The organism is Streptomyces sp. R35 (genome assembly GCF_041053035.1).
Classification (GTDB): domain Bacteria; phylum Actinomycetota; class Actinomycetes; order Streptomycetales; family Streptomycetaceae; genus Streptomyces; species Streptomyces lutosisoli.
The window spans coordinates 7,872,440-7,930,110 of the sequence record NZ_CP163440.1 but is presented as its reverse complement, the minus strand read 5'-3'; the positions used below and the strand labels follow the sequence as shown (position 1 = coordinate 7,930,110).

Below are 57,671 nucleotides of genomic sequence, written 5' to 3'. Positions count from 1 at the left end.
CGACCCGTCCGTGCCCCGCCCCCGCCGCGAACTGGCGGCGTACCGCCGGGTCCACCTCGCCCCCGGCGCCTCGGCGGAACTCACCTTCGAGCTCCCGCTCTCCGCCTTCGAGTTCTGGGACGTGGCACTCGACCGCCCCCGCCTGGAGCCGGGCGCGTACGAGGTGCTCGCCGGCGCCTCCAGCGAGGACGTCCGGCTCCGTGCGACGGTCGAACTCGACGGCGAGCCCGGCACGCCCCGCCCCGTCCGCGAACGCGGCCTGAACGCGGCCGACTTCGACGAGCAGCGGAACATCGTCATCGTCGACCGTACGAAGGTGTCGGGCGACGCGGTGACGCCGGTGGACGGCGAGACGGGCGAACTCGTCTTCCGGGACTGCGAGTTCGGCGACGGCGTCACGGGGATCACCGTCGAGGCGGCCGGCGAGGGAGTCGTGGAACTTTCCCTGGACGGTGGCCCGTTGATCGCGGAGCTGACCCTGAACGGGACGAAGGGACCGTACGACTACACCACGCTCGGCGCGGAGATCGCCTCCGTCGCCGCCGTGCACGACGTACACCTCAGGCTGCGCGGCCCGCTGCGGCTCGCGCACGTCGGCTTCTCCGGTTGAGGGTCCGGAGAGGCCGGCACGGGGGCCCGGCACCGGAAGGCATCGGTGCCGGGCCCCTTCAGGGAGACCTTAGCTGAAAACGATTGTCACAAGCCATAGCGCCTTTTCGGACAGACTCGAAGACTCGAACAAGCCGACGGCCGGAGCCCCCGCACAGTGGGCTCCGGCCGTCGGTCTGTGGGAGTGGGGTCAGAGGGCGAGGCCCGTGAGCACCAGCACCCGCTCGTAGGTGTAGTCGTCCATCGCGAACTTCACGCCCTCGCGACCGACGCCGGACTGCTTCACACCGCCGTACGGCATCTGGTCGGCGCGGTAGGAGGGCACGTCGCCGACCACGACGCCGCCGACCTCGAGCGCGCGGTGGGCGCGGAAGGCGACCTGGAGGTCGTGGGTGAACACGCCCGCCTGGAGGCCGTACTTGGAGGAGTTGACGGCGGCGAAGGCCTCGGCCTCGCCGTCCACCTTCTGCACGGTGAGGACGGGCCCGAAGACCTCCTCGCAGGAGACGGTGACGTCGGCCGGCACGTCGGCGAGGACGGTCGGCGCGTAGGAGGCACCGTCCCGCTTGCCGCCGGCGAGCAGCGCGGCACCGGCCTGGACGGCCTCGTCGACCCACGACTCGACGCGCTTGGCGGCGTCCTCGCTGACCAGCGGGCCGACGTCCGTCGTGGCGTCGGACGGGTCACCGGTGACCTGGGCCTCGACGGCGGCGACGATACGGGGCAGCAGGCGCTCGTAGACGGAGGCGTCGGCGATCACGCGCTGCACGGAGATGCAGGACTGGCCGCCCTGGTAGTTGGAGAAGGTCGCGATGCGCGTCGAGGCCCAGTCCAGGTCCTCGTCGCTCGCGAAGTCGGCGAGCACGACGGCCGCGCCGTTGCCGCCCAGCTCCAGGGTGCAGTGCTTGCGCGGCACCGAGTCCATGATCGCGTAACCGACCTTCTCGGACCCGGTGAAGGAGATGACGGGCAGCCGCTCGTCCTGCACCAGGGCGGGCATCCGCTCGTTGGCGACGGGCAGGATGCTCCACGAACCGGCGGGCAGCTCGGTCTCGGCGAGCAGGTCGCCGATGATGAGGCCGGACAGCGGGGTCGCGGGCGCGGGCTTCAGGATGATCGGCGCACCGGCGGCGATGGCCGGGGCGATCTTGTGGGCGCAGAGGTTCAGCGGGAAGTTGAACGGCGCGATGCCCAGGACGACACCCTTCGGGAACCGCCGGGTGAGGGCGAGCCGCCCCTGGCCGCCGAGGTCGGTGTCGAGGCGCTGCGCCTCGCCGCCGTTGAACCGGCGGGCTTCCTCCGCGGCGAACCGGAACACGGACACCGCACGGCCGACCTCGCCGCGGGCCCACTTGATCGGCTTGCCGTTCTCGGCGGAGATGAGCTGCGCGATCTCTTCGGTGCGCTCGGCCAGGCGCTTGCTCACGTGGTCGAGGGCGGCGGCGCGGACATGGGCCGGGGTGGCGGCGAACTCGTCCCGTACGGCGTACGCGGCGGCCACGGCCTCCTCGACCTGCGCGTCGGTCGGCACGCTGACCTGGCCGACGAGGCGACCGTCCCACGGCGAGGTGACGTCGAACGTGGTCTCACCGGTGGCCTGGCGGCCGGCGAGCCAGAAAGCGTGGGTGGAAGTCATGTGCGAGTCCCGGCCCTTCCGCGTTGGGGGTGTTGTTCGTGGTTTTCCTGTTCAACGGTAGGCCCGCGGCGCCCGTGAGGCGTTTGTCCGAGTCGTAGCAGTCGGTACGGGGGGTACGCCGCTTTGGCACGGTAGCCCCGGTCTCTTCGCCCCCGCCGCCCCTACCCGTCCCATCCCTGGGGGCTGCGCCCCCGGACCCCCGCTTTTTAGGGGCGCGGGGAACTGCGCGAGCAACCCCCACCCACCCGCAGCCGACGAACCAGGGCGGGCGGGGGATGGCGGGGCGAAGCCCCGCTTCTTTAGGGGCGCGGGGAACTGCGCGACCAGCCCCCGCCCACCCGCAGCCGACGAACCCACCCACGGGGTCTGGGGCGGAGCCCCAGAAGGATGGGACGGGTAGGGGCGGCGGGGGCGAGGAAACCCCTACTCCCCCGCCGCGGAAGTAGCCTTCAGCGCCAGCCAGAGTTCCATCCGCACGTCCGGGTCATCCAGCGACCGCCCAAGGATCTCCTCGACCCTCCGCATCCGATACCGAAGCGTGTGCCGATGCACACCAAGATCGGCAGCGGCGGCATCCCACTGACCGTGCCGGGACAGCCACGCCCGCAACGAAGCCACCAGGTCCCCCCGCCCCGTCGCGTCATGCTCATGCAACGCCCGCAGCAACCCGTCAGCAAACGCCCGCACAGCGTCATCCGCCAGCAACGGCAACACAGACCCCGCGGCCAGCTCCTCATGCTCGACAAGGAACCGCCCCCGCCGCCGAGCCACGGACAACGCCTGCTCGGCCTGCTTGTAGGCCGCCGCCGCGGCGATCGGCCCGGCCGGCGCCGACAGCCCCACCACCAGCTCGTCCTCGTCCCCGGCGGGCTGCTCCCGCACGGCCGCCCGCGCGGCCTCCAGAGCCACCGCGTACTCCCCGCACGCGGAAACCGCCGCACCCCCGTCCACCGCGAGCACGACAAGCCGCTCCCCATCGGGCACGACCAGCACGGACTCACCGGCGCGCGCGGCGGCGGACTCGACGACCTCGGCGAGCCCGCCGAGCGGGTCACCGTTGATGTCGGGCACGGCGACGGCGGGACCGGAGGGTGCCGTCGCGGCCACGCGCGCGTGCCCGTCGGCATGCGCCCGCGCGGCCGACGCGGACGCCGACTCGGCGAGGATCAGCCGGAACGGAGCGTCCAGCAGTTCCCCGTACAGCTCCCCGGCGACGGTCCGGGCATGATCGGGCTCCCCGGCGAGCAGCATGCGCAGCACAGCCGCACCGATCCGCTGCTCGGCCGCGTGCAACGACCGCGACCGCTCCGTGGTGAGCGTCAGCAGGGCGATCGCCGAGTGCACGGCGTACCGCTCGGCGGTCCCCAGCGCGGCCGCCGTCCCCACGGCGAGCGCGGCGCGCGGCCGGCGCCCGGTGCCGAGGGAGTGCAGTTCCACCCGGTCTTCGCGGTCTTCGCCGCCCACGACGGAGCTGGCCGGCGCGGGCCGCTCCCGCAGCCGTTCCACATCCGGCGTGAGCCGTGCGGCCCGCCGCCCCGCCCAGTCGGGCGCGGTGGCGACGACGGCGCCGGACGCGTCGTACAGCGCCGCCCACCCGTCGACCTGCCCGGCGAGCGAGGCGAGCAGCCCTTCGGGCCCGTCGTTCAGCGCCTGCTTGGTGAGCTCGCGCTGCGCGGCGAACCCTGCGGTGACGGCCCGGTACTGATCCGCGGCGATGGCGGCCGAGACGGCCTTGCTGATGGCGATGAAGGGGGTGCGCCGCGGCACTTCCAGCAGGGGCAGCCCTTCCTCCTCCGCCGCGTCGACGAGCGCCTTCGGGATCTCGTCGTAGTTGACCCCGACAGCGAAGCCGAGCCCGACCACCCCCGCTGCCACCAGCCGCTTCACATAGCGGCGCATGACCTCGGGATCCTCCGCGTCCAGCTTGAGCGCGGTGATCAGCAGCAGCTCCCCGCCCTCCATGTAGGGCACGGGGTCGGCGAGCTCGCTGACGTGCGCCCAGCGGACGGGCACGTCCAGACGGTCCTCGCCCGCACGCACGGTCAGCTTGAGCGCGGAGTGGTGGACGAGCGAGGCGAGCGTGGGGGGCATGAGGCCTTCATGTCTGTGTGATCTTGGTGATCTTTTGGCCGCGACGTATGAACGACCTGTGTCGATTCTGCCTCACCGTACGGTCACCGGGTGACCTCATGCCCATACGTCCTGCTCAGCGCCGTACATCCGGCCCGTACGTCACGTCCCGCTCAGCCCCGCAGATCCACCAGCAACGGCGGCGCGTGCTCCCCCTTCACATTGGTCAGCGACAGCACCGCGTGCCCCGGCGGGACCCCGTGCGCCAGCTCGGACGCCGACCACCGCTCCCGCTCGACCTGCCGCACGGTGACGGCCCGGGCGGTCGGAGCCCGGCCGGTGATCACCCGTCGCAGCACGTGCAGCGCCTTGCCCGCCGGGGTCTCCGCGATGATCTGCCGGTCGGTGACGTCCCGCGCCTCGGTCCACTCCTTGCCCCAGACCTCGGCGAAGTCCTGCCCGTCCCAGGGGGTGAGCCCGGACAGCGCCATACGGCACCCGATGGAGCCGAGCAGCGGGCTGCGCAGCGGCCGGGGCGCGTCGTCGAGCGTACGGAGCGTCAGCACGGCCCCCGCGTTCCCGGAGCGCAGCCGCTGAATCCCCCGTACGGCCTCGGGTGTGACGACCCCCGTCGCGTCGTCGAGCACCAGACAGGCGAACAGCGACCGGTCCTCCCGCACGGCGACACTCGCCGTGAACTGCGCGAGCACCAGCCGGGCGAGGATCCGTGAGGCGTCGGCGTGCCCGCGCGCGGGCAGGTCGATCCGTACGCGCACCGGATGGTCGAGGGCGCGCAGCGAGAAAGGCCGCGACTGCCCGGAGGTGTCGAAGAATCCGGCGAACGCGGGCCGGTCGAGCAGGGCGACCCGGTCGGCCAGCACGCTGCCGACATCCCCGGGGTGCCCCAACTGCCGCTCCCGTGCGTCGAGTTCCCGTAGCAGCGACTCCTGCCCGGTGTCCTCCAGGGCCTTGCGCAGCGCGCCGAGCGGTCCGGGTGTGCCGTCGAGGAGCTGCCGCAGCTCGGGCACGGACGGGAAGCGGCCGTGGACGGCCTTGAAGGGCCCCAGCAGCTGGGCGAGCACGGTGGTCGACCGGCGGCTGTCGCCTCCGGGGTGCGGATCGGCGAGGTCTCCGACGAGCGCCTCGGCGAGCACGGCCGCGGCTTCGTCGGGGTCGGTGGTGCCGCCGTACAGGTCGAGGTCGTACACGGATTCGGGATTCCCGATCCGTACGACGACGTCGTACGCGTCGACGGGCCCGAGCCCGGCGCCCGCGGCACCCACCACGACGACGGCGGCCCGCCCGGCGAGCGCGTGCAGGCACAGCGACTCGGCGAGCGGCCAGACGACGCCGCCGGTCTTGCCGGAGCCGGGAGGCCCGACAGCGAGGAGCGAGGTTCCCAGGAGGTCGGGGCCGAGGGCGAGTCCGGTGCCGCGATAGGCGTACGGATTGCGCGGGTCGTCGGCGGTCGTCCCGAGCCGCACCTGTCCGGTGACGAGGTCGTGCCGCGCGAGCCGACCGGGCAGGTCCCGGTCCCCCGAGGGATGCACACAGGCGGCGGCCCCGTCCTTCAGGACGGCTCCGGTGAACGTGGCGAGACTGTGCCGCCCGCTCCGTACGCCCTGCCAGGCCCGCGCGATCCGGGCGTGGTCGACATCGCGCATCAGCCCGGCGCGGGCCTCGACGGCGAGCCGTTCGGCGGCGTCACCCGCACCGGCGGCGCGCAGCTCGTTCCACTGCGCGGGGTCGTCCTCGGGGGCGGGCGCGCGCTCGCTCACGGGCGCGGCCCGCTGCCAGGCCGGCAGCCCATAACGCCGCCACACTTCCCCCCAACGGCCCAACCGGCCGACCCCGATCATGATGACGAGGGCGATCAGCGTGTAGTAGCCGTACCAAAGGAACGCGTTCCCGACCTGGTCGCCGCTGTGCCGCCAGGAATCGGGCGTGAACAGCTCCAGCGGCAGCACCCACCAGCCGCCCAGATACCCGTTCCAGAGCAGCGACCAGATCAGCCACCCCACCAGGAAGGCGATGACCGCCCCGCTCAGCAGCTGCCGGGCCGGAATCTGCTCGGGCTCCTCCTCCGGCCGCGGCCGGTGCCCGAACCGCCACACCCCGAGCGCCGCCTCGGGCCGCGAAGCCCGCACCCACGCCAGAAAGGCAGACCCGTCCGGCAGCGGAGGCACTCCAGGTGCCCGCGCGGGCCGGGGCGGCGCGCCCGGCACCGTGGGCACACCCGGCGGCAGGGCCCTGTCCGACGGCCCCGGCACGTCCGGTGGCCCCGCCGGACGCGGCACAGGATTGGCATGCGTACCCCGAGCGTCCTGCGTCCCGTCGCTGTCCATCGCCCTTGCCCCCTGACCAGCCGCTCCGTGCGTCGTCCGTGGGCCAATCTAGTGCCCCCGCAGGGCGAGTTCACCGTTCACCGGGCCGGGCCTGCGGCGATACGCGACCGCCGGGCTCCCGCCGCTCTATGTCCACCACGGACAAGCGAATTCCGCGACGACTCCCACATGGAGCATGCCGACCCCCCGCCTCCGGCCCTAGCCTGCGAAGAAAGAAGGCAAGCGTCCGAAAACACCCCCGCCCGGAGCACCCCGTCCGCCGGGGCCGTCCGGGGCGCAGGATCAGATCATCAGGGAGCCCCTCATGACCGCACTTCCGCAGGAGCGCCGCGTCGTCACCGCCATCCCCGGCCCGAAGTCGCAGGAGCTGCAGGCCCGCCGTACCGCCGTGGTGGCGGCCGGTGTGGGCTCGGTGCTCCCCGTCTTCACCACGCGCGCCGGCGGCGGCATCATCGAGGACGTCGACGGCAACCGCCTGATCGACTTCGGCTCCGGCATCGCGGTGACGTCCGTCGGCGCCTCCGCCGAGGCCGTCGTACGCCGGGCGAGCGCCCAGCTCCAGGACTTCACCCACACCTGTTTCATGGTCACGCCGTACGAGGGTTACGTCGCCGTCGCCGAGGCGCTGGCCGAGCTCACGCCGGGTGACCACGCCAAGAAGTCGGCCCTGTTCAACTCGGGCGCCGAGGCCGTCGAGAACGCCGTCAAGATCGCCCGTGCGTACACCAAGCGCCAGGCCGTCGTCGTCTTCGACCACGGCTACCACGGCCGTACGAACCTGACGATGGCGCTGACCTCCAAGAACATGCCGTACAAGAACGGCTTCGGCCCGTTCGCGCCCGAGGTCTACCGCGTGCCGGTGGCGTACGGCTACCGCTGGCTGACCGGCCCGGAGAACGCCGGTGCCGAGGCGTCCGCCCAGGCCATCGACATGATCAACAAGCAGATCGGCGCGGACAACGTCGCCGCGATCATCATCGAGCCGCTGCTCGGTGAGGGCGGCTTCATCGAGCCCGCGAAGGGCTTCCTTCCGGCCATGAGCAAGTTCGCCAAGGACAACGGCATCGTCTTCGTCGCGGACGAGATCCAGTCCGGCTTCTGCCGCACCGGCCAGTGGTTCGCCTGCGAGGACGAGGGCATCGTCCCGGACCTGATCACCACCGCCAAGGGCATCGCGGGCGGTCTGCCGCTCGCCGCCGTCACCGGCCGCGCCGAGATCATGGACGCCGCGCACGCGGGCGGCCTGGGCGGCACCTACGGCGGCAACCCGGTGGCCTGCGCGGGTGCGCTCGGCGCCATCGAGACGATGAAGGAGCTCGACCTCAACGCCAAGGCGAAGAACATCGAGACGGTCATGAAGGCCCGCCTCGGTGCCATGGCCGAGAAGTTCGACATCATCGGCGACGTCCGCGGCCGTGGCGCGATGATCGCGATCGAGCTGGTCAAGGACCGCGACACCAAGGAGCCGAACGCCGAGGCCGCCGGCGCGCTCGCCAAGGCCTGCCACCAGGAGGGCCTGCTGGTCCTGACCTGTGGCACCTACGGCAACGTCCTCCGCTTCCTGCCCCCGCTGGTCATCGGCGAGGACCTCCTGAACGAGGGCCTCGACATCATCGAGCAGGCCTTCGCCCGCATCTGACGTCCCACCCTCCCCAGCACCGGAACCGGGCCCGCCGCTCACCGCGGATTCCGCTTGGTTCCGGTGGTGGGGCGGCCGTCGTCAGAGCGTGTGAAGAAGGTGTGCGAGGTGCATGACGGGACGCGTTTCCGCCTGTCGGAGCCCCACCCCCTGCCGTAGGTTCTACCCAGATGAGAGATACACCCCGCCCACAGGGGACTGTGGGTGACACCGGGTCGAGGCCTCCCCAGCTTCGCCCTGGTCGTGCCCTCGCGCACACACTCGGAGCTTCCGGCTCCGGATCTCCTCACCGATCGGACAGTCGCCCGCCCCAAACCCCCCGGGGCGCGCGGCATTCCGATCTGGACGGCCGCCTCGGAACTACCCCCCCTGTTCCGGGGCGGCCGACCTTCCTCCTTCTCGGCCTTCCGGCCCTCCTCTTCGCGCTGATCACCTGGCAGGTCGAGGCCCACGGCCCCCTCGCCCGCGCGGACGAACGCCTCAGCGGCTCGATCGTCCGTCCGAGCCGGTTCTACGAACTCCTCGCCGACCTCGGCAACATCACGGTCGCCGTCCCGGTCCTCGCCGTCGTCCTCGTATACGTCGCCGTCCGCGCCCACCGGGCAGGCACGGACCGCTGGTGGCTGCCGTCCACGGCCGCGGCGGTCCTGATGGCCGCCGTCCCGGCACTGATCGTGCCCCTCAAGGAACTCGTCGCCCGCCCCGGCCCCCCGGTCATGGGCCCGGGCACGGGCTTCTACCCCTCGGGCCACACCGCGACGGCAGCCGTGGCCTACGGCGCGGCGACCCTGCTCCTCCTCCCCTGGCTGCGCACGGGATACGCCCGCCGCGAGCTGACCATCACCTGCCTCCTCCTCAACGCCCTCGTGGCCTTCGGCCTGATCCGGCGCGGCTACCACTGGCCACTGGATGTGGTGGCGAGTTGGTGTCTGTCCGTGATCCTGCTTGGGCTGATGGTGCTGGTCGTGGCGCGCTACGGTCGAGGGGCAGCGGAGGGGTAGCCGGTCGCCGGCCGGCGAGCGCGGGGTGAGGGGTGCGCGATGGCGGACGGACGGGACCACGTGGTCGTCACCGCGGGCGAGCGGGAGCCGGTGGTCGTCACCTTGGACCAGCAGGACCAGGTCGTCGTCACATTCGAGCGCCGCGACTACGTACTCACTCCGTCCCCGGGCGAAGTGATCCTGCCCGCGCACGGCCGCATGATCCATCACGATCCGGCCTGCCTCCACCTCACGGATTCCCATGACCTGCCCCGGTTCCCCGATCCGGACCGGCTGCTGTGGCGTCGGCTGATCGACTCGGCGCCGTCCGACGACACGGCGGGACGGACCGGGTTCGCCCGGTCCATCGGCCTGCTGAACGGCGCCGGGAGCCCGCTCGTAGGTCCGTGCGGTTGCGTACTGCGTGCCGTCTCTCCCACCCAGGCAGCCGCACTGCGCCCCTGGCCCCTCGACGACGCCCTCGCAGCCTTCGACCGCGACCGGTACACGGCGACGCTGCGTGACATGGAGGCGGCCGCGGAGGCAGTCTGCCGCGACTTCCCCTGGGAGGACTGGCCCACCCTGCCCCTGGAGCGCTACGCCCTCGGCCAGGGGGACAGTTCGCAGACGAAGCCGTACTGCTATCTGCTGGAGTTCGGCAGCAACGCGCTCGGCAGCATCGCCGGCGGCTCCGCGATGAAGCACCTCATCTACCAGCGCAGCCAGGACGGTTCCTGGTGGCACGATCCGCGCTACGCGGACGAGGAAGAGGCCTGGCGGGCGGTGCGCGCCGGAATCGTCGCCGCGGTGGTCGCCGCACGCGAGGGCCGCATCGCGGACATCGACTCGATCGACGCGATCCGCTCGGGCCCCTCCCTCGTCGCCAAGACACTCCGGGTGTACGCCCCGGACTGCTCTCTCCCGGTCTACGGCACCGACCACGTGAGGCATTTCCTGCAACGGCTGACCGGACAGTCCGCGTCCGGACTGGAACGGTTCGCGTTGCGGGCCCGGCTCAAGGAGACCATCGACGAACGGTTCCCCGGCTGGCCGTACGACCTCGTCATGGAGTTCCTGTACTGGTGGGCCGACCCCAACCGGACGCAGCAGATCGTGAAGATCGCCCCCGGCGAGGGCGGCTCACTGTGGGAGGAGTGCCGGGCGGGCGGCTATATCGCGGTGGGCTGGGACGACGTACCGGACCTTCGCTCGTACGCGGACAAGGACGAGTTCCTGGACGGTTTCACCGCCGCGTACGCGGACGAGTACAACGGCTACAAGTCCAAGATCTCCGCGAAGGCCAACGAGGTCTGGAAGCTGCTGAGTCTGCGGCCCGGCGATCTGGTCGTCGCCAACCGCGGCACCAGCGAGATCCTCGGCGTCGGCCGGGTGACCGGGGAGGGATACGCCTGGCGGGAGGATCGCGCCACCTACCGGCACACGGTCGACGTGGAGTGGGACGAGAGCTACGCGGGCCGTCTGGAGGAGCCCGAGCGGTCCTGGGCCACCGTCACCGTCAAGGACGTACCCGCTCAGCTGTGGGCCAGGATCCGGCACGCCGGACGGACACCCGACGGCACCGACGACCCGGCGGAGGCGGCGATCGCCGTGGCCGCTCAGCCCCTCGACACCGAGCTGCGGCCGATCGCCGAAGCGCTGCAACGACGTGGCCAGGCCGTACTCTTCGGGCCGCCGGGCACCGGCAAGACGTACACGGCGCTGCGCTTCGCCACCCGCTGGCTCGGTGAACTGTCGGGCGAGCTCCCCGGCGTGGATCCGTACGCTGAGCCCGGCACGCCCGCCTTCGGGGCGACTCTCGCCGCGCTGACCGCGGCCGGACGGCTGACGACGGTGACCTTCCACCCCAGCTATGGGTACGAGGACTTCGTCGAGGGGTTCCGCCCGGTGAAGGGCGGCACCGGCGGTCTCGTACTGGACCGCACCGATGGCGTGTTCAAGCGGGTGTGCGCGGCGGCCGCCGCCGACCCCGGCCATCCGTATCTGGTTGTCGTGGACGAGCTGAACCGTGGCAATCTGCCCAAGATCTTCGGCGAGTTGATCACCCTGCTGGAGAAGGACAAGAGGGGGTATCCGGTCCTGCTGCCGCTCAGCCAGGAGCAGTTCAGCGTGCCGGACAACGTGTACCTCATCGGCACCATGAACACCGCCGACCGTTCCATCCGCATGCTCGACGCGGCGATCCGCCGCCGTTTCGCCTTCCTCGAACTGCTCCCCGACTCCGCTCCACTGCAGGGCTGTCACGTGGACCAGCTGCATCTCGCGGATCTGCTCGACTCGCTCAACCAGCGCATCCGCGCCCACCTCGATCGCGAGAAGCAGATCGGCCAGGCTTTCTTCCTGCCGAACGGCGCCCCGGTCGACTCGGCCGCCGCGCTCGCCGCGATCGTCCGCGGCGAGATCCTGCCCCTCCTCCAGGAGTACGCGTACGACGACTACTCGCTGCTCGCGGCCTTCCTCGGTGAGGACCTGATCGACCCCGAGACGCACACCCTGCGCGACATCAGCGACGAAGGACTGACGACCGCGCTCTACACCGAGCTTCAGATCAAGGGTGGGACGGCGCAGTAGAGCGGAGGGGAGTCGGGTGGATCCGTGATCACGCTGCGGGAGTACGAGACGCGCGTCGTCGAAGGGGTACGGCTGAGCACCGCCGACCGGTCACTCTGCGCGGGCGAACAGCTCGCCGCACGCCTTCAGGTGCGTGAACTCGCGGGCGGGCGGCTGGAGTTGACCGCCGGTCCCAGCGTCGGGGTGGTACGACTCGACGCCTGCGAGATCCGCGTGCTGCCCAAGTACGTGGGCGAGGAGCTCGACGTCCTGCGCATGCTGGAGTACGCGGCGGGCCGCGGCCTGCCCGCGCTCGACGCAGCACGCACGGTGCGGGGCGGAGCTCCTCACCTCAGGGACATGGTCGCGCTGTTGGTGACGGAGCAGTGCGAGCAGCTGCTCGCGCGCGGGGTGCGCCGTGACTATGTGACGGTCGAGGACGATCTACCGGCGGTCCGCGGGCGTCTGCTGGCTGATCGTCAAGTCCTCCGTCATTACGGGCGGTTGGACCGACTGGCCTGCCGCTACGACGAGCACGACACGGACATCGTCGACAACCGGCTGTGCGGCGCCGCCGTCGATCTGGCGGCACGCACCGCCCGCTCTCCCGCCGTGCGCGCCAGGGCACGGCGGGCGGCGGACCGGTTCGCCCAGGTCGCCCCGACCCGGCTCGGCGATCTGCGGACAGCGCTGGCCGGGCTCGACTACCACCGGCACAACAGCCACTACCGGGAGGCCCACCGCTGGGCGGCGCTGCTGTTGTCCGGCGGCGGCATCGCGGACCTGTTCTCCCCCGGCCCGCTCGCCTCCCGTGCGTTCCTCATCGACATGAACGTCCTGTTCGAGTCCTTCGCCACGCGGTTGCTGCGGGAGGCCGCGACTGGCACCGGGTTCACTGTTCGGGACCAATCGCGGCACCGTGGCGTACTGCGCGACGAGCTGACCGGGCGCCACTACAGCGAGGTGCGCCCAGATCTGCTGATCTCAGGAAGCCTCGACGGTGAGCCGCTGAGGCGTCCCGTGGACATCAAGTACAAGCTCTACGACAGCAGAAAGCTCGCGGCATCCGACCTGTACCAGGCCTTTCTCTACGCCCAGGCGCTGTCCCGCCAGCCCGGCGACTCCATGCCCACCTGCGTCCTGCTCCATCCCGGCGGGATGTCGGCGGCACGCGAGAGCGTTGCCGTACGCCGCTGGGACGGCACCACGTCAGCACGGGTGCGGTCGGTGTCCCTCGACCTGCCGTCGCTGCTCGGCGCCCTGGGCGGCGCCGAGCAGCCGATGGCGCTCGCAAGGGTGTTCAGAGCGGTGCTCGCCTGACGTCTCAGCCGAAGTACCCGTCGAAGTTCTTCTCGAACTCCCAGCTCCCGTACCGGTCCCAGTTGACCGACCACGTCATCAGGCCGCGCAGTCCCGGCCAGGTGCCGTGGGTGGCGTACGAGCCGCAGTTGGTCTTCTTGGTCAGGCAGTCCAGGGCCTTGTCGACCTCGGACGGTGATACGTAGCCGTTGCCCGCGTTCGTCGAGGCCGGCATGCCGATGGCTATCTGGTCGGGGCGCAGGGGCGGGAAGACGTTGTTCGCGTCGCCCGCCACCGGGAAGCCGGTCAGGAGCATGTCGGTCATGGCGATGTGGAAGTCGGCGCCTCCCATGGAGTGGTACTGGTTGTCGAGGCCCATGATCGAGCCGGAGTTGTAGTCCTGGACGTGCAGGAGGGTCAGGTCGTCGCGCAGGGCGTAGATGACCGGGAGGTACGCGCCCGCGCGCGGGTCCTGGCCGCCCCACTTGCCCGTGCCGTAGTACTGGTAGCCGAGCTGGACGAAGAAGGTCTCCGGGGCCATGGTCAGGACGAACTTCGAACCGTACTTGGCCTTCAGGGTCTTCAGTGCCGAGATGAGGTTGACGATCACCGGTGTGGTCGGGCTCTTGAAGTTGGTGTCGCTCGCGTCCAGGGAGAGCGAGTGGCCCTCGAAGTCGATGTCCAGGCCGTCCAGGCCGTAGGTGTCGATGATGTTCGAGACCGAGGAGACGAAGGTGTCTCGGGCGGCTGTCGTGGTGAGCTGCACCTGGCCGTTCTGGCCGCCGATGGAGATCAGGACCTTCTTGCCGGCCGCCTGCTTCGCCTTGATCGCCGCCTTGAAGTCGGCGTCGCTCTCGACGGTCGGGCACTCGGTGACCGGGCAGCGGGTGAAGCGGATGTCGCCCGAGGTGGTGGAGGTCGGTTCACCGAAGGCCAGGTCGATGACGTCCCAGCTGTCGGGCACGTCGGCCATGCGGGTGTAGCCGGCGCCGTTCGCGAAGCTCGCGTGGAGGTAGCCGACCAGGGCGTGAGTGGGGAGGCCGGTCGAACCGCCCGAGCCCGCTGACGTCGTCGCGGTCACCGTCGCCGACTTGGCGGACTCGCCCGCGTCGTTCGTCGCGGCGACCTGGAAGGAGTACGCCGTCGAGGGCGAGAGTCCGCTCACGGTCGCCGAAGTCCCGGTGGCTGTCTGGACTTTGACGCCGTCGCGGTAGATGGCGTAGCCCGTCGCGCCGGTCACCGCGGACCAGGAGAGGGCGACGCTGGAGGAGGTGACCGTGCCGGCCGTCAGGCCGGTGGGCGCGGCCGGGGGCTGGCCCGCGTCGACGCCGGGGCCGGTCAGGGAGAGGTCGTCGGCGTAGTAGGTGCCGGTGCCGTACCAGCCGTGCGTGTAGATCGTGACCTTGGTGGTGGACGCGCCGGTGCGGAAGGTGGTGGTGAGCTGCTGCCAGTCGGTCGCGGACTGGGTCCAGGTGGAGACGTCGGTGGTGCCGGTGCCACTCGCGCCTAGGTAGACATAGCTGCCCCGGACGTAGCCGGAGAGGGTGTACTGGGAGTCGGGTTTGACGGTCACCGTCTGGGAGCACTGCGCGTAGTCGCTGCCGGCCGGGGTCGCCTTCAGCGCGGAACTGCCGCTCCGTACAGGTGAATTGACGGTACTGGCCGCCGTACAGGTCCAGCTGTCCAGGCCCGACTCGAACCCGCCGTTCCTGGCGAGGTCCGCATCGGCCGCACGGGCGGCCGACGAGAGCGCGGCGAGGCCGGGTACGGCCAGAACGGTGGCCGTGCACACGGCGATGAGTCTGCGACGCAAGAACGGCCGGGCGTGTCCGGTGCGATCCACAACTGCCTCCGGGCATGGGGGAATGAGGAGGGTGGGGCGCGCCCAACTTGGTCCAGACCAATCCTGTTGTCAAGACCTGTGACAGGTGCCGGGGTCCTGCCCCGTCACGGTTATCGGTCCTCGTTCCCGGCGAGACCCGCCGCCGCCTCGTGCATGGCCAGTTCGAGCAGTGCCGGATCGGTGAGCGTGCCCGAGCCGTCGGGCGGGATCAGCCAGCGGACCCCGCCGGACGACCTTCCCGGGTACGGCACCACGATCCACGTACCGCTCCCCGCCGCACGCACCCCCGTACCGAGCCACCGGGCCGCGGTGCCCGCGGGCACGAAGAAGCCCATCCGGGCGTCCCCGAAGTCGACGAGCACGGGCCCGGGTTGGTCGATCACCCGGGTCAGCACGTCGAGCGTCGGATAGCCGAGTTCGCCCGGCAGGATGAGTACGTCCCAGGCCTTGCCCGCCGGCAGCAGCGCCACCCCGAGGGGATTGCGCTCCCACTCCCACCGGCAGGCCTCGGGATCCGGAGCTACGGATGCCAGCCACTCGACCGCCGTCTTAGCCCCTGTCATGGCGGAACCTCCCTCTCTCGTGTCGACGCTGGTCGCGCCACAGGGGAGAGGGAGGTTCGGGCCGGGCATTACGCGGGTTCGGCTACTTGTTGGTAGTGAGCCAGGTCACACTGAATGAGCGGGGCGCACGCCTCTGGATCATGTGGATCATGGAACGGCACGCACGCCCCGGTGGGGGCGGCTCAGCTGTCGAAGCCGAGCCCCAGCTTGTCCATCGTCTTCAGCCACAGATTGCGCCGGCCGCCGTGCGAGTCCGCCCGTGCCAGCGACCACTTCGTGAGCGCGATGCCGGTCCAGGCGAAGGGCTCGGGCGGGAACGGCAGCGGCTTCTTGCGGACCATTTCGAGCGACGTGCGCTCCGTGGTCTCCCCTGCCAGCAGGTCCAGCATCACGTCGGCACCGAAGCGCGTCGCGCCCACGCCCAGGCCCGTGTAGCCCGCCGCGTACGCGACCTTGCCCTGGTGGGCCGTGCCGAAGAACGCCGAGAAGCGCGAGCAGGTGTCGATCGCGCCGCCCCAGGCGTGGGTGAAGCGAAGCCCCTCCAGCTGCGGGAAGCAGGTGAAGAAGTGCCCCGCGAGCTTGGCGTACGTCTCCGGGCGGTCGTCGTACTCGGCGCGCATCCGGCCGCCGTACGGGTAGATCGCGTCGTAGCCGCCCCACAGGATCCGGTTGTCGGCGGACAGCCGGAAGTAGTGGAACTGGTTCGCCGAGTCCCCGAGGCCCTGGCGGTTCTTCCAGCCGATGGACGCCAGCTGGTCGGCGCTGAGCGGCTCGGTCATCAGCGCGTAGTCGTAGACCGGGACGGTGTACGAGCGCACGCGCTTGACCAGGTTCGGGAAGATGTTGGTGCCGAGGGCGACCCGGCGGGCCCGGATCGAGCCGTACGGAGTGCGTACGGCCATGCCGGCGCCGTACGGCTTCAACTGGAGCGCGGGCGTGTGCTCGTACACCCGTACCCCGAGCTCCACGCACGCCCGCTTCAGGCCCCAGGCGAGCTTGGCGGGGTGCAGCATGGCGACGCCGCGGCGGTCGTGCAGCCCGGCGAGGAAGGTCGGTGAGTCGACTTGTTCCCGTACCGCGTCGGTGTCCAGGAACTCGACGCCGTCCGCGAGGCCCTCGCGTTCCAGCTCCTGGTGCCACTCGCGCAGTTCGGCCGCCTGGTGCGGCTCGGTGGCCACGTCGATCTCGCCGCTGCGCTCGAAGTCGCAGTCGAGGGAGTAGCGGGCGACCGCCCCCTCGATCTCGTCGAGGTTGCGGGCGCCCAGCTCCTCCAGTTTCTTGATCTCGTCCGGCCAGCGGGTCAGACCGTTGGCCAGACCGTGCGTGAGGGAGGCGGCGCAGAAGCCGCCGTTGCGGCCGGAGGCGGCCCAGCCCACCTCACGGCCTTCGACGAGAACCACGTCACGCCCCGGGTCGCGCTCCTTGGCGATCAGCGCGGTCCACAGTCCGCTGTAGCCGCCGCCGACGACCAGCAGGTCGCAGGTCTCGGCGCCGGTGAGCGCGGGCTCGGGACGGGGTTTGCCGGGGTCGTCCAGCCAGTAGGACACCGGCTGGGCGTCGGAAAGAGACTTTGTCCAACTGCTCATGGCGCTCGGGGCCATGATTTCAACTCCCTACAGGGTTCTTGCGGTTACGCCTTTTGCTTGTTGCGGCGATTGTTGATGACCATGGAGGTCAGGACGAACAGTACGGCGATGAGGAACATGGCCGTGCCGATGACGTTGATCTGAACGGGTGTTCCGCGCTGTGCCGAACCCCAGACGAACATGGGGAAGGTGACGGTCGAGCCCGCGTTGAAATTGGTGATGATGAAATCGTCGAAGGAGAGCGCGAAGGAAAGCAGCGCGCCCGCGGCGATTCCAGGGGCCGCGATGGGCAGGGTGACCCTGAGGAAGGTCTGCGCGGGACCGGCGTACAGGTCCTGGGCCGCCTGCTCCAGGCGCGGGTCCATCGACATCACACGCGCTTTGACGGCGGTGACGACGAAGCTGAGGCAGAACATGATGTGGGCGATCAGGATCGTCCAGAATCCGAGCTGAGCACCCATGTTGAGGAACAGGGTGAGCAGCGAGGCCGCCATGACGACCTCGGGCATCGCCATCGGCAGGAAGATCAGCGAGTTCACCGCACCGCGCGCGCGGAAGCGGTAGCGGACGAGCGCGAAGGCGATCATCGTGCCGAGCACCGTGGCGCCGACCGTCGCCCAGAAGGCGATCTGGAGGCTGATGGACAGCGAGCCGCACATGTCGGCGACGCCGCACGGGTCCTTCCACGCGTCTATGGAGAACTGCTGCCATTCGTAGTTGAAGCGCCCCTTCGGTTTGTTGAAGGAGAACACCGTGACGACGACGTTCGGCAGCAGCAGATATCCGAGAGTCAGCAGTCCCGCGATGACGACGAAATGACGCTTGAACCAGTTGACGAAGGCCATTTAAACCAGATCCTCCGTCCCGGACTTGCGGATGTAGAAGGTGACCATGAAGAGGATCGCGGCCATGAGGATGAACGAGAGAGCCGCAGCCGTCGGATAGTCCAGCACCCGCAGGAACTGCGTCTGGATGACGTTTCCGATCATGCGGGTGTCCGTGGAGCCGAGCAGTTCGGCGTTCACGTAGTCACCGGCGGCCGGGATGAAGGTCAGCAGCGTGCCGGAGACGACACCCGGCATCGACAGCGGGAAGGTGACCTTCCGGAAGGTCGTGAACGGCTTGGCGTACAGGTCGCCCGCCGCCTCGTGGAGCCGCCCGTCGATGCGCTCGAGCGAGGTGTAGAGCGGCAGGATCATGAACGGCAGGAAGTTGTACGTCAGACCGCAGACCACCGCGAGCGGTGTGGCCAGGACGCGGTCGCCGGAGGTCCAGCCGAGCCAGCTGGTGACGTCCAGGACGTGCAGCGAGTTGAGGGCGCCGACGACCGGGCCGCCGTCCGCGAGGATCGTCTTCCAGGCGAGCGTGCGGATCAGGAAGCTGGTGAAGAACGGCGCGATCACCAGGATCATGATCAGGTTGCGCCAGCGGCCCGCGCGGAAGGCGATGAGATACGCCAGCGGGTAGCCCAGCAGCAGGCACAGGATCGTCGCGGCGGCCGCGTAGAACACCGAGCGCACGAACTGCGGCCAGTACTCGGACAGCGCGTCCCAGTAGGTCGCGAAGTGCCAGGTGACCTTGTAGCCGTTCTCCAGGGAGCCCGTCTGGATCGACGTGGAGGCCTGGTAGATCATCGGCAGCGCGAAGAAGACGACCAGCCAGAGAATGCCGGGCAGCAGCAGCCAGTACGGCGTCCAGCGGCCCCGCTTTCGCGACGGCTTCGTCTCCGGCACGTCGGGGGCGAAAGGCGGGGGCGCCTCGGTGAGCGTCGACATCAGGCGGCCTCTTCCTCGACCGACTCGACACCGGCGTCGATGTCCTGGGCGGCGTCCAGACCGAAGGTGTGGGCCGGGTTCCAGTGCAGGACGACGTCGGCGCCGGGCACCAGCCGCGCGTCGCGGTCGATGTTCTGGGCGTAGACCTCGAACTCGGGGCAGACGGGGCTGTCGATGACGTACTGCGTGGAGACGCCGATGAAGCTGGAGTCGGCGATCTTGCCGGTGATGCGGTTGCGGCCGGCCGGGATCTCGCCCGCGTCGTCCGCGTGCGTGAGGGAGATCTTCTCCGGGCGGACGCCGACCAGCACCTTGCCGCCGGTGGTCGTCGGCGCGGAACATCGCGCCGTGGGCAGCAGGAGCTTGCCGCCGCCCGCCTTGAGGGCTATCTCGTCGCCGCTCTTCGCGTCGACCTCGGCCTCGATGAGGTTGGAGGTGCCGAGGAAGTTGGCGACGAACGTGGTGTTCGGGTTCTCGTAGAGGTCGGCGGGCGAGCCGAGCTGTTCGACGCGGCCCGCGTTCATCACGGCGACCGTGTCGGCCATGGTCATGGCCTCCTCCTGGTCGTGCGTGACATGGATGAACGTGATGCCGACCTCGGTCTGGATCCGCTTGAGCTCCAGCTGCATCTGGCGGCGCAGCTTGAGGTCGAGGGCGCCGAGCGGCTCGTCGAGGAGCAGCACCTTGGGGTGGTTGATCAGCGCACGGGCGACCGCGACGCGCTGCTGCTGGCCACCGGAGAGCTGGTGCGGCTTCTTGCGGGCCTGCTCACCGAGCTGTACGAGGTCGAGCATCTCCTCGACCTGCTTCTTCACCGACTTGATGCCCCGCCGGCGCAGACCGAAGGCGACGTTCTCGAAGATGTCGAGGTGCGGGAAGAGGGCGTACGACTGGAAGACGGTGTTCACCGGCCGCTTGTACGGCGGCAGGTGCGTGACCTCCTGGTCGCCGAGGAAGACGGTGCCGCCGGAAGGTTCCTCCAGGCCCGCGATCATGCGCAGGGTGGTGGTCTTGCCGCAGCCGGAGGCGCCGAGCAGGGCGAAGAAGGAGCCCTGCGGGACGGTGAGGTCGAGCGGGTGGACGGCCGTGAACGAGCCGTACGTCTTGCTGATTCCGGAGAGGCGGACGTCGCCGCTGTTGTCTGTGGTCATCTTCGTCACGCCCCTGTGAGCTTCGCGAACTTCGATTCGTAGGCCGTCTCTTCCTTCTCGCTCAGCGAGCGGAAGGCATGGGACTTGGCCTGCATGGCCTTGTCGGGAATGATCAGCGGGTTGTCCGCCGCCGACTTGTCGATCTTCGCCAGCTCTTCCTTCACTCCGTCGACGGGACAGACGTAGTTGATGTAGGCGGCGAGCTCCGCGGCCGGACCGGGCTCGTAGTAGTAGTCCATGAGCCGCTCGGCGTTCGTCTTGTGACGCGCCTTGTTGGGGATCAGCATGTTGTCGGACGAGGTCAGGTAGCCGCTGTCCGGGATGATGAAGTCGACGTCCGGGCTGTCCGCCTTGAGCTGGACGACGTCACCGGCCCAGGCGATGCAGGCCGCGAAGTCGCCCTTGGTGATGTCGGCCGTGTAGTCGTTGCCGGAGAAGCGGCGGATCTGGCCGCTGTCGACGGCCTTCTGCATCCGGGCGATCGCCGCGTCGAAGTCGTCGTCGGTGAACTTCCCCGGGTCCTTGCCCATGTCGAGCAGCGTCATGCCCACGCTGTCGCGCATCTCCGACAGGAAGCCGACACGGCCCTTGAGCTTGGGGTTGTCGAGCAGGTCGGAGAGCGACTTCACCTCGATGCCGTCGAGCGCCTTCTTGTTGTACGCGATGACGGTCGAGATGCCCTGCCACGGGTACGAGTAGGCGCGGCCCGGGTCCCAGTCGGGGGTGCGGAACTGGCCCGACAGGTTGGCGAAGGCGTGCGGCAGGTTGGACGGGTCCAGCTTCTGGGCCCACCCCAGGCGGATCAGCCGGGCGGCCAGCCAGTCGGTGAGGACGATGATGTCGCGGCCGGTGTCCTGGCCCGCGGCGAGCTGCGGCTTTATCTTGCCGAAGAACTCGTTGTTGTCGTTGATGTCCTCGGTGTACTTGACCGAGATGCCGGTCCGCTTGGTGAACGCGTCGAGCGTGGGGTGGTGCTTCCCGCTGTCGTCGACGTCCATGTACTCGGTCCAGTTGGAGAAGTTGATCGTCTTCTCCTTCGCCGAGTGGTCCTCGGCGGAGACGCCGCCCTGGGTCTTGCCGGCCGCGGGGATCCCGCAGCCGCTGAGCGCCCCGAGACCGCCGACGGCGAGCGCGCCGCCCGCGGAGGCACGCAGCAGCGAACGCCGCGTGAGGGAGGCCCTGCCATTCCTGAAACTGCGCTGCATGGCGGCCAGCGTGGCCGGGGACAGGCGTTCGGGCTTGTACTGCTCCATGCTCTGGTGCCCTTTCGGAAGGATCGCGGCCGTGGTCGCGGCCTGGTCTGCCTTTGGCCGTAGCCGAACGTCGGCTAGGGCCGGTCCCCGAAGATCGTGCGGTGCCAGTCCTTCCGGGCCACCGCGGTGTTGTCGAACATGACGTGCTTGACCTGCGTGTACTCCTCGAAGGAGTAGGCGGACATGTCCTTGCCGAAGCCGGACGCCTTGTAGCCGCCGTGCGGCATCTCGCTGATGATCGGGATGTGATCGTTGACCCAGACGCAGCCCGCCTTGATCTCGCGGGTCGCGCGGTTCGCCCGGTAGACGTCACGGCTCCAGGCGGAGGCGGCGAGTCCGTACGGGGTGTCGTTGGCGAGCGCGATGCCCTCGTCGTCGGTGTCGAAGGGGAGCACGACGAGCACCGGGCCGAAGATCTCGGCCTGCACGATCTCACTGTCCTGCCCGGCGTCGGCGACGAGCGTGGGCGCATAGTACGCACCGCTCTTGAGATCACCCTGTGGGGCTTCTCCGCCGGTCACCACGCGCGCGTAGCCGCGGGCCCGGTCGACGAATCCGGCGACACGGTCACGCTGTGCGTGCGAGATCAGCGGGCCGAGGTCGGTGTCCGGCGCGAAGGGATCACCCACGCGGACACTCGCCATCAGGGCGGCGGTCTTCGACACGAACGCTTCGTAGAGAGGCCTCTGCACGTACGCGCGCGTGGCGGCCGTGCAGTCCTGCCCGGTGTTGATGAGTGAACCGGCGACCGCGCCGTTCACGGCGGCGTCCAGGTCCGCGTCGTCGAAGACGAGGAAAGGCGCCTTGCCGCCCAGCTCCAGGTGGAGCCGCTTGACGGTCGAGGTGGCGATCTCGGCGACTCGCTTGCCGACGGCGGTGGACCCGGTGAAGGAGGTCATCGCGACGTCGGGGTGGCCGACGAGGTGCTCGCCGGCTTCCTTGCCCAGACCCGTGACGATATTGATGACCCCGTCCGGGATCCCGGCCTCCGTCGCCGCCTCGGCGAACAGGAGCGAGGTGAGCGGGGTCAGCTCGGCGGGCTTCAGGACGATCGTGTTGCCGGCCGCGATGGCCGGGAGGATCTTCCAGGCAGCCATCTGGAGGGGGTAGTTCCAGGGCGCGATGGAGCCGACGACGCCGATGGGCTCACGGCGTACGTACGAGGTGTGGTCGCCGGAGTACTCGCCCGCGGACTGGCCCTGCAGATGCCGGGCCGCGCCCGCGAAGAAGGCGGTGTTGTCGATGGTGCCCGGCACATCGAACTCGCGCGTCAGCTTGAGGGGCTTGCCGCACTGGAGCGACTCCGCCTGGGCGAACTCCTCGGCGCGGTCGGCGAGCACGGCGGCGAAGCGGTGCAGCGCGTCGGAGCGCTCGCCGGGGGTGGCGCCGGCCCAGCCGGGGAAGGCCGCGCGTGCGGCCGCGACGGCGAGGTCGACGTCCGCGGTGCTCGCGAGCTCGTACGTGTAGACCTCGTCGCCGGTGGCGGGGTTCACGACCGCGTGTGTGCGGCCCGAGGTGCCCTTGGTCAGCCGGCCCGCGATGTACTGCGCGCCGTCCGCGAGACGGTCCTGCGCCTGGAAGCGATGGCCCGGATTGTGCATGTCGCTCTCCTCCGCCGCCCTCCCCGTTGGCGCGGGGGTCGGCGTAGCTCCAGCTCGATTTGAGTGCCGATCCTGACAGAGCAAAGGGACTCCAACAAGTGATTCCGTTGTTGCCTTTTGGTTACGCGACGGAATCTGTCGACCAGGTGTCGAGTCCTCCTGGAAAAGGCGGGACGGAATGTCAGTGGTGCGTGCCACAGTGGCATGCATGGGGAAGATCGATTCTTGGGAAGCGCTGGTCAGCGCGGTCGACTCGGGGACGAGGGTCAAGTACCTGCACTTCTGGGGGCACCGCCCGCGACCGGACGGCCAGGTGAGCGCGAGCTGTCTCAGCCAGTGGTGGCCGTCACCGTTCGTAGTCGACGATGTCGGGTACGCGACGGCGGAGCACTGGATGATGGCGTCGAAGGCACGGCTCTTCGGCGACAAGGAAGCGGAGCGGAGCGCCATCGACGCGCCCAACCCCGCGCTCGCGAAGAAGGCCGGACGGCTGGTCCGCGGGTTCGACGACGCCATATGGGAGCGCGAGCGGTTCGGGATCGTGGTCGAGGGCAGCGTCCACAAATTCGCCGCGCACGCCGATCTGCGGGAGTTCCTGCTGGGCACGGGTGAGAGGGTGCTGGTCGAGGCCAGCCCCCTGGACCGTGTGTGGGGCATCGGGCTCGCGGCGGACGACGAGCGGGCGGCGGACCCCGAGCGGTGGCGGGGGCCAAATCTGCTGGGGTTCGCACTGATGGAGGCGCGGGGGCGGCTCCGCTAGGCGTTCAGGCTCCGCCAGGCGTTCAGGCGAGGGGCGGCTCGCTGTGGCCGCGCTCCCCTCTTATTGGCGCTTCTTACTGGCGCTCCGTCTCACTGCTGCTCCACCAGGAACCAGCGGTTACAGCTGCTCCCCCACAAGGGACGTGGAGAAGCCGTCGCCGTCGCTCGAACCGCCGTTCCCGCTGTCGTCCGGGACCACGATGAGGAAGACCAGCATCCCGATCCCCAGGGCGATACCGACCGCTCCGCAGATGATCCCGGCCAGCGCCTGCCCCGGGTTCGTCGCCTCGCCCCGGCGTGCCTTGCGGCGGCCGATCACGCCGAAGATCACACCGAGGATGCCCAGCACGATCGCGAGCGGCCACAAACAGAACACGACCGCCGCGAGGATGCCGAGCACGAGACCGGCGGTGCCCATGCCATTGCTCGGCGCGGGCGGCAGCACGGGCCAGCCGTAGCCAGGGACGCCTTGGTAGGCCGCCTGCGGCGGGGCGGTGGCGTACTGCGGGTAGCCGTAGCCGTACGGGAGCGCTCCGGGGCCATCGGGGGAAATGGGCGGCGGGGGGACGGGCTCGCCGGGGGCGGCTGGGGGTAGGGGGTGCGGGCCTCGGGCGGCGCGAAGGGGTTGCCCCAGGGCTGCGGTTGCGGCTGCGGGGCGGGGGTGCCGGGCGAGGGCGGTGCGAAGGGGGCGTCGGACGAGGGGGGTGCGAAAGGGTTGTCCCAGGGCTGAGGGCCGGGGGTGCCCGCGCCGGGGACCGCGGTGACCGTGGGCTGGTCGTGCGCGGAGGGAGGCGTGGGCGCGGTGCCCCGGCCGGAGGGGGCCGTTTCCACGGGGGGAGCCCAGGGGTTCGGCTCGGGGCTCCGGTCGGTGGAGGGCTTGTCCAGGGGGACCTTGGACACCGCGTCCCCCGAATCGACACCCGGCGCAGCGCTCCCCGCGGGCACCGCGTCGGCCGGAGCAGCCGGAATCCCCTGGTCCGGCGGAGCCCACGTGGCGGCGTCGCGTGGCGCTTCCGGCGTTCGGGCGTCGTCGGACATGCGCGGGGTCCCCTCTGTCGTACGTTCCGTCATGCTACGGCCGTAGGTGCGTGCCGGAGCGATCTCCGCGGCGTCGAGGGCGGCCGTCGGACCCGCCCTGCCCGCGCCGCGCGGACCGCCGCCTACGATGATCCCTGAGTCACCGATCAGCCGATCACCCGCGTCCCGCCGACCACGGTCCGGGGACGCCGTTCCCGGGGAGGAACCTTGACCGACCAGCACACCGCACGCGAAGACGCCCGCGATCTGCACGCCTTCATCGCCGGACTTCCCAAGGCCGAACTGCACGTGCACCACGTCGGCTCCGCCTCCCCGCGCATCGTGTCCGCCCTGGCCGCCCGGCACCCCGACTCAGCGGTGCCGACCGACCCCGAGGCCCTGGCGGACTACTTCACGTTCACGGACTTCGCCCACTTCATCCAGGTGTATCTGTCCGTCGTCGACCTCATCCGCACACCGGAGGACGTACGGCTGCTGACGTACGAGGTCGCACGGGACATGGCCCGGCAGCAGGTGCGTTACGCCGAGCTGACCATCACCCCGTGGTCCTCCACCCGTCGCGGCATCGACGAGCGCGCCTTCATGGACGCGATCGAGGACGCCCGCAAGGCGGCCGAGGCCGAGCTCGGAGTCGTACTGCGGTGGTGCTTCGACATTCCGGGCGAGGCCGGGCTCGAAGCCGCCGAGGAGACCGTGCGGCTCGCGACCGAGGACCGGCTGCGGCCGGAGGGGCTGGTCTCCTTCGGGCTGGGCGGGCCCGAAATCGGCGTACCGCGGCCGCAGTTCAAGCCGTACTTCGACCGGGCGATCGCGGCCGGACTGCGGTCGGTGCCGCACGCCGGTGAGACGACCGGTCCGGAGACGGTCTGGGACGCGCTGAACGACCTGCGCGCGGAGCGCATCGGGCACGGTACGAGCTCCGCACAGGACCCGAAGCTGCTCGCCCACCTAGCCGAGCACCGCATCGCCCTGGAGGTCTGCCCGACCTCCAACATCGCCACCCGCGCGGTCCGCACCCTCGACGAGCACCCCATAACGGAGTTCGTGCGGGCCGGGGTGCCCGTCACCATCAACTCCGACGACCCGCCGATGTTCGGCACCGACCTCAACAACGAGTACGCGGTCGCCGCCCGGCTCCTCGACCTCGACGAGCAGGGTCTCGCCGCGCTCGCCAAGAACGCGGTCGAGGCGTCGTTCCTCGACGAGGCCGGCAAGGCGAGGCTCGCCGGGGAGATCGACACGTACGCCTCGACCTGGCTCGCGCCCTGACACGTCGCACCACCACAATGGGCGGCATGCGCATCGTGACCGCCGTCGCCCATCGAGGCGCCCCCTATCGTGTCCGCGAGAACACGATCGACTCGCTGCGTTCCGCGCTCCAACTGGGCGCGGACGCGGTCGAGATCGACGTACGACTGACCCGTGACGGCGTGCCCGTTCTCCTGCACGACGAGACGCTGAAGCGCCTGTGGGAACAGGACCGGCCGCTGCGCTCGCTCTCCTCGGACGAGGTGCGCGGGCTCACGGCCGGCGGGGTGCCCACGCTGGTCGAGGCCCTCAAGGAGACCGAGGACAGCCGGATCATGGTCGACCTGCCGGGCGAACCCGACGGCAGGGCCGTACGCCGGATCGTCGACGTCATCCGCGAGTGCGGGGCGGAAGAGCGCGTGTACTACTGCGCGGGCGCCCCGGCCATGCTGGCGGTGCGCGCCGCCGACCCCGCCGCGGAGATCGCGCTGACCTGGACGAGCGTCGCGCCACCGCGGCCGGCGCTGCTCGAAGCCGTACGGCCGCGGTGGCTCAACTACCGCTTCGGGCTGGTCGACCGTGAGCTCGCCGCCCGCGTACACCGCGACGGCTATCTGCTGTCCGTGTGGACCCCGGACACCCGCCGCTCCATGCGGCGCCTCCTGGACATGGGCGTCGACTCGATCACGACGAATCGCATCGACGCGCTGTGCGCCCTGCGCAAGGACTGACTCGGGCGACGGTACGGCGTTCTCGCGTCGCCTGGGCGGAAGGACCATGTGCCGGCCCGGGCAGCGCTCCGAGGAGTGGCCCAGCGGCCGCGGGCGTCAGCGCTCGCCCGCGAACTCCCTCGGCGGGGCGATCGCCTGGGCGTCCGCCCCCTCCCCCACCCACAGGCCGATCAGCAGCGCCGCCGTCGCCTCCAGCAGTCCCGCCCTGGCCAGCTCCCCCGCGTTGAGGGGCTCGCAGCCCAGGTCGCGCACGAGTCGCCGTACGACGTCGAGCGCGTCCTCGTCGTCGCCGCACAGCGGGACCGCGAGCGGGCGGCCGTCGAAGACCGGTGGGGTCAGCCGCCAGACGTCCTCGTGGCAGAGGTTGAAGGCCTTGACCACCTGCGCGTCGGGGGCGGCGGCCGCGAGCCGTTCGGCCGCGGAGCTGCCTCCCGCCGTCTCCAGGACGAAACCCGGGCCCACCGGATTGACGCAGTCGATCAGCACCCGGTCGCGCAGGGCGCCCTTGAGCCCCGCTACGACCTCGGCAACGGCCGCGTACGGCAGCGCGATCAGCACCGCGTCGACGCCGAACTCGGCCGCCGCCCGCAGATCGCCGCCGCGTCCGCCGAACCGCCCGGCGAGCCCGGCCGCGCGTTCCATGTTCCGCCCGCCCACGCGGACTTCGTGACCCGCGCGCGCCCATCGTGTGCCGAGCGCGTCCGCCATGCTCCCCGTACCGAGAATCCCGATCCTCATCAGCCTCGTATCCCTTCTGTCGCCGGATCCAGCACGACAGTAGGAATCCGCTCGGGCACCATTCGGTACGTGACGACCGAAGACTTCCTCGCCGACTGCCGGGCCCGGCTCGCCTTCGATCTGCTGGCCAACACCTGGAACTCCGTTGTGCTGTGGGCCCTGCGGCACGGCCCGGTGCGCCACGGTGAGCTGCGCGAGCGCATCGGCGGCATCAGCCAGAAGGTGCTGACCGAGACGTTGCGGCGGCTGGAGTTCAACGGGCTCGTGCTGCGGCGCGCGTACGGTGGTTCGCCACCTCGGGTCGAGTACGAACTCACCGGGCTCGGGCGGTCGTTGCTCGACCCCATCGGCGCCTTCGGTGCCTGGGCCTTCGAGCACGGCGACGAGGTCATGGCCGCGCAGGAGCGCTACACGCGGGAGCGTTGAGCGACCGTCGCCGGGTCGGTGGGCGTGGAGCGGGTCAGGTACTGCGGTACCGGGGCCGTGTCCTCGCCGTTGTCGCGGACCAGGCCGTAGCGGATGGCGCCCTGGGCGGGACCCGTACGGATGTCCTCGGTCACCTTGTCCCATGCCGAGGTCGAGACGAAGAGGTTGTAGTCGGCGCCGCGCTCGTTCTGGTGAAGGGTGACGGTGCCGTCGATCCAGAAGTACTCGTCCTGCCACATCTGCTGGGTGCCGGACGGCAGGACGGACATACCGGTGGCCGGTCCGCCCATCCAGGTCGTGCCGTCCGTCGAGCCGGGCTGAACGTCGTCCATGCGGTGACCGCCGCCTGAGGCGACATGGAAGAGCTTGCCGCGCAGACCGGTCCAGGTCGGCATCACGACGCTGCCGGGGCGCTCACCGGGCAGGATCTGCCAGAGGATCCGGAAGTAGCCCTGGCCGGTGAGGGTGACCGTCTCGCCGCGGTGGGTCATACCCGTGGCGGGCGCACCCGTCGCGGTGATGCCCTTCTCGGCACGCCGGGGCAAGGCGGCGGGAAGCGCGGTCGCGGCGGGCACGCTGTCGACGGCGTCGACGACCGTGCCGTACGGCTGCGTCGTCGCCTTCGGCTTCTTCGCCTCCTTCTTCGTCTTCGTCGGCGAGGGGCTCGGGGTCGCCGACGGCGTCAGAGTCGGCGGACGGGCCGTACTCGCCGCCGTGGGCGCGACGGCTGCCCGCGCGGGCGGTCTGTCCGGAGGCCGCGTCACGACGTAGGCGCCGCCGGCCACGATCGTCGCGCCGGCCGTCACCGCCACGGCGGGCTTGGTGAGCGCGCTGATCACCTTGGCGGACCATCCGACGCCGGTCGCGGCCGCCGCCGTCTTGCCGCCCAGGGCCAGCGAGAGCGTGAAGCCGACCGGCACCGGGACGAGCGCGATCCCGACGAGGAGCCGTTCGGCCGGTACGACCGCCTCGCGCGCCCCTGAGCAGGAGGCGCAGCCCCTGATGTGGCGGGCCAGGCGTTTGCGCCACACCGAGTCGGGGCGCCCGGACCAGCGGGCGGTCACCTCGGGCAGGTCCGGGCAGGACGAGTCGAGCGCCCGGACGATGCCGCGCGCGGTCTCCAGGCGTTCCTTCATGCGCTGGACGCGGACGGCGGCGTGCTGCCGGCTGATGCCGACGGCCGCCGCCAGTTCGCGCCGGGTGAGCTCGCCGGCGACCTCCAGCCACCACAGCGACAGCAGTTGGCGGTCCTCGTCGTCGAGCCAGCGCACCGCCTCCGCGACCTCGCGCCGCTGCCCTTCCAACTGGAGCCGCAGTACCGTCAGTTCGGCGAAATCGGCGGCCTGTTCGCCCGCGCCGTCGTCGAGCGTCTCGGAGGTCCGGCGGCGCGCCCGGTCACGTATCTGCCGCATCGCGATGGCGACCAGCCAGGACCGGAAGCTGTCCGGATCGCGCAGCGAGCCGAGGTTGTCGACGGCGCGCAGCATGGTCTCCTGCACGACGTCGTCGACGTCCGCGTGGCCGTTCAGGGCGCGGCCGACGATGTTGTAGACGAGGGGCAGCCAGCCCGCGACCAGCTCGTCGAGGGCGCGCCGGTCGCCGGCCTGTGCGGCCGCGATGGTGGAGCGCCACTCCCGCCCGTCCACGTACGTCCTCTCCATGGTCACTTCGCCCTCGGAACGTACCTTCTCCGCCATCTCCGTGGCGCACGGGGCCGTATCGCAGGACGGTTCACCTTCGGAGACGGCGGGGACCGCTCGGCGATAACAGTTTTTCGCGGCCCCCTAGGGGCGACCCTTGCGCCGATGCCGGGGACGGCGCCCTCCCCAGTGACGATCCCGGCGATCTCGTACGGCCGGAGGATGAACATCGACTTCGACCGGCACACCGGTCATTCGGTTCAAGCGATCAACTGATCTCAGGAGTGCTCAATGGCCGTACGCCGCCCCGCAGTTGCCCTCGTCGCCGCCCTCGCCCTCGGTCTCGCCGCCGGGCCGGCGCTGAGTGCACCGGCGTTCGCCGCACCGTCCGCCCAGAAGGCCGCGGTGGCCGCGCGGACCGCCGGACCCGACGCCGAGGCCCTGCGCGCCGCGCTCGCCGGGCTCCCGGACGCGGACGCGACCGCCGCGCTGGTACGGGTCGGGGGCACCGACGGCAGCTGGCGCGGCAGCGCGGGCGTGCACGACCTGGTGAGCGGCACGAAGGCGGATCCGAACGCCCGTTTCCGTGCCGGTTCCACCACCAAGGTGGTCACCGCGGCGGTCGTCCTCCAGCTCGCGGCGGAGGGCAGGGTCGGCCTGAGCACGCCCGTGCAGCACTACCTGCCCGGACTGCTGTCGACGGCCTTCAAGCCCATCACCGTACGGCAGTTGCTGAACCACACCAGCGGGATCCAGGCGGGCGACGGGTTCGGCGACTCCTTCGAGGACGCGTACGCCCACCGCTTCGACACGCTCACGCCGAAGGAGGTCGTCGCCTCGGCGGTGGCGAAGGGGCCGGAGTTCTGCCCGGGCGAGCAGCAGGACTACCTGAACATCAACTACACGATCCTCGGCATGCTGATCGAGAAGGTGACCGGGCACACGTACGCGCAGGAGGCGGAGCACCGGATCTTCCGGCCCGCCGGGATGCGCGACTCGTACTTCCCCGGCACCGACCCGCGCATCCACGGACCGCACAACCACGGCTACCAGGCGGTGAAGCAGGCGGACGGAACGACGACGTTCGTCGACGTCACCGACTGGAACCAGGCGGACCGCTGGGCGGCGGGCGACATGATCTCCACGACGGCGGACCTGGAACGGCTGATCACCCGTCTCTTCCGGGGCGATCTGGTTCCCGGACCGCAGCTGGAGGAGATGTTCACCGTGCCGTCGGGCATCGACGGCGCCGACATGAGCGCCGGGCTCCAGCGCTTCGAGTACGGCGGGAAGGTCTACTGGCTCAAGTCCGGCGCCCGCTACGGCTACAGCGCGGTCGTCGCGGCCACCCGTGACCTGTCCCGCACCCTCGTCTACTCGGTCAACTCCACCGACGCGAAGGGCGAGTCGATGAACCCGGTCGCCCAGCGGATCGCGATGGCGGCACTCAAGTAGCGGGAACCGGGGCGGGGCCTGGATACGGGGTGAGCGCTTCCAGTCGCTTGATCCTCTTCCGTACGACGTACAGGGGGATCACCCCGAAGATCCCGAAGGACATGTCGACGACGGTCCACCAGAAGGGAATTCCGCGGATCGGCCCGCAGATGAGCGCGAGCGGGACGATGCCGGCGCAGGCGATCATGCCGAACTCGACGACCCAGATGTTGCGGACCGGATCACGGTACGGCCCGTAGAAGGCGACCGCGATCACGAGATGCGCGAACGCCAGCCAGTCCGTGCCGTACAGCACGAAGGGGTACTCGGCGTCGGCGGCGTCGAGCCCGTGGCGTACGTGCTCGATCCAGTCCATCAGGGCGGGCAGGTGCTCGGGCACGGACAGGGACCGCAACAGGTCCTCGGTCCAGCGCAGTTCGTGCACCAGGGGGAAGGCCGTGGCGCCGCTGAGCACCAGGCAGACGACGAACAGGACCAGCCACGCGCGAATGCCCTTCAGCAGGGCGGCTCTTTCGCTCATGACCGGAGCGTACGCCCAGACTTGAACATGTTCAAAACTGTATCCGGGCAGCCTTCCGTACGGGGTTACGGGGTTACGGGGTTACGCGGTGGACGAGGTTGCCGGTCGTCCTGCGCCCCGGGATCCGTGGAACTCAGCCGCGTGCCGAGGCGCCCAGGGTCTCGGCACGCTGGGCGAGCCGCTTCAGGGCCGTCTCGCCCCACTTGATATTCGCCTGCTCCAGGGCCATGCCGCCGAGCAGGGTGAGGTAGGGGCCGATGCGCTCGGCGGTGGAGAGGTACTCCTCCTCGGTGCGTCCGGCGAGCATGCGCTCCTGCGCGCGCCGGTAGCGGGCCAGCTTGGCGGTGGACCGCTCCACGCGTTCGGCGACCCCGGCCCGGACGGCCTCGACGTCGCCGATGTCGACGCACTGCACCTTGACCATCAGCTCGTCCCGGATCGCCGTCGGCCTGCTGGGGACTTCGGCGGTGTAGGCACGCATCGCGTCGAGCCCGGCGTCGGTGAGCGAGAAGAGCCGTTTGTTGGGCCGGCGCTCCTGCTGCACGACGCGAGCGGAGACGAGCCCCTCGCTCTCCATGCGCTCCAGCTCCCGGTAGATCTGCTGGGGGGTGGCCATCCAGAAGTTGGCGACCGAGGCCTCGAACCCCTTCGCGAGGTCGTACCCGGACGCCTCACCCTCCAGAAGTGCGGCCATCACCGCATTACGCAGAGCCATTCGCCCAACCTAACACCCGGTTGATTAGTCAATGAGTCGACCATCCGACGGACTCTCACTGCGGCGGGCGAGCGTGGTCACCGGGAGCAGAGCGGGCCGCTTGGCCCGTCGGCCGTCGCCGGACGACCGGCCGCGCACCCGGCGGGCGAGCCAGGGCCCCAGGAACGAGCCGGCCCAGCGCAGTTCGGCGGCGACGGCCCGCAGACCATGGGTCGCCCCCGCGTCGGGAGGCAGGGGCAGCGTCCAGCTGTCGTCGCTGCCCGGCAGGCCGAGCGCGTCGGCCACCGCGGCCGCGATGCGGGCATGGCCGAGCGGGCTGGCGTGCAACCGGTCGGCGCTCCACAGCCGGGGATCGGTCATCACGGGGTGCTGGGAGGCTTCGACCACCACCACACCGTGGCGCCGGGCCGCTTCCCGGATGCGGTCGTTGAGCGCGTAGACCCGGTGGGCGACCGGTCGCGCCAGCGGGGTGATCCGGCCCATGTCCGGGAAGGTGAGCGTCACCACGAGGGCGCCCTGTGCGGTGAGCGCGGCGAACATCGCCTCCAGATGACCGGCCACCTCGTCCAGGTCGACACGGGGTCGCAGCAGGTCGTTGACCCCGGCGACGACCGTGGCGAGGTCCGGCCGCAGCGCGAGGGCCGGAGCGAGCTGTTCGGCACGCACCTGTCCGGCGAGCCGCCCTCGTACGGCGAGATTGGCGTACCGGACGTCCGGGCTGTCCCGCGCGATCCGCTCGGCGAGCCGGTCCGCGCACCCCCGTAGACCGCGGACGTCGTCGCCGTCGCCCAGCCCTTCGGTCTGGCTGTCGCCCAGGGCGACGTACCGAAGGTATGCGTTGACCGTCACGGTCCGACCGCCTCCCTGCCTCAACTTGCCCAACGTGATGGATAGGAAACTACTCCCCTATTCGCATTGTTGTATAGAAAGCAGGACGCGGAGGCCATCACCCTGGGCCGGCCCGGAGTCCTACGGCTCGGCGGATTGCGCGCTCGGTGTCGCCGACGGCTCGCGGCTGGGCACGGTGGTGCTGGAGGGAGTGGTCGGAGGCCTGGTCGGGGTCGCCCTGGTCGGGGTCGCCCTGGTGGGGCGGGGGCTGACGGGCCCGGGTGACGCCGAAGCCGACGCCGACGGGGAGGGCGGGGCCGAAGGACTGCTCGCGGGCGGCGGGGCGAGAGGGACCGCGGGAGACGTGGGTGTATCGGGTGTCGCCAGACGGAGCGGCAGCGCGACGAGGGCGGCGACGGCGCAGGCCAGGCCGACCCCGGCCGCGGTGCGGAGCAGCCGGCGGCGGGCCGCGCCGCGGCGGATCGCTTCGTATCGGCCGGGGGGTGGGCCGAGGTAGTCGGAGGTGGGTCGCAGGATGACGGCGAGAGGGTCGTCGGGTTCGAACTCCGGACCGTCGTCAGAGTGTGTGATCAAGGCTTCTCCCCAGGTGGGCGCGGAGCAGTTCGCGGGCCGCGTGGAGGTCGGCCTTGATGGTTCCTTCCTTGCGCCCGGTCAGCGCGGACACCTCCCGGATCGGCATGTCAGCGTAGTAGTGCAGCAGGATCGGAACGCGCAGTCGTTCCGGCAGCGACTGCACGAGCAGCCGTACCGACGGGTCGGCCTGCTCGGCCGGCGGGCGGACGGCTTCCTCGGTGGTGACACGGCGCACGGCTCTGCGTTCGCGTTCGAGCCCCCGCCAGTGGTCCCGGACGAGGTTGGCGGCGGTGACGTAGAGGAACCCCCGGGGCTCCGCCACGGATGTCCAGCGGGCCCAGAGCCGGGTGAACGCCTCCGAGGCGATCTCATGCGCCGTCTCGTCGTCGTCGACCAGCCGGCGGCACCAGCCGGCGAGGCGCGGGTAGAGGGCGGCGAACAGCTCGGACGCTGCCGTCTCGCGGGACCGTTTCAACACTCTCCATCGTCGTGATGCCAGTGCCGTGGGGGCACTGCCATGAGGGCACTCGTGGGGGAAGATCCCGGGCCGTCGGCGTACGTTCCATCGGCCCGGGATCCCCGGGATCCTGAGGGTGGGTCAGGGGCTCGCGGAGCTGAGCGCGGCGAAGACGATCACGTTGTCGAGGTAGCCGTCACCGGTACGGGGGCCGCCGCAGGTGATGAGACGCAGCTCCGGACGGTCCACGTTCCCGTAGACCGCGTCCACCGGGAAGTCCGCCTTGGCGACCGTCCGTACGGCGTTGACGGCGAACTCCGCCGTCGTGCCGTTCTCCAGGCGCGTCATGATCCGGTCGCCCTTGCGCAGCCGCGCGAGGTGACGGAAGACCCCGTCCCCGTAGGCGCCGACCGTGACATGGGCGAGGATCACCGACGGGCCGGTCTGGCCCGGCGTCGGCGAGTGCCGGTACCAGCCCGCACGGTCGTGCGCCGTGATCGGGGGAACCTGCACGCTGCCGTCCGAGGCCAGCCCCAGCTGGATGACCGGGGTGTCGACCCCGATCGCCGGGATCCGCAGCCTGACCGGGACCGAACGCCCGAGCGCATGCGCCGCCTTGGCGGAGGACCGCGAAGGCGCAGGCGTGCTCCCGGAACGTGCGGTACCGGCCGGGCCGGCCGCGTGGCCGCCGCAACCCACCAGCGACGAGGCCAGCGCGGCCGTCGCCGCGGCGACGAAGGCACGCCTGGAGGGCGAGGTCATTCCCCGGTCGCCCGGCGACGACGTACGAGAAACACCGCCGCACCGCCGACGGCGAACGCCGCGGCGGCACCCCCGCCGATCAGTGCGCCATCGGCTCCGGACCGCGTCGCCGTCGACGCCACACCGGTGTCGGGCGCTCCGCTCGGCACGACGGAGACCTGGCTCCCGGGGGCCCGGGTCGGTGCGGCGCTCGGGACCGCGCTCGGGGCCTCGGACGGGACCGCGGACGGGTCGGTGGTGGCGCTCGGGACCGGAGACGGGGCGGTGGTGGAGGTCGGACGGCTCGTGGCGGCCGGGCTCGGGGTCGCCCCGTCGGCGTACGCGGGCACTGTGCTCGCCAGCGCGGCGGTGCACGCAAGTGCCATGGCGCTGAGGACAGTTCGGCGCATGAATCGCTCTCTTTCGTCGGTCCGCCCGCGCGGTGACCCGGCGGGCTGGGTGATGGATCGAGCGGAGAGACGAGGGAGCGGCCGAGCGGGTTGTAAAGAGATGGCAAAGCCGCCGGAAGTCGATGCCTCGCGCGCAGGAAGGGGCCCCGCGCGGTCAGCCGGCGGTGACCTGATTCCGGCCCTGCGCGGGCCAACTCCCCCGGCACAGGCAACCCATAGGTCGCGTTTCCCTTCCTTCGAGGCGTGAGGGGCTCCCGGTACCGACGGGGCGCCCGCGCTCGAAGTGTGAGGAGGGGGACCCTTGAACCGTACCCGGCGAATAGGTGTCACCGCCCTGGCCGTGCTCGCGGCCCTGGCGGGTTCACCGGGACTGGCCCAGGCCCAACAGCCATCCCAGACACAGCCGTTGACGGCGAACGCCGACAGCGTGCTGCCGCCGGGATGGCGCGTCACCGGGGAGGGCGTCGCGCGTGAGCTGGTCTGGCGGTCGGACAGGGCCGTGCCCATGGGCGACGCCCGTGTCGAGTTCCACGCGGACGGCCGGCTGCTCGGCGCGCCGAAGGCATCCAAGGACGGCCGTACGTTCCGGCTCGCCCTCAACGAAGCCACCCCGCTCAAGGAACTTCAAGTCCTCGCGGGCGGGCGCCGGTTGGACGCGCCCGCCGACAACAACACCGGCGAGGGGCGGAAGAACTCCCTGGCGGCCGCACAGCCCCCGGCCCAACTCCCGGCGAACTCCGTGGACCCGGGCAAGCCGGGCTCGTACCGCACGGCCACCGGCGAGTACGACCTCGACCCGGTGAAGCTGCCCGGCTTCGCCCAGCCGGTCGAGATGCGGGCCGTCGTGGTCGCGCCCACCGGCGCCACCGGCAAGCGGCCGCTCGCGCTGTTCCTGCACGGCCGCCACACCACCTGCTTCAAGCCGGGCGGGTCCGAGGACGACGTGACCGGGCAATGGCCCTGCCCGGCCGGCAAGAAGTCGATCCCGAGCTACAAGGGCTACCTGAAGGACCAGAAACTGCTGGCCTCCCAGGGCTATGTGACGGTGTCGATCTCCGCGAACGGCATCAACGGCCAGGACGGGGACGCCGAGGACGGCGGTGCGCAGGCGCGCTCCTCGCTGGTGCGGCAGCACCTCGCCCAGTGGGCCGGCTGGGCCGCCCACCCGGGCACCGCCCCGGCGGCCGTGCCCGACGCGGCGAAGGCCGACCTGTCCCGCGTCCTGCTCGTCGGCCACTCGCGTGGCGGCGAGGGCGTCAACCGGGCCGCCATGGACAGCCTCTACCCGCCGCCCGCCGCGCAGGACGGTTACCGGGGCCCGGTGCGCTGGAAGATCCGCGGGACCGTCCTCATCGGACCGACGATCTTCGGCCAGAATCCGGTCGCCGACGTGCCGTCCACGACGATCCTCCCGGGCTGTGACGGTGACGTCTCCGACCTCCAGGGCGAGGTGTACGTCGACGGGACGCGCGGGATCAGCCGGGGCACCGCCCTGCACAGCGCCGTCTACGTGGTCGGCGCCAACCACAACTTCTTCAACACCGAGTGGACGCCGGGCAAGTCCAAGGCCCCCTCCTCCGACGACTTCTGGGACGACCCGGAACAGCAGCCCGACCCGGTGTGCTCCACGGGCACCCGTACCCGGCTGACCGCCGACCAGCAGCACCAGGCGGGCGCCACCTACATCGCCGCCGCGGCCCGGCTGTTCGTCGGTGGTGACGACCGGGTACGTCCGCTGCTGGACGGCTCGGCCCGGCGCGCTCCCTCGGCCGACCCGGCCCGGGTGCTGACCCACGCGGTCGGCGCCCACCGTACGGCCGGGTTCGTGCCCGACGACGGACCGGTGAAGGTGACCGGCGGCAGGCTCTGCTCGGCGATCGACCCCGACCCGGCCGTGGCCTGCCTGGGCCCCGGCACCAAGGGATCGTCGCCGCACTTCGCGTGGTGGCAGACCGAGAAGGAGGCCGGCCGCAGCGCGGTCGCGCTGAAGTGGTCGGCGCCGGGCACGGCGACCAAGGTCCGCCCCGCCGCTCCGGTGTCCCTCTCCGGCGCCAAGAGCCTCGCGCTGCGCGTGTTCGTGCCGCCGAACACGACCGGCACCAAGCTGGACGTGGCCGTCACCGACACCTCCGGCCGCCGGGCCAAGCTCGGCCAGGTCCGGATCGACGGGCTGCCGGGCACCGAGCGCACCGCCTCCTACTGGGCGCGCGAACTGCGCGTCCCGCTGACCGCGGCCATCCGCGCCGGCCTCGACCTGAGGCACGTCAAGTCCCTTGAACTGACCCCGCGTTCAGGGTCCGGAAAGGCCTGGCTGATGGACGCCTGGGGCTGGGCCCCCGGTACCCCGGCGGTCAGGGCGGCGGCGCTGCCGCGCGTCGACATCGGCCGGCTCACCGTCAAGGAGGGCAACTCGGGCACCCGCACCTACCACATCCCGGTCCAGGTCTCCGGGCACGGCAGCGGCAAGGTCCGCTTCTCCGTCCTCGACCCGGACACCGGACAGGCCAAGGACAAGCTGGTCACCGTGCGGCCCGGCAGCAACCCCATCGACGTACCGGTCGTGGTGAAGGGCAACACGCGCTACGGCTACGACAAGCAGCAGGACCTCCTCGCGAAGGCCGTGCGCGGCGCCGTCATCGGCTCCTACCAGGGTGGGGTCACCGCGGTGAACGACGACCCCGAGCCCTCGATCACCGTGACGCCGGTCACGGACCGGGTGACCGAGGGAGGGACGCTGGCGTGGCGGATCTCCCTCTCCGAGCCCGCCGACGTGGAGATCAGTCAGCCGGTCCAGGTGCTTCCGGTCACCGAGGGCGCCGAGCTGTCCACCAAGGACGTGGACCCGCAGTGGCTGATGGACTACTCCGGTGACGGCCCCGACCCTGAGCGCGCGCTCTCCCAGGCGAACCTGTGGGTGTGGACGAACATCCCGGCCGGGGCCACCACCGCCGACTTCACCGTGCCGACGGTGAAGGACCAGCTGGCCGAGCCGGCCGAGTCGGTACGCCTCGCGCTGACCGACGACAACGCCGAGCCGCTTCCCGGCCACCCGGCACTGACGGGCACGGTGGTCGACGCGCCGTAAGCCGGCCTGCGTAGGGGCATGGACAAGGGGCATGGACAGGGATGTCCATGCCCCCTGCGTGTTCACCTCGTCCGCCGTCGGTGGGCGGACGGCGACGAGTGCGCGAGACCGGTCTGATAGGCCATCACGACGAGTCGCTCCCGCCCGCACCCCCTCCCTTCACCCGCCCAGCGCAGCCCGCACCCCGGGCACGACCTCCAGCGCGAACAGGGTCAGCCGGCGCAGATGGTCGGCGTCGGGCCAGTAGACGAAACCGTTCATCCCGTAGTCGCGCACGAGCGAGACGAGCTGGTCGACCCACTGCCGCACATCGCCCTGGAACGGCACGGTGGACTCGACGGGGCTGATCAGTCCGAGGGCATCCAGCCTCCCCACGTCAGGCTCGCCACCGCCGGAGCCGCAACGGCCGTGACTCCGCGGCGCGGCTGACCGGAGGAATTCGGCCGTGGGCCTGGAGGCGCTGGTTGACGCCGAACACGCCTGACGAGATGCGGACGTCGGCCGCCAGGCAGGACAGCGGCCCCGAGCCCGCCATGGACGGCGGGCTCGGGGCCGTTGGTGGTTGCCTCAGCGAGAGGTGAGTTTCCAGAGGTGGTCGGCGGTGCCATTGTCGGACCACTGCAGGGCCTGGGCGCCCGACGACGTGCTCATGCTGTCGACGCCCAGCAGCAGACCGCTGTTGTAGTTGGCGATCTTGTAGTAGCCGTCACGGGCCGGTATGGCCTGCCAGAGATGGTCGGCGGTGCCGTTGTCACCCCAGATCAGGGCCGTTCCGCCATTGCTGGTGCTCATGTTGTTGATGCCGAGCAGCAATCCGCTCTTCTCGTTGACGATCTTGTACAGGCCCGATCCCGCGGCCACCAGGGTCCAGTTCTGGTCGGTGCCGGTGGTGGACGTGGCCTGGACGACCGAGGTGCCCTGAGCAGTGCCCGCGTTCACGGTGTCGAGGGCGAGCCCGCTGTTCTTGTTGGTGATCTGGTAGCGCCCGGCCAGCGACGTCGAGGTACCGCTGGGGGTGACGACCAAGTGGTAGCCGTCGGAGGCGTTCATCGTGACGGGCACGGTGATGGAGCCGCCGCTGACGGTGTAGTCGGTGTCGGAGATGGTGATCGGGCCGGAAGAGGCGGTGGTGCGGCCGGTGTTCGGGGAGTACTCCAGCTTGACGTGGACCGTGCTGCCGAAGGCCGACAGGGAGCTCAGGCCGTTGACCGTGATGGCGCAGGAGCCGGTGCAGCCGCCGGCGACGACGCTGATCTGGTTGCCCGCGCCGTTGCGGGAGGCGAGGCCGTCGATGCCGGTCTGTGCGGGAGGTGTGGTGACGACCATGTTGCCGGACATGTCGCCGTACCACTTGTACGTCCAGTACGAGCCGTTGGGCGAGCCGCCGGTGTCGGTCAGGGTGTCGCCGAGGGTGCCATAGTGGTTCCAGAAGGCGAGTTCGGCGTCGCGCACCCCGGTCCGCTCGAACTTGGCGGCATAGCCGATGAGGGCTCCGGAGTTGCCCATCTCGTCGGGGGTGCCGTACTCCTCGATGTCGATCGGGCGCGGGCTGATGCCGAGGCTGGTTTCCAGAGCGCGATAGGCGGCGACGTGAGCGGCGATGTCTGCGCTGCCCTGGAGTTCGTGCCAGGCGATGACGTCCGGGACCGTGCCGCTCGCCTTGGCGTCGGTGAGGAACGAGCTCATCCAGGACTGGTTCCACGCCGAGTAACTCGGCCCCTGGATCGGCGTCGTGGTGTCCTTGGTACGCACCTCCTTGAAGGTGCGCGCCCAACCCGTGTTGAATGCGCCCGCGTTGGTGGTGTCCCAGGTCCAGTCGGGCTCGTTCCACAGCGCGTACGCGCCGATGTTCGTGGCACTGGAGGACTGCACGGAAGCGACCTGCTTGTCGACTGCCGACAGCCAGTCGCTCCAGCTCACCCACTTGTAGGGGAAGTTCGGATACCAGTCCGGCATCCGTACGACGACCTTGGCGCCCGCGGCCGCGGCCTTGGAGGCGACCACGAGGGAGTCGCCCGCCGGAGCGGGCTCGCCGTTGGGGAGCTGGCTGCCGCCCGGCGCCATCTGGATGAAGGTGTTGGGCTTCAGGGGCTGTACGAGGCTGTCGGAGGGGGTGCTCGCGCCGGCCAGACCGTAGAGGCTTCCCGTGCCGACGTGGGTGACGGACCGCAGGTTCTGCGCGGCGTTGACGACCAGCGTGGTCGACGACGTGGGGGCGGCCTCGGCGGATGCGCCCGTAAGGACGACGGCGGTGGCGGCCAGGGCCGTGGCCACGGCGGCGGCGGTGGCGCGGCCGAGAGGGACTCTGTAACGGTGACGGGGGCTCAGGTATGACATCAGCGGCTCTCCTGAGGGGTGGGATGGGGACTGGCGGTGACACGTGTGGGGTGGGGGGCGCGGAGCGGGCCGACCGGTTGCGCGGGGACTCGGACTCTCGTGACGGGCAGGGCGGAGCTCGGCCCCGCCCGGCCGGTGGGCCGGGGGCGGCGGGCATCGTGGATCAGTCTTTGACCGCGCCCGCGGTGACGCCCGCGGCCACGTAGCGCTGGGCGAGGACGAGGAGGACCGCCGCAGGCAGGGACGCGACGACGGCGGTGGCCATGATCGCGTTCCATTCCTGGTTGTTGTTGCCGATGTAGTGGTAGATACCGAGGGTGATGGGGCGCCAGTCGCCGCCGCCGTCAAGGGTGTTGGCGAAGACGAAGTCGGACCAGGCCCACAGGAAGCTGAAGAGCGAGACGGTGACGAGCGCGTTGCGGCTGACCGGCAGGACGATCGACCAGAAGGTGCGGAAGGTGCCGGCGCCGTCGATGCGGGAGGCGGCGATCAGCTCGCCGGGGATGCCCGACATGAACGCGGTGAAGATCATGACGCCGAACGGCACGGCAATGGTGGAGTCGGCGATGATCAGGCCCCACCAGGAGTTGAGCAGGCCGAGGTCCAGGAAGATGCCGTAGAAGCCCATCGCCATGACGATGCCGGGGATCATCTGGGCGACCAGCAGGACGAGGCCGAGGAGGCCGCCGCCGCGGGGCCGCAGTTTGGCCAGCGCGAAGCCGGCCGGAGCGGCGAGGACGAGGGTGAGGACGACCGTGCCGAGCCCGATGAGCAGGCTGGTGCCGAGGTAGGGCATCTGGTCGTTCAGAACGGCGCGGTAGCCCTCGAAGGTGGGATGCAGGGGCAGCAGGTCGGGCGGGCTTTTGCGCATGTCCTGCTGCGGGGTGAGGGACACGTTGAGCATCCAGTACACCGGGAACAGCATGACGGCGGTGAGCAGGACGCCGACGACGGTGTAGAGGCGCGAGCGCCGGGCGGGGCTGTGGGCGGCGGTCATGCTTGCTGCCTCCTCTGGACGCGGATGTACAGCAGCCCGAAGGCGAGGGCGATGAGGATGAGGATGTTGCCGACGGCGGCCCCGGGGCCGAACTTCGGCAGCAGGGTGCCGAACCCGAGTTGGTAGGACCAGGTCGCCAGGGTGGACGAGGAGTCGCCGGGGCCGCCCTTGGTCATGATCCAGATCAGGTCGAACACCTTGAGGGTGTAGACGAGCCCGAGCAGCAGCGTGATCGCCGAGACCGGGCGCAGCAGCGGGAAGGTGATCCGCCGGAACTGCTGCCAGGCGCTCGCCCCGTCCAGCGACGCGGCCTCGTACAGCTCGCCGGGGATGTTCTGCAGTCCGCTGTAGAGGATGACCAGGTTGAACGGTATGCCGATCCAGACGTTCGCGATGATCACCGAGGTCAGCGCCCAGTCGGGCGAGGTGAGCCAGTCGACCGGAGCCACACCGACCAGGTGGAGGGCGTAGTTGAGGACGCCGGACTCACTGTTGAACATCCACGACCAGGTCGACGCCGACACGATCAGCGGCAGCAGCCACGGGATCAGGAACAGCGCCCTGAGGGTGCCGGCCAGCCGGAAGTGGCGGTTGAAGAAGACCGCGAGGGCGAGCCCGGCAACGTACTGGAACGCGATCGACACGAAGGTGAAGATCATGGTGTGGCGCAGTGCCGGGCCGAACGTGGGATCGTCGAAGACGGTCCTGAAGTTGTCCAGCCCGGAGAACGGCGCGTCCCCCGCCACGAACGAGCGGACGGTGTAGTCGCGCAGGCTCAGGTCGAGGTTGCGGTAGAGGGGATAGGCGTAGAACGCGGCGAGGTAGACGGCCAGGGGAGCGAGGAACGCCAGAGCGGTCAGCCGGCTCTTCCGGCGCTGGCGGCGCCGGAGAGCCGGGGCGTCCGTCCGGTCGACGGTGCCGGTCGCCCCGGACCTGGCCGGGGACCGCTGTGAGCGGCGGTCGACGCGGGCGGTGGTCATGCGAACTCCTGGATGGGGGTGGCCTGCCCGGGGCGGTGACGGTGTCCGGGCGGTTGCGGGTGACGTGCGGGTGCCGGAGACAGGGCCCAGGCGCGTGCCGCGAGCGCGTCGGGCGTCTCAGTTCTTGCCCGCGGCCGTCTGCGCGGTATCCAGGGCGGCCTGCGGGCTCTTGCTGCCGGACAGGGCACCCTGGACGGCGGTCCACATGGGCTGGGAGATGGTCGGGTACTTGGTGCCCAGTCCCCCGCTGGTGCGGCCGCGGGCCGCGGCCACCGCGTCGACCCACGGCTTGAGCTCGGGGTTCGCCTTGACCTGCTGGGCCTGCACCGCCTCGGTCGGGGCCACGTACGCCAGCGTCGTGTCCGTGGACAGCAGGTTCGCTGAGCTGGTCAGACAGGTGACGATCTTCTTGGTGACGTCGTAGCGCGCGGTGTCCTTCTGCACCGGGACGGTGACGAACTCGCCGCCGGTCGGTACCGGTGCCGACCCGCCGCTCTGCCCCGGGATGCTGATGACGCCGTACTCGAATCCGGCCTTCGCCGCGTTGCCGAGCTGCCAGGTGCCGTTCTCGCTGAACGCGTAGTCGCCGGTGGCGAACTCCTGCCAGCTGGTGGTCTGGGTGTTCTGCAGGACGTCCTTGGGCGCGTACCCGGCGTCGACCCACTGCTTCCACAGGGTCAGCGCGGCCACGCCCTTCGCCGAGTTGAGCTTGGTCAGGTCACCACCGGCGCCCCAGAACCAGGGCAGGAACTGGAAGCTGCCCTCTTCCGTGTTGATCGCGGAGAACGTGATGCCCTTCTTGCCGGCGCCCTTCACCTTCTTCAGGGCAGCCGTCAGCGAGTTCCAGTCCTTGATCGAGGCCGGGTCGACGCCCGCGGCGGAGAGGACCTTCTTGTTGTAGTAGAGAGCGAGCGTGTTGGCGCCGATCGGCACACCGTAGGAGGCGCCGTCGATGGTGCCCGCGCCGAGGATGTTCTGCTGGATCGACTTCGTGTCCAGGCCGAGGTCGCTCGTCTTGTTGAGGATCCCCGCCTCCACCAGCGTGGACACGACCGGGTTGTCCACGAGCATCACGTCGGGCGTGTTGCCCTGCTGCGCAGCGAGCAGCGCCTTGTTGCCGAGGTCCGAGGTGTCCATGCCGGTGCGCTTGATCTTGACCCCGGCGTCGCTGCCGCACTTGGTGACGAGCTTGCCCCACGCCGAGGATGCGTCGAACTGCGGGTACGGGTCCCAGAAGGTGTACGTCCCGCCGGCGTCGCCGGACCCGGAGGCGGAGGAGTCGGACCGCCGCCACAGGCGGCGACGGAGGTGAGCGCGCCGACAGCGGCGATGGCGGCGATCAGGGTGCGGCGGGAGCTTCTCACGGGTGACCTCGTTGTCTTGGGCGGCTCATGGGGAGCGGTAGGAGAGAAGGGAGAGGAGAGGAGAGGGATGAGGGGGATGAGGGGGCTCAGGAAGTGGGAAGCCAGACGCGCATGCTGCCGTCCTGGCGGTTGGCCCACGCGTAGTAGGGGATCGCGGTCAGTTCGAGGGGCGCGTCAGCCGGTGGGGCGTCGGCGGTGCCGGCGGTCCGGTACGGCCACCAGCCCGCGTCGGCGATGTGCCGGCGGTGCCCTGCGGCCACGACGGTGGTGACGCCGCCGAGCAGGTCGGGGCGGTGCTTCACGGCGAGCGGGCGGGTGGTGTCGAGCACCATGTCGTCCAGGCCGCCGCCGGGGTGGTCGACTTCTTCCAGGCAGTACACGAGCGGTCCGCGCTCGATCGCCACACAGCCGCGTACGGCGTCCACGCGCGGATCCGCGGCGGTGAGACGGGGTTCCAGCGCGAGTTCGAGGACGACCCGGTCGCCGGGCATCCAGGTGCGCTCCAGCCGCAGCCAGCCGTCGCTGACGGGCGCGTCGGTCTGGTCGTACACCGTGTCCCCGGAGCGGATCCGGTACGCGCCGCACCACTGCGGGATGCGCAGCGAGAGAGTCCAGGGCCGGTCGGCCGGGGTCTCCTCGACCGTGAGGGCGATCGTGCCGTGCCAGGGGTAGTCGGTCTCGGCGCTCACCACGACCGGGGTCCCGCCGAGATCGCCGGTGTAGCGCCCGGTGACGTACTGGTGGATCTGCAGGCCGCCGGTGTCGCTCGAGGCGAGGTAGTGCTCCAGGGAGGCCAGCAGCCGCATCGCGTTCGGCGGGCAGCAGGCGCAGCGGAACCAGCGGGTGCGGCGAGCGGACTGGTCGCCGCCGGGGTCGGTGTGGCCGTCGCGGACCTGGAGCGGGTTGACGTAAAGCCAGCGCTCGCCGTCCAGCGACACCCCTGCCAGGAAGCCGTTGAACAGGGTGCGCTCGATCAGGTCGGAGTAGCGGGCCCCGCCGGTGAGCAGGGCCATGCGCCAGCTCCACTGGATCGAGGCGATGGCGGCGCAGGTCTCGCAGTAGGCGCGCTCGTTCGGCAGCTCGTACGGATCGCCGAAGTCCTCCTCGTCGTGGTGGGCGCCGAGGCCTCCGGTGATGTGGGTCTTGGTGGTGGTCATCGCCGCCCACAGTCGCTCTGCGGTCGCACGGAGTTCGGCCTCGCCGGTCTCGGTCGCCAGGTCGGTGGCAGCGGCCAGCAGGTACAGCTGGCGTACGGCGTGGCCCTCGACGTTGGTCGCCTCGCGCAGCGGTACGCGGTCCTGGCAGTACGCCTCACCGCCCAGCAGGCCGTGGCCGAAGCGGTCGACGAAGTAGCCGGCGAGGTCCAGGTAGCGGCGCTCACCGGTCTCCCGGTACAGCTCGACCAGGGCGGTCTCGACCTCGGGGTGGCCGTCGACGCCGTCGATGGGCTTGCCGCTTCCGGGCAGGCCGAAGACCGAGTCGATGTGGTCGGCGAACTTCACGGCCACGTCGAGGAGTTCGCCGCGTCCGGTGGCCCGGTGGTGGGCGACGGCGGCCTGGATGAGATGGCCCGCGCAGTACAGCTCGTGGCCCCAGCGCAGGTCCCGGTAGCGCTCGCCGCCCTTGAGCAGCTGGAACCAGGTGTTGAGGTATCCGTCGGGCTGCTGTGCGCCGGCGACGAGGGAGACGATGCGCTCCACGTCGGCCGCGAGCGGACTGTCCCCCTCAGGCGCCTGCTGGGCGAGTTGCCAGGACGCGGCCTCCAGCCATTTGTAGACGTCCGAGTCCACGAACGGGTACGCGCCCTGGAACTCACCCTCGGCCGTCCCCGCCGCCACCCCCAGGTTCCGCAGATTCCCCGCCGACTCCAGCAACCCGGGGCCCTGCGGGATCGAGGTACGCGCGTTCACCTCACGGCGGGTTTCCCAGAAACCGCCACGCACCTCGACGGTGGCAGGGGCGAGCTCGGCCTTGGCACCCGGGCCCTGACGGACCGGGCCCATGGGGGTGCCTCCCTGCTCGGACGAGGCCGAGGACGTGGAAGAGGGCACGACGGAACGTGGGCGGGGCATGGCTCTCCGGAGAGTTAGAGGGGAAAGCGGATCGAGGGTCCGGCGCATCTGGAGGGCGCGGCGTCCCAGGATTCGGACAGGCGGTGCTTCGCCTCTCGGACCCGCTTGAGCAAACGTTTTTCTGTTTGGAAACGTAGAAAGACGCAGAGCGTGAGTCAAGGGGTGCGCACGAGTATTTTGGGGGCCGCCGTCAGGGCTGGCCAGCAGTCGCGAACGGTGTCAGGATGTATGTCGCCGATGTCATCCAGGAAAAGGATTGCGCGTGACCGCCGTTCCAGGTTCTCCCCCGACCGGGCGGGCAAAGCTCGCCGACGTTGCCAAGCTGGCCGGCGTCAGTGTCGGGACGGCCTCGAAAGCGCTGAACGGCAGCGGCAGGATGCGGCCCGAGACACGGCAGCGGGTCCTGACCGCCGTGGAGGCGCTCGACTTCCGCCCCAACCAGCACGCGCAGAGCCTGCACACCGGCCGCAGCTGGACCGTCGGGCTGATGACGACCGACGGCATCGGCCGCTTCAGCACTCCCGTCCTGCTCGGCGCCGAGGACGCGCTCGGCGCCGGGAAGATCTCTGTCCTGCTGTGCGACACCCGCGGTGACGCCATCCGCGAACAGCACCACCTGAGCAACCTCATGGACCGACGGGTGGACGGCATCATCGTGACCGGCCGGCGCACCGACCCACGGCCGCCCCTGAAGGGGATTGAACCGATCCCGACGGTCTACGCGCTCTCGCCGTCCACGGACCCGGACGACATCTCCGTGGTCTCCGACGACCGAAGCGGAGCACAGTTGGCCATCGAGCACCTGCTGGCGACCGGCCGCACCCGGATCGCACACGTCACCGGCCCGGCCCACCACGCCGCCGCCCGCGACCGCGCCCGCCACACCGTCGAGTTGCTCGAACGCTCCTCGCTGGAACTCGCCACCGGCCGGGTCCACTTCGGCGAGTGGAGCGAGGCGTGGGGCCGCCGCGCCGCCGAAGCGGTCCTGCGGACCGCGCCCGACACGGATGCCTTCTTCTGCGGCAACGACCAGATCGCCAGGGGCGTCGCCGACGCGCTGCGCGAGAAGGGGCTGGACGTCCCCGGCAGCGTGGCGATCGTGGGCTACGACAACTGGGACATCATGGCCCTGGCCTGCCGCCCGCCCCTCACCACGATCGACACGGATCTCTCCGAGATCGGCCGTCAGGCCGCCCTGCGACTGCTGGACGCCATCGGCTCCGAGCCGGAGCCGGGCCTGCACACCGTTCCGTGCCGCCTCGTCGTCCGCGAATCGACCTGAGCCGGTTTCCGGTGGCCTGAGCCGGATGGATGCGCTGTTTCCGCAGCCGGACCGACCGCCCGGTCACGCGAGGTACAGACAGCGGTGGGTCTCGGTGCCGGTGGAGGGACACAGGTCTCCGTCGACGACGGCACCGTCGGCCAGGCGCACGGTCACCAGGTCGTCAATCCTGACGGGAAACCCTTTGCTCACCCCGGCCGCTCAGCCTTCGAAGCAGATGTGGACGCGAGGGGCGCCGCCCGGGTCCGGGATCAAGGGCTTGCCGTCCTCCCAGCGGCCCTCGGCGACGGTCTCACCGGTCTGCGGATCGACGACCCGGTACGCGTGCGGGACGGGGGCGACATGGGGGTGCAGCCACATGGAGCCGCCGTGTTCGCGGCAGGCGATGTACAGACGGGCCGGATCGTTCGTCAGGCCGCGGTGGGCCAGGCCGAGTTCCCGGTTCGGGCCCATGTCGGTGGTCGGCAGGCCGTCCAGGATCCGGCCGACGAGACCCACGTACCGGGAGCCGTCGAAGTCCAGCGCCTCGCGTCAGCCGCAGCCCGGGGCGAGCACGGCCGCCGGAGATGCGGTCGTGTGCGCACACCGTCGGCAGAAGCCCCCTAAAGCCCAGCGATCGCGTTCCACCGCTTGGCGAACTCCGTACGCTCGCCGGACGTGATGTCACGCGCGATCGCCAGCCGCTTGCGCATCCCGGCGTCGGGGAAGATCAGCGGGTCCTCGGCGAGGGCGGCGGTGTCCTTGTCCTTGGAGGAGGCGAGGATGTCCTGGGCGGCGGGGACGGGGCAGACGTAGTTGACCCAGGCGGCGAGCTCGGCGGCGACCTCGGGCTCGTAGTAGTAGTCGATGAGCTTCTCCGCGTTGGCCTTGTGGCGGGCCAGGTTGGGGATCATCAGCGACTCGGCCCACAGTTCGGCGCCCTCCTCGGGGACGACGAAGTGGATGTCGGGGTTGTCGGCCTGGAGCTGGATCACGTCACCGGAGTACGCCTGACAGGCCAGGACGTCGCCACTGGAGAGGTCCTTGATGTAGTCGTTGCCCGTGAAGCGGCGGATCTGGCCGCTGTGCACGTGCTGCTCGACCTGGTCGCAGATCTTGTGGAAGTCGTCCGCGGTCCACTTGGTGACGTCGACGCCGTTGCCCTGCATGAGCAGCGCGAACGCCTCGTCCAGGCCGGAGAGCAGGGTGACCCGGCCCTTGAGGTCGTCGGCCCACAGGTCGGAGACGTGCTTGATCTCGCGGCCGACCTTGCGGCGGTTGTACGCGATGCCGGTGATCCCCGACTGCCACGGCACGCTGGACTTGCGGCCGGGGTCGAAGGCGGGTGAGCGGAGCAGCGGGTCGAGGTACTTGGTGACGTTCGGCTGCTTGGCGCGGTCCATCTCCTGGACCCAGCCGAGGCGCACGAAGCGTGCGCACATCCAGTCGCTGATGACGATCAGATCGCGGCCCGTCTGCTGATGGTTCATCAGGGACGGGCTGATCTTGCCGAAGAACTCGTCGTTGTCGTTGATCTCCTCGACGTAGTCGACGGAGATCCCGGTGCGCTTCTCGAAGGCCTCCAGCGTGGGCCGCTTCGAGGGGTCGTTGTCGTCGGTGTCGATGTACAACGGCCAGTTCGCCCACGTCAGCCGCTTGTCGCCGGCGGAGAGGTCGGCCCCGGCCCGGTCGCCGGGGGACACATACGCGGCGGGCACCCCGCATCCCGCCAGGGCGCCGAGCGCGGCACCACCGCCGAGGGCGTGCAGCAGGGACCGGCGGGACATGGACGAGGTCTTCCGATTCACTGGCACGCGGGCAGCATCCCGCGCCCCGCCCTGGACGGACAATGGACGCTGCGTCGAGCGGTGGCCGCACGACCCGACACCCTGTCGATCAGTTGGCCGAAGGGCTGGTCAGGTCGTACGGGGCGCCCTGGCGGCCGGTGCGTCCCGGTCGGCCCGCGTCCCTGTCGCCGGCAGGGTGACCGTCACGCTCAGTCCTCCTTCGGGGCGTGGCCGGGCCGCGACCGAACCGCCGTGCGCGGCGGCGACCGCTGCGACGATGGACAGGCCCAGGCCCAGACCGTCGCGCCCCCGCCCCCGGACGCGTTCGGCGCCCAGGCGGCGGAACGGCTGGAAGAGCCCGGCCACCTGATCGGACGGGATGACGCGACCGCTGTTGGCGATCCGCAGGACGGGCCGCCCTCGGTCCGTCCCGGTCCACAGACTGACCCAACTCCCCTCCCTCTCACGGTGGTTGTGCCGCACGGCGCTGTCCGCGAGGTTGACCACCAGCCGCTCGATCAGCTGTGGATCCCCGAGCACGGGCGCGGAGTTGAGCTCGGCGTCCACGCGCGGTCCGCCGTCGAAGGGATGACCGTCGAGAACGTCTGAACCACCGCGGAGGGGGAACACCGCGGCCCCGGACGGGATCAACTCCCGTCCGGGGCCGCGCGGTTCATGCGGTGATCAGCTGTCCAGGGACGTCATCACGTGCTTGATGCGCGTGTAGTCCTCGAAGCCGTACGCCGACAGGTCCTTGCCGTAGCCGGACTTCTTGAAGCCGCCGTGCGGCATCTCGGCGACCAGCGGGATGTGGGTGTTGATCCACACGCAGCCGAAGTCGAGGGACTTCGACAGGCGCATCGCGCGGCCGTGGTCCTTCGTCCAGACCGAGGAGGCGAGGGCGTAGTCGACGCCGTTGGCCCACTCGATGGCCTGGGCCTCGTCCGAGAAGGACTGGACGGTGATGACCGGGCCGAAGACCTCGTTCTGGATGATCTCGTCGTCCTGCTTGAGGCCCGAGACGACGGTCGGGGCGTAGAAGTAGCCCTTCTCGCCGACCTGGTGGCCACCGGACTCGACCTTCGCGTGGGCGGGCAGCCGCTCGATGAAGCCGGCGACCTGCTTGAGCTGGTTCGGGTTGTTGAGGGGCCCGTACAGGACGTCCTCGTCGTCCGGCTGGCCCGTCTTCGTCTCGGCGGCGGCCTTGGCCAGCGCGGCGACGAACTCGTCGTGGATGGACTCCTGGACGAGGACGCGGGTGGCGGCCGTGCAGTCCTGGCCGGCGTTGAAGAAGCCCGCGACCGAGATGTCCTCGACGGCCTTGGCGATGTCGGTGTCCTCGAAGACGACGACCGGCGCCTTGCCGCCCAGCTCCAGGTGGACGCGCTTGACGTCCTTGGACGCCGACTCGGCGACCGAGATGCCCGCGCGGACGGAGCCGGTGATGGAGGCCATCGCCGGGGTCGGGTGCTCGACCATCAGACGGCCGGTGTCGCGGTCGCCGGTGATGACGTTGAAGACGCCCTTGGGGAGGATGCCGCCGATGATGTCGGCGATCAGGACGGTGGAGGCCGGGGTGGTGTCCGACGGCTTCAGGACGACCGTGTTGCCCGCGGCGAGCGCCGGGGCGAACTTCCATACGGCCATCATCATCGGGTAGTTCCACGGCGCGACCTGGGCACAGACGCCGATCGGCTCGCGGCGGATGATCGAGGTCATGCCCTCCATGTACTCGCCGGCCGAGCGGCCCTCGAGCATGCGGGCGGCGCCCGCGAAGAAGCGGATCTGGTCCACCATCGGCGGGATTTCCTCGGACCGGGTCAGCCCGATCGGCTTGCCGGTGTTCTCCACCTCGGCCGCGATGAGCTCCTCGGCCCGCTCCTCGAACGCGTCCGCGATCTTCAGCAGGGCCTTCTGGCGCTCGGACGGGGTCTGGTCGCGCCAGGCCGGGAAGGCCTCGGCGGCGGCCGCCATCGCGGCGTCGACGTCCGCCTGTCCGGAGAGCGGCGCGGTCGCGTACGCCTCGCCGGTCGCGGGGTTGACCACCTCCGTGGTCCGTCCATCGGCGGCATCGCGGAACTCTCCGTCGATGTAATTGCGCAGACGACGCAGCTCGGTGCTCACTGCCCGGCCCTCCTGTCGGATGTCCAACGAATCAGGTGTCCACTACCTGAGATGCCTGAGGGTCCCACCCTAATCCGTGCCTCCACGTTTTCAACACCCCTGGTCGCCCCAGAACTGCGAAATCCGCAAGACACGTACCCGTAAACAACGAATTTCATCGCTACGGCCTTGCGGAACTGTCGAGACGTCGTGCACAGTGAGCTCGTGGCCAGTCGAAGCGCAGACCCCAGGGACTCCCGCGAGTCCAGGAACGGCAGTCCCCAGCTGGACGCCGTCTCCCTCGCCATCATCGAGCAGCTCCAGCAGGACGGGCGCCGCCCGTACGCCGCTATTGGCAAGGCCGTCGGCCTTTCCGAGGCTGCCGTGCGCCAGCGCGTCCAGAAGCTGCTCGATCAGGGCGTGATGCAGATCGTCGCCGTCACGGACCCGCTCACCGTGGGATTCCGCAGGCAGGCGATGGTAGGCATCAATGTCGAGGGCGACCTCGACCCGGTGGCCGAAGCACTGACTGCCATGTCGGAAGTCGAGTACGTGGTGATGACCGCGGGCTCGTTCGACCTCCTCGTAGAAGTCGTCTGCGAGGACGACGACCACCTGCTGGACGTCATCAACAAACGCATCCGGGCTCTGCCCGGCGTGCGCTCCACCGAGAGCTTCGTCTACCTGAAGCTCAAGAAGCAGACCTACATGTGGGGAACCCGATAGCCGTGAGCACCAAGGACCTCAGCAAGACCGCGTACGACCACCTGTGGATGCACTTCACCCGCATGTCCTCGTACGAGAACGCGCCCGTTCCCACCATCGTCCGTGGTGAGGGCACCTACATCTACGACGACAAGGGCAAGCGCTACCTCGACGGTCTTGCGGGCCTGTTCGTGGTCCAGGCCGGCCACGGCCGCGTGGAGCTGGCCGAGACCGCCTTCAAGCAGGCGCAGGAGCTGGCCTTCTTCCCGATCTGGTCCTACGCCCACCCCAAGGCCGTCGAGCTCGCCGAGCGCCTCGCGCACTATGCGCCGGGCGACCTGAACAAGGTGTTCTACTCCACGGGCGGCGGCGAGGCCGTCGAGACCGCGTGGAAGCTGGCGAAGCAGTACCACAAGCTCACCGGCAACCACACGAAGTACAAGGTCATCTCGCGCGCGGTCGCCTACCACGGCACCCCGCAGGGCGCCCTGTCCATCACCGGCCTGCCGGGTCTGAAGGCCCCCTTCGAGCCGCTCGTCCCGGGCGCGCACAAGGTTCCGAACACCAACATCTACCGCGCCCCGATCCACGGCGACGACCCCGAGGCCTTCGGCCGCTGGGCCGCCGACCAGATCGAGCAGGAGATCCTCTTCGAGGGCCCCGAGACCGTCGCTGCCGTGTTCCTGGAGCCGGTGCAGAACGCCGGTGGCTGCTTCCCGCCGCCGCCCGGCTACTTCCAGCGCGTGCGCGAGATCTGCGACCAGTACAACGTGCTGCTCGTCTCCGACGAGGTCATCTGCGCCTTCGGCCGCCTCGGCACGATGTTCGCCTGTGACAAGTTCGACTACATCCCGGACATCATCACCTGCGCCAAGGGCATGACCTCGGGCTACTCCCCGATCGGTGCCACCATCGTCTCGGACCGCATCGCCGAGCCGTTCTACAAGGGCGACAACACCTTCCTGCACGGCTACACCTTCGGCGGGCACCCGGTCTCCGCGGCCGTGGCGCTCACCAACCTCGACATCTTCGAGCGCGAGGGCCTCAACCAGCACGTGCTGGACAACGAGGCGAACTTCCTGCAGACCCTGCAGAAGCTGCACGACCTGCCGATCGTCGGCGACGTCCGCGGCAACGGCTTCTTCTACGGCATCGAGCTGGTGAAGGACAAGGCCACCAAGGAGACCTTCACGGACGAGGAGTCGGAGCGCGTGCTCTACGGCTTCGTCTCCAAGAAGCTCTTCGAGTACGGCCTCTACTGCCGCGCCGACGACCGCGGTGACCCGGTCATCCAGCTGTCGCCGCCGCTGATCTCCGACCAGTCGACCTTCGACGAGATCGAGGGGATCATCCGTCAGGTGCTGACGGAGGCGTGGACGAAGCTGTAAACGCCGCGCAACTGATCAACTGATCAACATCGGCCCCGGTGCCGTCCGTTCGAGTGAGAAACGGCGGCCCGGGGCCGCGTGCTGTCCGGCCTCCCGCCGCCGAATACCTAGCGTGCCCAGTGACCGATCGGCCCTGCCTTCGTTCCCCCGTCTGGGGGACTTGGCTCGGTGAATCAGATCTGAACGAGGTGTACGCGATGGTGGCCCCGCCGGACAACGACGTGCTCTGGGCACGCGCCCTGCACGTCAAGCACAACGGCTCGCCCGCGCTCAGCGGTGTCTCGCTCGGCATCCGCGAGGGCGAGATCCTGGCCGTCGGCGGCCCGCGCGGCAGCGGCAAGACGACTCTCCTGCGGTGCCTGTCGGGCCAGCTGCTGCCCCAGCAGGGCGAGGTCTGGTTCAACAGCGCGCCCGTGCACACCATGGGCCCGCTCACCCGCGAACGGCTGCGCCGTGACCGGTTCGGCTGGATCGACCCGGCCCCGGTGCTGCTCCCCGAGCTGAACGCCTGGGAGAACGCGGCGCTGCCGCTGATGCTGCGCGGCTGCGGACGCCGGACCGCCAAGACCACCGCCCTGGAGTGGCTGGAGCGCCTCGACATCGGCGGCTGCGCCCGTAAGCGCCCGCACGCCCTGCTCCAGGCCGAGCGGCAGCGCGTCGCCATCGCCCGCGCGCTGGTCCCCGCCCCCACCGTGCTCTTCGCCGACGAGCCCACCGCCCCGCTGCACCGCGCCGACCGCGCCCATGTGCTGCGTACGCTCACCACGGCGGCCCGCTCGCACGGCATCACGGTCGTCCTCGCCACGCACGACGCGGACACCGCGGCGCTCGCCGACCGCACGGTGTCGCTGCTCGACGGACGGCGCGTGAACACCGTCCACCTGCCCCCGGTCGCCGAGGCGGAAGGCCGGGCCGCGTGCTCGCTCTCCGTCTAGCGCGCGGGGCGCAGCCCCTCGTCCAGGTCCGCCGGCTCCTGGTCGCCGCCGCCTCGGCGGGCACCGGGTTCCTGCTGCTGTGCACGCTGGGGTACGCGATCGCGCATCCGGACGCCTCGGCCGCCAGCGTCCTGCGCCTCGCCTGGTGCGTCGTCCCGCTCGCCGCCACGGTGTACTTCGCGGTCGCGGTCGCCCGCACCGACCCCGGCACCCGCCCCCGCCCCGGCCTCTCCGCCATCGGCCTCGGCCCGGGCCGCCTGATGGCCGTCGCCGCCGTCACCACGGCCCTGTCCACCACGCTGGGCTCCCTGCTCGCCCTGCTCTTCTTCCTCCATCTGCGCGGCGACCTGACGGGTATGCCCTTCGACGGCGCGGCGGCGGAGTTCCTCGCCGCGGACGAGCCCCTCCCGCTGCCCGCGGCCCTCACCCTGCTGACCCTGGTGCCGGTCGCGGCCTCGGTGGCGGCGGCGCTCGTCCTGCGCCCGCACGGCGGAAAGCCACAGGGAGGAACACGGTCGTACGGCCGTACGTGGATCGCGGCGCGGCAGAGCGTGCTGGGCAACGCGGCGGGACGCGGTACCCGGCGGGGCGGGCGGCACGCGGGTGGCAGTCGTGGAAGGTCCACGGTGGTCGACACGGCTGCCACGGCCGGTACGGCGGGTGCGGCTGAGGGGATCGAGGACGCGGGTCCCCCCACCGGGCACGGCCTCCCCGTGTCCCAGGAGGACACGGCGGCCCACGACCGCCCCGACTTCCACTGGACGGCGGAGGAGTACGCCTCCGAGGACGCCAACCGAGGCGTGCGCGAGCGCTCCGGCGCCCGCGCCGACGCGGCCGATCACGATCACTCCGGTCTCCCGGCCCCGTACGACGGATCCGCGTCGCTCCACGAGTCCGCTCACTCCGGCGAACCCACCCCCGAGCTGGACCCCCGCCGGCTCCCGCCCCCCGAGTCCACCCCGGGCGGCCTCCCCTGGGGCGCGGCCTCGCTCGCCGCGGGCCTCGCCGTGGAGACGTACGCGAGCCGTTCGGCCGCGGCGGCCCCCGGGCTCGAACTGCCCGGCGGTTTCGTGGGCGGTCCGGCCGGGGTGCTGGTCGGCTGGGTGCTGACGGCGGTCGGCCTGGCGCTGGCGGGGCCGGCGATCACGTATCTGTGCGGGCAGCTGTTGCAGGCCGTACGGCCGGGTGCGCTGCGGCTGCTCGCCGGGCGGGTGCTGCAGGCGGAGTCGCGGCGCATCGGGCAGCCGCTGGGCGTGGTGTGCGCGGTGGCGTCGGGCGGGTACGCCATGGCGACGCTGTACACGGGCGCCCGCCCCGACTTCGGCCCGCTGACCACCCTCGGCGCCCTGCTGGTCGCCGGGTGCACGCTGCTGACCCTGGCGACCGCCGCCGTCGAGGCGAAGCAGGCGCGCGCGGACACCACGGCGGCGCTGCTGCGGCTCGGCGCGCCCAGCGCGTTGCTCCGCGGCGCCGCGGCCCTGCGCGTCGGCGCGCTGCTCTCCCTGTTCGCCCCGCTGACCTGGGCGGTCGCCGAGCTGGCCGCGCTCCCCCTGGGCCGCTGATCCTCCGACGAATCGATCCGCTGAACCCCGTACGAGAGAGATACGGAAAAGGTCCGCGCCGAGCGATGAGTTCGGCACCGGCCCCCGGTCTATCCCTCCGAACGGCACATCACCGACGGGAGACCCTTCATGTACCAGCAGATGATCTTCGTGAACCTGCCCGTGACCGACGTCGACACCTCGAAGAAGTTCTTCACGGAGCTCGGCTACTCGATCAACCCGCAGTTCACGACGGACGACTGTGCCTGCGTGGTGATCAGCGACACGATCATCGCGATGATGCTGAGCAAGCAGCGCTACGCGGACTTCACGAAGAAGCAGATCGCGGACTCGACGAAGACCAGCGAGGTGCTGCTGTGTCTGAGCGCGGAGAGCCGCGAGAAGGTCGACGAGCTGGTCGACGGCGCGCTCGCGGCGGGCGGCACGGCGACCGGCGAGACGCAGGACCACGGCTTCATGTACGGCCGCGCCTTCGACGACCCGGACGGCCACACCTGGGAGGTCATGTGGATGGACCCGGCGGCTGTCCAGGGCTGATCCCCCGCGTGGCAACGGCCGAGGCAGCCAGGCGCGCGGTACAGGGGTCCGCGCGCCGGCCTCGGGGCGGCGCGCCTAGCATGGCCGGGTGCAGCCGACACCCCTTCACGCCTCCCGTGACCGTGAGATCGAGTCCCTCGCCGAGTTCGACGAGGTCGTCTCGGCGGGCGGCTCGCTCGTCCAATACCGTGTCCAGGCAGTCGATCTGACGGACCGTACGGCGGTGCTGCTGTCGGTGGACACCGCGGGCGCCGTCTTCCTCGGCTGCTCGATGGCCCCCGAGGCGGCGGCGAAGGTCAGGGCCGCGGGCGCGCTGGTCTTCCCGCCCGTGCCCGGGCTGCCCTTCGACCCGTACCGGGGGCTGCTCTACTCCCCCGCCGAGCTCTTCGACTCGCTCGACACCGACTATGCGGCGACGCCGGACGCCCGCGCGTACGCCTGGTTCCAGCAGACCAAGGCCGACGGGGACGTCTTCGCGTCGATGCTGCGCGCGATCCACGACGACTCCGTCTCGGACGCGCTCGACGAACTCCTCGTCGACGCGCGGGTGGTGGGCGTGATGGGCGGCCACGCGATGGCGCGCGGCACCGAGGCGTACAAGGGCGCGGCGCGCCTCGGCCGTGAGCTGGCACGCGCCGGTTTCACGGTCGCCACCGGCGGCGGTCCGGGCGCGATGGAGGCGGCGAACCTCGGCGCGTACGCGGCCCCCTTCGACGACGGGATGCTCACCGAGGCGCTGCAACTCCTCGCCAAGGCACCGTCGTTCGCCCCCTCGGTGACGGACTGGGCGCGCGCCGCCTTCGACGTACGGGAGCGCTGGCCCGCCGGCGGCCCCTCGGTCGGCATCCCCACCTGGTTCTACGGGCACGAGCCGCCGAACGCCTTCGCCGGACACATAGCAAAGTACTTCGCCAACGCGACCCGCGAGGACGGCCTGCTGGCCCGCTCGAACGCGGGTGTCGTCTTCCTGCCGGGCGCCGCCGGGACCGTACAGGAGATATTCGACAACGCGACCCCGAACTACTACGAGTCCCGGGGCGAACCCACCCCCATGGTCCTGGTGAACCGGGCGCATTGGACCGAAAAACACCCCACCTGGCCGCTCCTCCAGTCGCTGGCCCGGGAGCGCTCGATGGAGTCCCGAATCGCCCTCGTCGACCGGATCGAGGACGCCCCGGAAGCGCTCAAACGCCTCGGTGGTTAATGGGCAGGCAAAGGCAACGGCCGGGCAGGGCATATGCATTGACAGCCCTTAGGCGGCGCTTATAAACCTGTGAGACTCCTGGGGGCGCTGTTGACGCAGCAGTTGTCACGGCAGGGCCCCCACTCACCCCCCGCAG

Annotated in this window: 48 protein-coding genes and 2 pseudogenes (1 of these 50 cut by a window edge); 18 read left to right on the top strand and 32 right to left on the bottom strand. The window is 70.6% G+C overall.

Translation table 11 applies throughout. From position 1 onward, the window contains the following. Window positions 1-610, top strand: the 3' portion of a protein-coding gene (locus AB5J50_RS35980; RefSeq protein WP_369262676.1) for a glycoside hydrolase family 3 C-terminal domain-containing protein. The gene continues 2,246 nt to the left of window position 1, outside the view; only the last 610 of its 2,856 coding nucleotides appear in the window; its start codon lies beyond the left edge, outside the window; the stop codon is at window positions 608-610. A 189-nt stretch (window positions 611-799) separates the two neighbouring features. Here the strand turns inward: AB5J50_RS35980 and AB5J50_RS35975 are convergent, their stop codons facing one another. The 3 genes from AB5J50_RS35975 to AB5J50_RS35965 form a co-directional block, all read right to left on the bottom strand. After that, window positions 800-2,245: an aldehyde dehydrogenase family protein gene (locus AB5J50_RS35975; RefSeq protein ID WP_369262675.1), complete on the bottom strand. Its 1,446-nt coding sequence runs from the start codon at window positions 2,243-2,245 to the stop codon at window positions 800-802. A 423-nt stretch (window positions 2,246-2,668) separates the two neighbouring features. Then, a complete protein-coding gene (locus AB5J50_RS35970; protein WP_369262674.1) occupies window positions 2,669-4,336 on the bottom strand; it encodes a PucR family transcriptional regulator in 1,668 nt (555 codons plus the stop codon). A 152-nt stretch (window positions 4,337-4,488) separates the two neighbouring features. Further along, window positions 4,489-6,660, bottom strand: a complete 2,172-nt coding sequence (locus tag AB5J50_RS35965) for an ATP-binding protein (protein ID WP_369262673.1) — start codon at window positions 6,658-6,660, stop codon at window positions 4,489-4,491. A gap of 304 nt (window positions 6,661-6,964) precedes the next feature. On the opposite strand from AB5J50_RS35965, the gene gabT reads away from it, so the two are divergent. The 4 genes from gabT to AB5J50_RS35945 all read left to right on the top strand — a co-directional run bounded on the left by gabT (window position 6,965) and on the right by AB5J50_RS35945 (window position 13,167). Further along, window positions 6,965-8,299 (top strand): 4-aminobutyrate--2-oxoglutarate transaminase, encoded by a 1,335-nt coding sequence (gene gabT / locus AB5J50_RS35960; protein ID WP_369262672.1) that lies wholly within the window; start codon window positions 6,965-6,967, stop codon window positions 8,297-8,299. Window positions 8,300-8,499: 200 nt separating this feature from the next. After that, a complete protein-coding gene (locus AB5J50_RS35955) occupies window positions 8,500-9,300 on the top strand; it encodes a phosphatase PAP2 family protein (protein WP_369262670.1) in 801 nt (266 codons plus the stop codon). Between the two features lie 39 nt (window positions 9,301-9,339). Next, on the top strand, window positions 9,340-11,868 hold the full coding sequence (locus AB5J50_RS35950; RefSeq protein WP_369262668.1) for an McrB family protein: 2,529 nt from the start codon (window positions 9,340-9,342) through the stop codon (window positions 11,866-11,868). 24 nt (window positions 11,869-11,892) lie between these two features. Continuing rightward, window positions 11,893-13,167 (top strand): McrC family protein, encoded by a 1,275-nt coding sequence (locus AB5J50_RS35945; RefSeq protein WP_369262666.1) that lies wholly within the window; start codon window positions 11,893-11,895, stop codon window positions 13,165-13,167. A gap of 4 nt (window positions 13,168-13,171) precedes the next feature. Here the strand turns inward: AB5J50_RS35945 and AB5J50_RS35940 are convergent, their stop codons facing one another. The 8 genes from AB5J50_RS35940 to AB5J50_RS35905 all read right to left on the bottom strand — a co-directional run bounded on the left by AB5J50_RS35940 (window position 13,172) and on the right by AB5J50_RS35905 (window position 22,918). Next, window positions 13,172-14,989, bottom strand: a complete 1,818-nt coding sequence (locus AB5J50_RS35940; protein WP_369262664.1) for a chitinase — start codon at window positions 14,987-14,989, stop codon at window positions 13,172-13,174. Window positions 14,990-15,099: 110 nt separating this feature from the next. Next, window positions 15,100-15,552, bottom strand: coding sequence for a hypothetical protein (locus AB5J50_RS35935; RefSeq protein WP_369262662.1), 453 nt, complete (start codon window positions 15,550-15,552; stop codon window positions 15,100-15,102). A gap of 182 nt (window positions 15,553-15,734) precedes the next feature. Then, the gene (locus AB5J50_RS35930) at window positions 15,735-17,153 is read right to left on the bottom strand and encodes an NAD(P)/FAD-dependent oxidoreductase (protein ID WP_369262661.1); all 1,419 of its coding nucleotides are present in this window, start codon (window positions 17,151-17,153) and stop codon (window positions 15,735-15,737) included. Window positions 17,154-17,182: 29 nt separating this feature from the next. Further along, window positions 17,183-17,983 carry an ABC transporter permease gene (locus tag AB5J50_RS35925; RefSeq protein ID WP_330307635.1) on the bottom strand — a complete coding sequence of 267 codons (801 nt, stop codon included), beginning with the start codon at window positions 17,981-17,983 and terminating at the stop codon, window positions 17,183-17,185. Continuing rightward, window positions 17,984-18,913 (bottom strand): ABC transporter permease, encoded by a 930-nt coding sequence (locus AB5J50_RS35920; protein WP_369262659.1) that lies wholly within the window; start codon window positions 18,911-18,913, stop codon window positions 17,984-17,986. Then, the gene (locus AB5J50_RS35915) at window positions 18,913-20,064 is read right to left on the bottom strand and encodes an ABC transporter ATP-binding protein (protein ID WP_327432087.1); all 1,152 of its coding nucleotides are present in this window, start codon (window positions 20,062-20,064) and stop codon (window positions 18,913-18,915) included. Before AB5J50_RS35915 ends, AB5J50_RS35920 begins: the two co-directional genes overlap by 1 nt. 5 nt (window positions 20,065-20,069) lie before the next feature. After that, a complete protein-coding gene (locus tag AB5J50_RS35910) occupies window positions 20,070-21,317 on the bottom strand; it encodes a PotD/PotF family extracellular solute-binding protein (RefSeq protein ID WP_369262657.1) in 1,248 nt (415 codons plus the stop codon). A 74-nt stretch (window positions 21,318-21,391) separates the two neighbouring features. After that, window positions 21,392-22,918 (bottom strand): gamma-aminobutyraldehyde dehydrogenase, encoded by a 1,527-nt coding sequence (locus AB5J50_RS35905; protein WP_369262655.1) that lies wholly within the window; start codon window positions 22,916-22,918, stop codon window positions 21,392-21,394. A 178-nt stretch (window positions 22,919-23,096) separates the two neighbouring features. Between AB5J50_RS35905 and AB5J50_RS35900 the strand changes: the two genes are divergently transcribed. Continuing rightward, complete coding sequence (locus AB5J50_RS35900; RefSeq protein ID WP_369262653.1) at window positions 23,097-23,678, top strand: NADAR family protein; 582 nt, start codon at window positions 23,097-23,099, stop codon at window positions 23,676-23,678. Window positions 23,679-23,795: 117 nt separating this feature from the next. Here AB5J50_RS35900 and AB5J50_RS35895 read toward each other — a convergent pair whose 3' ends face one another. Then, window positions 23,796-24,122 (bottom strand): DUF4190 domain-containing protein, encoded by a 327-nt coding sequence (locus tag AB5J50_RS35895; RefSeq protein WP_369262651.1) that lies wholly within the window; start codon window positions 24,120-24,122, stop codon window positions 23,796-23,798. Window positions 24,123-24,868: 746 nt separating this feature from the next. Here AB5J50_RS35895 and AB5J50_RS35890 point away from each other — a divergent pair. Together AB5J50_RS35890 and AB5J50_RS35885 are read left to right on the top strand one after the other, a co-directional pair. Beyond that, window positions 24,869-25,984, top strand: a complete 1,116-nt coding sequence (locus AB5J50_RS35890; protein ID WP_369265603.1) for an adenosine deaminase — start codon at window positions 24,869-24,871, stop codon at window positions 25,982-25,984. A gap of 26 nt (window positions 25,985-26,010) precedes the next feature. After that, a complete protein-coding gene (locus AB5J50_RS35885) occupies window positions 26,011-26,694 on the top strand; it encodes a glycerophosphodiester phosphodiesterase (protein ID WP_327432082.1) in 684 nt (227 codons plus the stop codon). 96 nt (window positions 26,695-26,790) lie between these two features. Here the strand turns inward: AB5J50_RS35885 and AB5J50_RS35880 are convergent, their stop codons facing one another. Continuing rightward, the gene (locus tag AB5J50_RS35880) at window positions 26,791-27,432 is read right to left on the bottom strand and encodes an NADPH-dependent F420 reductase (RefSeq protein ID WP_369262650.1); all 642 of its coding nucleotides are present in this window, start codon (window positions 27,430-27,432) and stop codon (window positions 26,791-26,793) included. A gap of 69 nt (window positions 27,433-27,501) precedes the next feature. Between AB5J50_RS35880 and AB5J50_RS35875 the strand changes: the two genes are divergently transcribed. Then, window positions 27,502-27,858: a helix-turn-helix domain-containing protein gene (locus AB5J50_RS35875; protein WP_327432080.1), complete on the top strand. Its 357-nt coding sequence runs from the start codon at window positions 27,502-27,504 to the stop codon at window positions 27,856-27,858. On the opposite strand, the gene AB5J50_RS35870 is transcribed toward AB5J50_RS35875, so the two are convergent. Further along, window positions 27,840-29,555, bottom strand: coding sequence for an RNA polymerase sigma factor (locus AB5J50_RS35870; protein ID WP_369262649.1), 1,716 nt, complete (start codon window positions 29,553-29,555; stop codon window positions 27,840-27,842). The genes AB5J50_RS35875 and AB5J50_RS35870 overlap by 19 nt on opposite strands. A 234-nt stretch (window positions 29,556-29,789) precedes the next feature. Between AB5J50_RS35870 and AB5J50_RS35865 the strand changes: the two genes are divergently transcribed. Next, entirely contained in the window at window positions 29,790-30,953 is a 1,164-nt protein-coding gene (locus tag AB5J50_RS35865; RefSeq protein ID WP_369262648.1) for a serine hydrolase domain-containing protein, read from the top strand. Here AB5J50_RS35865 and AB5J50_RS35860 read toward each other — a convergent pair. The 7 genes from AB5J50_RS35860 to AB5J50_RS35830 form a co-directional block, all read right to left on the bottom strand. After that, on the bottom strand, window positions 30,946-31,473 hold the full coding sequence (locus AB5J50_RS35860) for a hypothetical protein (RefSeq protein WP_369262647.1): 528 nt from the start codon (window positions 31,471-31,473) through the stop codon (window positions 30,946-30,948). The two genes, AB5J50_RS35865 and AB5J50_RS35860, sit on opposite strands and share 8 nt — an antisense overlap. 133 nt (window positions 31,474-31,606) lie before the next feature. After that, window positions 31,607-32,188 carry a PadR family transcriptional regulator gene (locus AB5J50_RS35855; RefSeq protein WP_369262646.1) on the bottom strand — a complete coding sequence of 194 codons (582 nt, stop codon included), beginning with the start codon at window positions 32,186-32,188 and terminating at the stop codon, window positions 31,607-31,609. Between the two features lie 24 nt (window positions 32,189-32,212). Continuing rightward, the gene (locus AB5J50_RS35850; RefSeq protein WP_369262645.1) at window positions 32,213-33,037 is read right to left on the bottom strand and encodes an SGNH/GDSL hydrolase family protein; all 825 of its coding nucleotides are present in this window, start codon (window positions 33,035-33,037) and stop codon (window positions 32,213-32,215) included. A 120-nt stretch (window positions 33,038-33,157) separates the two neighbouring features. Further along, window positions 33,158-33,610 carry a hypothetical protein gene (locus AB5J50_RS35845; protein ID WP_369262643.1) on the bottom strand — a complete coding sequence of 151 codons (453 nt, stop codon included), beginning with the start codon at window positions 33,608-33,610 and terminating at the stop codon, window positions 33,158-33,160. Beyond that, on the bottom strand, window positions 33,594-34,085 hold the full coding sequence (locus AB5J50_RS35840; RefSeq protein WP_369262641.1) for an RNA polymerase sigma factor: 492 nt from the start codon (window positions 34,083-34,085) through the stop codon (window positions 33,594-33,596). The genes AB5J50_RS35845 and AB5J50_RS35840 overlap by 17 nt, the downstream gene beginning before the upstream one ends. Before the next feature lie 123 nt (window positions 34,086-34,208). Beyond that, window positions 34,209-34,829: a class F sortase gene (locus AB5J50_RS35835; RefSeq protein WP_369262640.1), complete on the bottom strand. Its 621-nt coding sequence runs from the start codon at window positions 34,827-34,829 to the stop codon at window positions 34,209-34,211. Then, window positions 34,826-35,218, bottom strand: a complete 393-nt coding sequence (locus AB5J50_RS35830; protein ID WP_369262639.1) for a sortase-dependent protein — start codon at window positions 35,216-35,218, stop codon at window positions 34,826-34,828. Before AB5J50_RS35830 ends, AB5J50_RS35835 begins: the two co-directional genes overlap by 4 nt. A 301-nt stretch (window positions 35,219-35,519) precedes the next feature. Between AB5J50_RS35830 and AB5J50_RS35825 the strand changes: the two genes are divergently transcribed. Beyond that, window positions 35,520-38,303: a hypothetical protein gene (locus tag AB5J50_RS35825; protein WP_369262638.1), complete on the top strand. Its 2,784-nt coding sequence runs from the start codon at window positions 35,520-35,522 to the stop codon at window positions 38,301-38,303. Window positions 38,304-38,462: 159 nt separating this feature from the next. On the opposite strand, the gene AB5J50_RS35820 is transcribed toward AB5J50_RS35825, so the two are convergent. The 6 genes and pseudogenes from AB5J50_RS35820 to AB5J50_RS35795 all read right to left on the bottom strand — a co-directional run bounded on the left by AB5J50_RS35820 (window position 38,463) and on the right by AB5J50_RS35795 (window position 46,053). Beyond that, window positions 38,463-38,678 carry a hypothetical protein gene (locus AB5J50_RS35820; protein ID WP_369262636.1) on the bottom strand — a complete coding sequence of 72 codons (216 nt, stop codon included), beginning with the start codon at window positions 38,676-38,678 and terminating at the stop codon, window positions 38,463-38,465. Between the two features lie 192 nt (window positions 38,679-38,870). Further along, window positions 38,871-40,640: an RICIN domain-containing protein gene (locus AB5J50_RS35815; protein ID WP_369262634.1), complete on the bottom strand. Its 1,770-nt coding sequence runs from the start codon at window positions 40,638-40,640 to the stop codon at window positions 38,871-38,873. 163 nt (window positions 40,641-40,803) lie between these two features. Beyond that, window positions 40,804-41,637, bottom strand: a complete 834-nt coding sequence (locus tag AB5J50_RS35810) for a carbohydrate ABC transporter permease (RefSeq protein WP_369262633.1) — start codon at window positions 41,635-41,637, stop codon at window positions 40,804-40,806. Further along, on the bottom strand, window positions 41,634-42,617 hold the full coding sequence (locus tag AB5J50_RS35805; protein ID WP_369262631.1) for a carbohydrate ABC transporter permease: 984 nt from the start codon (window positions 42,615-42,617) through the stop codon (window positions 41,634-41,636). Before AB5J50_RS35805 ends, AB5J50_RS35810 begins: the two co-directional genes overlap by 4 nt. 117 nt (window positions 42,618-42,734) lie before the next feature. After that, window positions 42,735-43,981 (bottom strand): annotated as a pseudogene (locus AB5J50_RS35800) (extracellular solute-binding protein). An 86-nt stretch (window positions 43,982-44,067) separates the two neighbouring features. Continuing rightward, window positions 44,068-46,053, bottom strand: a complete 1,986-nt coding sequence (locus AB5J50_RS35795) for a glycoside hydrolase family 127 protein (RefSeq protein WP_369262629.1) — start codon at window positions 46,051-46,053, stop codon at window positions 44,068-44,070. A gap of 262 nt (window positions 46,054-46,315) precedes the next feature. Here AB5J50_RS35795 and AB5J50_RS35790 point away from each other — a divergent pair, with 262 nt between their 5' ends. Continuing rightward, entirely contained in the window at window positions 46,316-47,335 is a 1,020-nt protein-coding gene (locus AB5J50_RS35790; protein ID WP_369262627.1) for a LacI family DNA-binding transcriptional regulator, read from the top strand. 66 nt (window positions 47,336-47,401) lie between these two features. On the opposite strand, the pseudogene araD reads toward AB5J50_RS35790, so the two are convergent. The 5 genes and pseudogenes from araD to AB5J50_RS35765 all read right to left on the bottom strand — a co-directional run. After that, window positions 47,402-47,500, bottom strand: a pseudogene (gene araD / locus AB5J50_RS35785) (L-ribulose-5-phosphate 4-epimerase); the annotation flags it as partial. Window positions 47,501-47,536: 36 nt separating this feature from the next. Further along, window positions 47,537-47,833 carry a hypothetical protein gene (locus AB5J50_RS35780; RefSeq protein WP_369262625.1) on the bottom strand — a complete coding sequence of 99 codons (297 nt, stop codon included), beginning with the start codon at window positions 47,831-47,833 and terminating at the stop codon, window positions 47,537-47,539. Between the two features lie 104 nt (window positions 47,834-47,937). Further along, entirely contained in the window at window positions 47,938-49,128 is a 1,191-nt protein-coding gene (locus AB5J50_RS35775; protein WP_369262624.1) for a PotD/PotF family extracellular solute-binding protein, read from the bottom strand. A gap of 102 nt (window positions 49,129-49,230) precedes the next feature. Then, window positions 49,231-49,668, bottom strand: coding sequence for an ATP-binding protein (locus AB5J50_RS35770; RefSeq protein WP_369262622.1), 438 nt, complete (start codon window positions 49,666-49,668; stop codon window positions 49,231-49,233). Window positions 49,669-49,785: 117 nt separating this feature from the next. Beyond that, the gene (locus AB5J50_RS35765) at window positions 49,786-51,225 is read right to left on the bottom strand and encodes a gamma-aminobutyraldehyde dehydrogenase (RefSeq protein ID WP_369262621.1); all 1,440 of its coding nucleotides are present in this window, start codon (window positions 51,223-51,225) and stop codon (window positions 49,786-49,788) included. Window positions 51,226-51,414: 189 nt separating this feature from the next. On the opposite strand from AB5J50_RS35765, the gene AB5J50_RS35760 reads away from it, so the two are divergent. The 6 genes from AB5J50_RS35760 (at window position 51,415) to AB5J50_RS35735 (ending at window position 57,535) form a co-directional block, all read left to right on the top strand. Then, window positions 51,415-51,930, top strand: coding sequence for an Lrp/AsnC family transcriptional regulator (locus AB5J50_RS35760; RefSeq protein ID WP_327432057.1), 516 nt, complete (start codon window positions 51,415-51,417; stop codon window positions 51,928-51,930). Further along, window positions 51,915-53,297: an aspartate aminotransferase family protein gene (locus tag AB5J50_RS35755; RefSeq protein ID WP_369262620.1), complete on the top strand. Its 1,383-nt coding sequence runs from the start codon at window positions 51,915-51,917 to the stop codon at window positions 53,295-53,297. Before AB5J50_RS35760 ends, AB5J50_RS35755 begins: the two co-directional genes overlap by 16 nt. A 197-nt stretch (window positions 53,298-53,494) precedes the next feature. Continuing rightward, window positions 53,495-54,232 (top strand): ATP-binding cassette domain-containing protein, encoded by a 738-nt coding sequence (locus tag AB5J50_RS35750; RefSeq protein WP_327432055.1) that lies wholly within the window; start codon window positions 53,495-53,497, stop codon window positions 54,230-54,232. Then, on the top strand, window positions 54,214-55,794 hold the full coding sequence (locus AB5J50_RS35745) for a hypothetical protein (RefSeq protein WP_369262618.1): 1,581 nt from the start codon (window positions 54,214-54,216) through the stop codon (window positions 55,792-55,794). Before AB5J50_RS35750 ends, AB5J50_RS35745 begins: the two co-directional genes overlap by 19 nt. 129 nt (window positions 55,795-55,923) lie before the next feature. Beyond that, a complete protein-coding gene (locus AB5J50_RS35740) occupies window positions 55,924-56,331 on the top strand; it encodes a VOC family protein (RefSeq protein ID WP_369262616.1) in 408 nt (135 codons plus the stop codon). A gap of 88 nt (window positions 56,332-56,419) precedes the next feature. Continuing rightward, window positions 56,420-57,535, top strand: coding sequence for an LOG family protein (locus AB5J50_RS35735; RefSeq protein ID WP_369262615.1), 1,116 nt, complete (start codon window positions 56,420-56,422; stop codon window positions 57,533-57,535). Window positions 57,536-57,671 lie beyond the last annotated feature (136 nt).

Bases quoted from the DNA above. Each gene is read 5' to 3' on its own strand.
- AB5J50_RS35900 (WP_369262653.1), top strand. From the start codon at position 23,097: ATGTCAGTGGTGCGTGCCACAGTGGCATGCATGGGGAAGATCGATTCT.
- AB5J50_RS35920 (WP_369262659.1), bottom strand. From the start codon at position 18,913: ATGTCGACGCTCACCGAGGCGCCCCCGCCTTTCGCCCCCGACGTGCCG.
- AB5J50_RS35750 (WP_327432055.1), top strand. From the start codon at position 53,495: ATGGTGGCCCCGCCGGACAACGACGTGCTCTGGGCACGCGCCCTGCAC.
- AB5J50_RS35950 (WP_369262668.1), top strand. From the start codon at position 9,340: ATGGCGGACGGACGGGACCACGTGGTCGTCACCGCGGGCGAGCGGGAG.
- AB5J50_RS35965 (WP_369262673.1), bottom strand. From the start codon at position 6,660: ATGGACAGCGACGGGACGCAGGACGCTCGGGGTACGCATGCCAATCCT.
- AB5J50_RS35795 (WP_369262629.1), bottom strand. From the start codon at position 46,053: ATGCCCCGCCCACGTTCCGTCGTGCCCTCTTCCACGTCCTCGGCCTCG.
- AB5J50_RS35805 (WP_369262631.1), bottom strand. From the start codon at position 42,617: ATGACCACCGCCCGCGTCGACCGCCGCTCACAGCGGTCCCCGGCCAGG.
- AB5J50_RS35810 (WP_369262633.1), bottom strand. From the start codon at position 41,637: ATGACCGCCGCCCACAGCCCCGCCCGGCGCTCGCGCCTCTACACCGTC.
- AB5J50_RS35835 (WP_369262640.1), bottom strand. From the start codon at position 34,829: ATGACCTCGCCCTCCAGGCGTGCCTTCGTCGCCGCGGCGACGGCCGCG.
- AB5J50_RS35855 (WP_369262646.1), bottom strand. From the start codon at position 32,188: ATGGCTCTGCGTAATGCGGTGATGGCCGCACTTCTGGAGGGTGAGGCG.
- AB5J50_RS35865 (WP_369262648.1), top strand. From the start codon at position 29,790: ATGGCCGTACGCCGCCCCGCAGTTGCCCTCGTCGCCGCCCTCGCCCTC.
- AB5J50_RS35975 (WP_369262675.1), bottom strand. From the start codon at position 2,245: ATGACTTCCACCCACGCTTTCTGGCTCGCCGGCCGCCAGGCCACCGGT.
- AB5J50_RS35935 (WP_369262662.1), bottom strand. From the start codon at position 15,552: ATGACAGGGGCTAAGACGGCGGTCGAGTGGCTGGCATCCGTAGCTCCG.
- AB5J50_RS35740 (WP_369262616.1), top strand. From the start codon at position 55,924: ATGTACCAGCAGATGATCTTCGTGAACCTGCCCGTGACCGACGTCGAC.
- AB5J50_RS35925 (WP_330307635.1), bottom strand. From the start codon at position 17,983: ATGGCCTTCGTCAACTGGTTCAAGCGTCATTTCGTCGTCATCGCGGGA.
- AB5J50_RS35885 (WP_327432082.1), top strand. From the start codon at position 26,011: ATGCGCATCGTGACCGCCGTCGCCCATCGAGGCGCCCCCTATCGTGTC.
- AB5J50_RS35910 (WP_369262657.1), bottom strand. From the start codon at position 21,317: ATGGAGCAGTACAAGCCCGAACGCCTGTCCCCGGCCACGCTGGCCGCC.
- AB5J50_RS35830 (WP_369262639.1), bottom strand. From the start codon at position 35,218: ATGCGCCGAACTGTCCTCAGCGCCATGGCACTTGCGTGCACCGCCGCG.
- AB5J50_RS35870 (WP_369262649.1), bottom strand. From the start codon at position 29,555: ATGGCGGAGAAGGTACGTTCCGAGGGCGAAGTGACCATGGAGAGGACG.
- gabT (WP_369262672.1), top strand. From the start codon at position 6,965: ATGACCGCACTTCCGCAGGAGCGCCGCGTCGTCACCGCCATCCCCGGC.
- AB5J50_RS35970 (WP_369262674.1), bottom strand. From the start codon at position 4,336: ATGCCCCCCACGCTCGCCTCGCTCGTCCACCACTCCGCGCTCAAGCTG.
- AB5J50_RS35905 (WP_369262655.1), bottom strand. From the start codon at position 22,918: ATGCACAATCCGGGCCATCGCTTCCAGGCGCAGGACCGTCTCGCGGAC.
- AB5J50_RS35880 (WP_369262650.1), bottom strand. From the start codon at position 27,432: ATGAGGATCGGGATTCTCGGTACGGGGAGCATGGCGGACGCGCTCGGC.
- AB5J50_RS35860 (WP_369262647.1), bottom strand. From the start codon at position 31,473: ATGAGCGAAAGAGCCGCCCTGCTGAAGGGCATTCGCGCGTGGCTGGTC.
- AB5J50_RS35930 (WP_369262661.1), bottom strand. From the start codon at position 17,153: ATGGCCCCGAGCGCCATGAGCAGTTGGACAAAGTCTCTTTCCGACGCC.
- AB5J50_RS35815 (WP_369262634.1), bottom strand. From the start codon at position 40,640: ATGTCATACCTGAGCCCCCGTCACCGTTACAGAGTCCCTCTCGGCCGC.
- AB5J50_RS35915 (WP_327432087.1), bottom strand. From the start codon at position 20,064: ATGACCACAGACAACAGCGGCGACGTCCGCCTCTCCGGAATCAGCAAG.